52 protein-coding genes (1 of these 52 running past the window's edge) are annotated in these 57671 nt (G+C 41.5%); 24 read left to right on the forward strand and 28 right to left on the reverse strand.

The genetic code is table 11. From position 1 onward, the window contains the following. Positions 1-54: 54 nt before the first annotated feature. From ACM0OY_RS04740 to ACM0OY_RS04765, 6 genes are all read right to left on the reverse strand, one after another. Entirely contained in the window at positions 55-795 is a 741-nt protein-coding gene (locus tag ACM0OY_RS04740) for a DUF3891 family protein (protein ID WP_414567738.1), read from the reverse strand. A gap of 542 nt (positions 796-1337) precedes the next feature. Next, on the reverse strand, positions 1338-2030 hold the full coding sequence (locus tag ACM0OY_RS04745; protein ID WP_414567739.1) for a manganese catalase family protein: 693 nt from the start codon (positions 2028-2030) through the stop codon (positions 1338-1340). 174 nt (positions 2031-2204) lie between these two features. Next, the gene (locus ACM0OY_RS04750) at positions 2205-2483 is read right to left on the reverse strand and encodes a GlsB/YeaQ/YmgE family stress response membrane protein (RefSeq protein ID WP_414567740.1); all 279 of its coding nucleotides are present in this window, start codon (positions 2481-2483) and stop codon (positions 2205-2207) included. A 458-nt stretch (positions 2484-2941) separates the two neighbouring features. Next, positions 2942-4324, reverse strand: coding sequence for an oxygen-independent coproporphyrinogen III oxidase (hemN, locus tag ACM0OY_RS04755; RefSeq protein WP_414567741.1), 1383 nt, complete (start codon positions 4322-4324; stop codon positions 2942-2944). A gap of 188 nt (positions 4325-4512) precedes the next feature. Next, a complete protein-coding gene (locus ACM0OY_RS04760; protein ID WP_414567742.1) occupies positions 4513-5226 on the reverse strand; it encodes a heme oxygenase (biliverdin-producing) in 714 nt (237 codons plus the stop codon). Between the two features lie 500 nt (positions 5227-5726). After that, entirely contained in the window at positions 5727-7796 is a 2070-nt protein-coding gene (locus ACM0OY_RS04765; RefSeq protein WP_414567743.1) for a tetratricopeptide repeat protein, read from the reverse strand. 405 nt (positions 7797-8201) lie between these two features. Here ACM0OY_RS04765 and ACM0OY_RS04770 point away from each other — a divergent pair, with 405 nt between their 5' ends. Continuing rightward, a complete protein-coding gene (locus ACM0OY_RS04770; protein ID WP_414567744.1) occupies positions 8202-9044 on the forward strand; it encodes a hypothetical protein in 843 nt (280 codons plus the stop codon). Between the two features lie 188 nt (positions 9045-9232). Here ACM0OY_RS04770 and ACM0OY_RS04775 read toward each other — a convergent pair whose 3' ends face one another. The 4 genes from ACM0OY_RS04775 to ACM0OY_RS04790 form a co-directional block, all read right to left on the reverse strand. Then, positions 9233-11101, reverse strand: coding sequence for an aspartate kinase (locus ACM0OY_RS04775; protein ID WP_414567745.1), 1869 nt, complete (start codon positions 11099-11101; stop codon positions 9233-9235). Positions 11102-11436: 335 nt separating this feature from the next. Beyond that, a complete protein-coding gene (locus ACM0OY_RS04780; protein ID WP_414567746.1) occupies positions 11437-12672 on the reverse strand; it encodes a DUF445 domain-containing protein in 1236 nt (411 codons plus the stop codon). A 128-nt stretch (positions 12673-12800) separates the two neighbouring features. Then, positions 12801-13496, reverse strand: a complete 696-nt coding sequence (ubiE, locus tag ACM0OY_RS04785; protein WP_414567747.1) for a bifunctional demethylmenaquinone methyltransferase/2-methoxy-6-polyprenyl-1,4-benzoquinol methylase UbiE — start codon at positions 13494-13496, stop codon at positions 12801-12803. A 69-nt stretch (positions 13497-13565) separates the two neighbouring features. After that, positions 13566-14522, reverse strand: coding sequence for a response regulator (locus ACM0OY_RS04790; protein WP_414567748.1), 957 nt, complete (start codon positions 14520-14522; stop codon positions 13566-13568). Positions 14523-14804: 282 nt separating this feature from the next. Here ACM0OY_RS04790 and ACM0OY_RS04795 point away from each other — a divergent pair, with 282 nt between their 5' ends. From ACM0OY_RS04795 to ACM0OY_RS04815, 5 genes are all read left to right on the forward strand, one after another. Then, positions 14805-15884, forward strand: coding sequence for a RuBisCO accumulation factor 1 (locus ACM0OY_RS04795; protein ID WP_414567749.1), 1080 nt, complete (start codon positions 14805-14807; stop codon positions 15882-15884). A gap of 73 nt (positions 15885-15957) precedes the next feature. Continuing rightward, complete coding sequence (locus ACM0OY_RS04800) at positions 15958-16296, forward strand: hypothetical protein (RefSeq protein WP_414567750.1); 339 nt, start codon at positions 15958-15960, stop codon at positions 16294-16296. Beyond that, positions 16296-16994 carry a DUF6745 domain-containing protein gene (locus ACM0OY_RS04805; RefSeq protein WP_414567751.1) on the forward strand — a complete coding sequence of 233 codons (699 nt, stop codon included), beginning with the start codon at positions 16296-16298 and terminating at the stop codon, positions 16992-16994. The genes ACM0OY_RS04800 and ACM0OY_RS04805 overlap by 1 nt, the downstream gene beginning before the upstream one ends. A 73-nt stretch (positions 16995-17067) precedes the next feature. Further along, a complete protein-coding gene (locus ACM0OY_RS04810; RefSeq protein WP_414567752.1) occupies positions 17068-17202 on the forward strand; it encodes a DUF6888 family protein in 135 nt (44 codons plus the stop codon). Further along, positions 17199-17393 (forward strand): DUF6887 family protein, encoded by a 195-nt coding sequence (locus ACM0OY_RS04815; RefSeq protein ID WP_414567753.1) that lies wholly within the window; start codon positions 17199-17201, stop codon positions 17391-17393. Before ACM0OY_RS04810 ends, ACM0OY_RS04815 begins: the two co-directional genes overlap by 4 nt. Positions 17394-17464: 71 nt before the next feature. Here ACM0OY_RS04815 and ACM0OY_RS04820 read toward each other — a convergent pair whose 3' ends face one another. After that, a complete protein-coding gene (locus ACM0OY_RS04820; protein WP_414567754.1) occupies positions 17465-19309 on the reverse strand; it encodes a vWA domain-containing protein in 1845 nt (614 codons plus the stop codon). 442 nt (positions 19310-19751) lie between these two features. On the opposite strand from ACM0OY_RS04820, the gene ACM0OY_RS04825 reads away from it, so the two are divergent. Then, positions 19752-22163, forward strand: a complete 2412-nt coding sequence (locus tag ACM0OY_RS04825; RefSeq protein WP_414567890.1) for an ATP-dependent helicase — start codon at positions 19752-19754, stop codon at positions 22161-22163. Positions 22164-22565: 402 nt separating this feature from the next. Next, positions 22566-23297, forward strand: a complete 732-nt coding sequence (locus ACM0OY_RS04830) for a class I SAM-dependent methyltransferase (protein ID WP_414567755.1) — start codon at positions 22566-22568, stop codon at positions 23295-23297. A 457-nt stretch (positions 23298-23754) separates the two neighbouring features. Here the strand turns inward: ACM0OY_RS04830 and ACM0OY_RS04835 are convergent, their stop codons facing one another. Further along, positions 23755-24384, reverse strand: coding sequence for a beta/gamma crystallin domain-containing protein (locus tag ACM0OY_RS04835; protein WP_414567756.1), 630 nt, complete (start codon positions 24382-24384; stop codon positions 23755-23757). Between the two features lie 458 nt (positions 24385-24842). Between ACM0OY_RS04835 and rpmI the strand changes: the two genes are divergently transcribed. From rpmI to ACM0OY_RS04880, 9 genes are all read left to right on the forward strand, one after another. Beyond that, positions 24843-25040 (forward strand): 50S ribosomal protein L35, encoded by a 198-nt coding sequence (gene rpmI, locus ACM0OY_RS04840; protein ID WP_096541723.1) that lies wholly within the window; start codon positions 24843-24845, stop codon positions 25038-25040. Positions 25041-25059: 19 nt separating this feature from the next. After that, positions 25060-25416: a 50S ribosomal protein L20 gene (gene rplT / locus ACM0OY_RS04845; protein WP_414567757.1), complete on the forward strand. Its 357-nt coding sequence runs from the start codon at positions 25060-25062 to the stop codon at positions 25414-25416. A 12-nt stretch (positions 25417-25428) separates the two neighbouring features. Further along, positions 25429-26244, forward strand: coding sequence for a transporter substrate-binding domain-containing protein (locus tag ACM0OY_RS04850; RefSeq protein WP_414567758.1), 816 nt, complete (start codon positions 25429-25431; stop codon positions 26242-26244). Between the two features lie 119 nt (positions 26245-26363). Next, positions 26364-26888 (forward strand): tetratricopeptide repeat protein, encoded by a 525-nt coding sequence (locus ACM0OY_RS04855; protein ID WP_414567759.1) that lies wholly within the window; start codon positions 26364-26366, stop codon positions 26886-26888. Positions 26889-27050: 162 nt separating this feature from the next. Beyond that, the gene (locus ACM0OY_RS04860) at positions 27051-29057 is read left to right on the forward strand and encodes a primary-amine oxidase (protein WP_414567760.1); all 2007 of its coding nucleotides are present in this window, start codon (positions 27051-27053) and stop codon (positions 29055-29057) included. A gap of 112 nt (positions 29058-29169) precedes the next feature. Continuing rightward, positions 29170-29739 carry a peptidylprolyl isomerase gene (locus ACM0OY_RS04865; RefSeq protein ID WP_414567761.1) on the forward strand — a complete coding sequence of 190 codons (570 nt, stop codon included), beginning with the start codon at positions 29170-29172 and terminating at the stop codon, positions 29737-29739. A 394-nt stretch (positions 29740-30133) separates the two neighbouring features. Beyond that, positions 30134-31660, forward strand: a complete 1527-nt coding sequence (gene bchB / locus ACM0OY_RS04870; RefSeq protein WP_414567762.1) for a ferredoxin:protochlorophyllide reductase (ATP-dependent) subunit B — start codon at positions 30134-30136, stop codon at positions 31658-31660. Positions 31661-31835: 175 nt separating this feature from the next. Continuing rightward, positions 31836-32207: a hypothetical protein gene (locus ACM0OY_RS04875; protein WP_414567763.1), complete on the forward strand. Its 372-nt coding sequence runs from the start codon at positions 31836-31838 to the stop codon at positions 32205-32207. Between the two features lie 15 nt (positions 32208-32222). Next, positions 32223-32582, forward strand: a complete 360-nt coding sequence (locus tag ACM0OY_RS04880) for a hypothetical protein (RefSeq protein WP_414567764.1) — start codon at positions 32223-32225, stop codon at positions 32580-32582. Between the two features lie 18 nt (positions 32583-32600). Here the strand turns inward: ACM0OY_RS04880 and ACM0OY_RS04885 are convergent, their stop codons facing one another. Both ACM0OY_RS04885 and ACM0OY_RS04890 read right to left on the reverse strand, forming a co-directional pair. Continuing rightward, entirely contained in the window at positions 32601-33179 is a 579-nt protein-coding gene (locus ACM0OY_RS04885) for a Uma2 family endonuclease (RefSeq protein WP_414567765.1), read from the reverse strand. A 10-nt stretch (positions 33180-33189) separates the two neighbouring features. Further along, a complete protein-coding gene (locus ACM0OY_RS04890) occupies positions 33190-33768 on the reverse strand; it encodes a Uma2 family endonuclease (protein WP_414567766.1) in 579 nt (192 codons plus the stop codon). 374 nt (positions 33769-34142) lie between these two features. Between ACM0OY_RS04890 and ACM0OY_RS04895 the strand changes: the two genes are divergently transcribed. Beyond that, complete coding sequence (locus ACM0OY_RS04895) at positions 34143-35156, forward strand: DUF6745 domain-containing protein (RefSeq protein WP_414567767.1); 1014 nt, start codon at positions 34143-34145, stop codon at positions 35154-35156. A gap of 132 nt (positions 35157-35288) precedes the next feature. Here ACM0OY_RS04895 and ACM0OY_RS04900 read toward each other — a convergent pair whose 3' ends face one another. The 6 genes from ACM0OY_RS04900 to ACM0OY_RS04925 all read right to left on the reverse strand — a co-directional run bounded on the left by ACM0OY_RS04900 (position 35289) and on the right by ACM0OY_RS04925 (position 42743). After that, positions 35289-36641, reverse strand: a complete 1353-nt coding sequence (locus ACM0OY_RS04900) for a pentapeptide repeat-containing protein (RefSeq protein ID WP_414567768.1) — start codon at positions 36639-36641, stop codon at positions 35289-35291. Positions 36642-36871: 230 nt separating this feature from the next. Then, positions 36872-39085, reverse strand: coding sequence for a tetratricopeptide repeat protein (locus ACM0OY_RS04905; RefSeq protein ID WP_414567769.1), 2214 nt, complete (start codon positions 39083-39085; stop codon positions 36872-36874). Positions 39086-39534: 449 nt separating this feature from the next. Then, on the reverse strand, positions 39535-39705 hold the full coding sequence (gene psb34 / locus ACM0OY_RS04910; RefSeq protein ID WP_414567770.1) for a photosystem II assembly protein Psb34: 171 nt from the start codon (positions 39703-39705) through the stop codon (positions 39535-39537). A 140-nt stretch (positions 39706-39845) separates the two neighbouring features. Then, positions 39846-41918, reverse strand: coding sequence for an FAD-dependent oxidoreductase (locus ACM0OY_RS04915; RefSeq protein WP_414567771.1), 2073 nt, complete (start codon positions 41916-41918; stop codon positions 39846-39848). A 92-nt stretch (positions 41919-42010) separates the two neighbouring features. Beyond that, the gene (locus tag ACM0OY_RS04920; protein WP_414567772.1) at positions 42011-42388 is read right to left on the reverse strand and encodes a hypothetical protein; all 378 of its coding nucleotides are present in this window, start codon (positions 42386-42388) and stop codon (positions 42011-42013) included. 16 nt (positions 42389-42404) lie between these two features. Further along, the gene (locus tag ACM0OY_RS04925; RefSeq protein ID WP_414567773.1) at positions 42405-42743 is read right to left on the reverse strand and encodes a 2Fe-2S iron-sulfur cluster-binding protein; all 339 of its coding nucleotides are present in this window, start codon (positions 42741-42743) and stop codon (positions 42405-42407) included. A 76-nt stretch (positions 42744-42819) separates the two neighbouring features. Here ACM0OY_RS04925 and cimA point away from each other — a divergent pair, with 76 nt between their 5' ends. After that, on the forward strand, positions 42820-44481 hold the full coding sequence (gene cimA / locus ACM0OY_RS04930) for a citramalate synthase (protein ID WP_414567774.1): 1662 nt from the start codon (positions 42820-42822) through the stop codon (positions 44479-44481). A 275-nt stretch (positions 44482-44756) separates the two neighbouring features. On the opposite strand, the gene ACM0OY_RS04935 is transcribed toward cimA, so the two are convergent. Both ACM0OY_RS04935 and ACM0OY_RS04940 read right to left on the reverse strand, forming a co-directional pair. After that, positions 44757-46970: a phosphoketolase gene (locus ACM0OY_RS04935; protein WP_414567775.1), complete on the reverse strand. Its 2214-nt coding sequence runs from the start codon at positions 46968-46970 to the stop codon at positions 44757-44759. Positions 46971-47500: 530 nt separating this feature from the next. Next, positions 47501-47878 carry a hypothetical protein gene (locus tag ACM0OY_RS04940; RefSeq protein ID WP_414567776.1) on the reverse strand — a complete coding sequence of 126 codons (378 nt, stop codon included), beginning with the start codon at positions 47876-47878 and terminating at the stop codon, positions 47501-47503. Between the two features lie 124 nt (positions 47879-48002). Between ACM0OY_RS04940 and ACM0OY_RS04945 the strand changes: the two genes are divergently transcribed. Further along, entirely contained in the window at positions 48003-48194 is a 192-nt protein-coding gene (locus ACM0OY_RS04945) for a hypothetical protein (RefSeq protein WP_414567777.1), read from the forward strand. Here the strand turns inward: ACM0OY_RS04945 and ACM0OY_RS04950 are convergent. The 3 genes from ACM0OY_RS04950 to ACM0OY_RS04960 all read right to left on the reverse strand — a co-directional run bounded on the left by ACM0OY_RS04950 (position 48145) and on the right by ACM0OY_RS04960 (position 51429). Then, a complete protein-coding gene (locus ACM0OY_RS04950) occupies positions 48145-48513 on the reverse strand; it encodes a type II toxin-antitoxin system PemK/MazF family toxin (protein WP_414567891.1) in 369 nt (122 codons plus the stop codon). The genes ACM0OY_RS04945 and ACM0OY_RS04950 overlap by 50 nt on opposite strands. 88 nt (positions 48514-48601) lie before the next feature. Beyond that, positions 48602-50764 carry a type I DNA topoisomerase gene (gene topA, locus ACM0OY_RS04955; RefSeq protein WP_414567778.1) on the reverse strand — a complete coding sequence of 721 codons (2163 nt, stop codon included), beginning with the start codon at positions 50762-50764 and terminating at the stop codon, positions 48602-48604. Between the two features lie 272 nt (positions 50765-51036). Next, positions 51037-51429, reverse strand: a complete 393-nt coding sequence (locus ACM0OY_RS04960) for a hypothetical protein (protein WP_414567779.1) — start codon at positions 51427-51429, stop codon at positions 51037-51039. 287 nt (positions 51430-51716) lie between these two features. On the opposite strand from ACM0OY_RS04960, the gene ACM0OY_RS04965 reads away from it, so the two are divergent. Then, a complete protein-coding gene (locus ACM0OY_RS04965; RefSeq protein ID WP_414567780.1) occupies positions 51717-51908 on the forward strand; it encodes an RNA-binding S4 domain-containing protein in 192 nt (63 codons plus the stop codon). A gap of 95 nt (positions 51909-52003) precedes the next feature. Here ACM0OY_RS04965 and ACM0OY_RS04970 read toward each other — a convergent pair whose 3' ends face one another. The 3 genes from ACM0OY_RS04970 to crtR all read right to left on the reverse strand — a co-directional run bounded on the left by ACM0OY_RS04970 (position 52004) and on the right by crtR (position 54039). Next, complete coding sequence (locus ACM0OY_RS04970; RefSeq protein WP_414567781.1) at positions 52004-52456, reverse strand: Hsp20/alpha crystallin family protein; 453 nt, start codon at positions 52454-52456, stop codon at positions 52004-52006. A 356-nt stretch (positions 52457-52812) separates the two neighbouring features. Next, positions 52813-52959, reverse strand: a complete 147-nt coding sequence (locus ACM0OY_RS04975) for a hypothetical protein (protein WP_414567782.1) — start codon at positions 52957-52959, stop codon at positions 52813-52815. A gap of 18 nt (positions 52960-52977) precedes the next feature. Then, complete coding sequence (gene crtR / locus ACM0OY_RS04980) at positions 52978-54039, reverse strand: beta-carotene hydroxylase (protein WP_414567783.1); 1062 nt, start codon at positions 54037-54039, stop codon at positions 52978-52980. Positions 54040-54932: 893 nt separating this feature from the next. Here crtR and ACM0OY_RS04985 point away from each other — a divergent pair. The 3 genes from ACM0OY_RS04985 to glgA all read left to right on the forward strand — a co-directional run. Continuing rightward, positions 54933-55355 carry a lysozyme inhibitor LprI family protein gene (locus ACM0OY_RS04985; protein ID WP_414567784.1) on the forward strand — a complete coding sequence of 141 codons (423 nt, stop codon included), beginning with the start codon at positions 54933-54935 and terminating at the stop codon, positions 55353-55355. Positions 55356-55974: 619 nt separating this feature from the next. After that, positions 55975-56946, forward strand: coding sequence for a hydroxymethylbilane synthase (gene hemC / locus ACM0OY_RS04990; protein WP_414567785.1), 972 nt, complete (start codon positions 55975-55977; stop codon positions 56944-56946). A 124-nt stretch (positions 56947-57070) separates the two neighbouring features. After that, positions 57071-57671: the 5' end (the start) of a glycogen synthase GlgA gene (gene glgA / locus ACM0OY_RS04995; protein ID WP_414567786.1), read on the forward strand. 851 nt of this gene lie beyond the right edge of the window; only the first 601 of its 1452 coding nucleotides appear in the window; its start codon is at positions 57071-57073; the stop codon falls past the right edge of the window.

The raw sequence follows: 57671 nt of genomic DNA on the forward strand, positions 1-57671 counted from the left end.
TTCCTGGTTAATATTTTGTTACATAGCGGTAAATTTTCACGCCCATTTACTTATCTAACTCTTAACAAATGTCCACTCTAAGACCTTGATGGGGGCTTCTTGTAGTGCTTGAGTGAGTTCGGCATTGCTTTCAAATTTCACCTGGGAGAGGGCGCAAGCTTCAATGTTGACGGTGAATTTCTCCTCTTGGAAAGGCCAGGGTTTGACAATAACTAACTGATCGCTGCGCTGCTTGATATCATAGCGTTCACCGTCAGGGCCCTTGCTAATTTCTAAAAAGCGTTCATCAGCAGGTAATTCTTGCTGACAGAGAATCAAAGAAAGGCGATCGCACCATTGCATAAATGCATAAGCCGCATCAACTTCTTCCTTTTCAATGCCTAGTTCTTTGCGCCAACGTTGTTGATTTTGAAGTTGCTCATCTAAAAGTTTGTCTAGTTCTGAAGACTTACCCCGGCTTGGCTCATTTAAACGGCTGATGTGCATGGAAATTAATAAAGCCACCCATCGTCCACGGTAAAGAGCATTTTTTGCCAAATTAGCAATTTTGTATATACCAGCTTCTGCCTTACTTTCTGTCATCAAAGTAAAGTCCATTGGCGCACCAGCTTCAGTCAGATTATCTTCTTCCCACTCTTTTTCTAAGTCATCGTGATGGGAAATTGCAGCTAGTGTTTCATATAATCGGGCTGGAGCATCCTTACGTCGCCATTGTCCTGCTAATTGAGCTGCTAACAAAGCATGAGCACGATGATAAATAATTTCCCAACCATCTTGGGTAGCGTTGACAATCACAAATCAATCTCCTGATTCACGGTTTTGATTTAGAGTTGAATTAAAGCAGAATTCAAAATTCAAAATTCGGGAATCAAACAAGCTTTCAGCTTGGCTACCAAACTGAGGCTGTTCACTCCATGTTTCTTGAAATCTGCTGTAATTTTTGAATTCTTCTGTGTGTGGCTGTATATTTATAGCCCAATACGCTTGGTGTTAGAGACAAAAACCTTAAACTGCGTAGGTTGGGGAGCCACTCCATTGGACGGGTTCCGCGGCTTGAAGGAAGTGGCGTTTGAGAAACGTAGCAAGATCCCGAAGGGTAACCCAACATTTTTCGGGGTTTTTGGCTTTCACTTTGTTCAACTCAACCTAGGATTATCCTTAAGCCAACCGTATTGATTTATAGCCATTGGTAGGGGCACACAGATGTGCGCCCCTATGGTGTGTCGTATCGAAATTAAAATCAGCAAATACCGCTCAGCAATCATTCAAAGCTGACAATAATATACCAAACACTATTTGCTGTAAATCAACTTATTTTCTGGCTGCAAGCTATGGAATTAAGAGTGACTTTCTAACGGATTCGCAATGTATTTGAACGTTGGCTCAGAATTCCAAGGGCCACGCTCATCTTTGCCATTACCGTTTGTAGATAGATTGTAGTAAAGAGCAACAGTTTCATCTGGTTTAATATTACCAAAGAATGGATCTGTTAACTTACCCAGAGAATCTAGAGCTTTCATAAACATCTGGGTATGAGAAATTTCTCGTGTTAAAAGATGGACTAAAGTTTCTTTGGTTCCTTCGTCAGTTGCTAACTTAATCAACTCTTCGTAAGTCTGACGAGCACCAGCTTCAGCTGCAATATTGGCTCTCAAATCACGGACTACATCTCCGCCTTCATTCAAGTAACTTGCAGTCCAAGCGTTACCCTGACTATCTAGAAAGTGAGGTCCTATACCCCGTACTGCAAACAGAGTACTTTTATAAGCGTCTGTTTGATCGGTATTTTTGGTATGAGCTTCGATGAGTTTACCAACCATTTCTAGATGGCTGAATTCTTCGATCGCAATATCTTGGAGCATGTCTTTAATTCCAGCATTTTCCACATGGAATGATTGAACCCAATATTGCAAAGCTGCGCTTAGTTCTCCAGTTGCTCCACCAAATTGCTCTAGAAGTAATTGAGCAAAACGAGGGTTTGCTTCCTTAACGTTGACTACATGAATAGGATCTTTTTTGTGAAAGAACATAGATTTAAGCTTCCAAAAAACAATTTGAGAAAATGGATGGAATGGTTTTATTTACTAGTAGTATTTCCGCCGTTGCATCTCGATAAATTGAGATGGCATAGCTTCTCAATTGGAAAACGAGAAGACTAATAAAAACCACTGGTCATTTCATGATTAAAAACTGCCACTCAGCAATCAGGCATTGCTACTTCTTCTGATTAATCCCCATAGGTAGATAGCAACAATGGCGCCGAGAATAGCTACTAAAATCCCAGGAACAGTTAAGCCAGCACCAGCCGCAGTAATTTGTAGAGTTCCGGTTCTGAGCAATGTAAACAAAGTTCCACCGATGAACGCACCAATGATGCCTAAAATCATTGTGGAAAGAATACCACCGCCTTGATAACCAGGATAAATAGCTTTAGCGATCGCACCTGCCAAAAGTCCTAAAACTACCCAAGCAATAATACTCATAATCGATAATTACCTCATCACTCTCACTTCTATACAAGTTATCAACTCTAATTCACAATTCTTTCTATCACACGGGATAAATGCTGAATCCAAAAGTTAGATAAAAGAGGTTGTATCCAGATTACATGAGAATCGGCATTTGGCATTTATAGCATAAAATATTCAATGAAATTTTTTCCTAGCCTAACGAGATCATCAATTATTGAATTTTGAATTTTATATCAGGCTTTGTGGATTACATAACTGGATTATTGAAAATAACATAATTATCGATTCTGAGAAAATTTGTTAGATCTATCTATCTGAAGATGTAATTTTGTTATCTAACTTTTTGGAGATGTAAAATTTATGAAAAAAATTAGATCCTCAACTTATTTGAGAAGTCAGGGATCTAAAAACTGTAAAATTTGCAAATAATTTATGATTGCATAGTAAAAACGTCGTATTGCAACGTTTCTTTAAATGGCGCGAGAGAATTTTGACTCTCGCGTTCTTGTATGAGTATCAAATACGACGGCGATATTTCTGACTAGCAATCTACCGATGTCTGTGATTTGGATGTGATTTTTTGATAAACTCACCAGACCATCAGCTTCTAGTGGTTTTAACTCCTCTAGCTCATCAGAGAAATATTCATCAAAATGGATATTATACTTGTTTTCGATGTTTTGCTTATCCAACTGAAAATGAGACATAATAGACATGATTGCATCTCGCCTGATGATGTCATTTTCGGTCAGTTGAATACCTTTACTAACAGGTAAATTTCCTGCTGCAATTGTCTGATAATAATCCTTTAATTCTTTGTGGTTTTGAGCATAGGCATTTTCTAGCATACTGATGGATGTGGCACCAAAACCAAAAAGTTCTGTTTCGGCGTGGGTAGTATAGCCTTGGAAATTACGCTTGAGAGTGCCATTGCGTTGAGCGATGGCTAGTTCATCATTAGTTTTAGCAAAATGATCCATCCCAATAAATAGATATTGGTTATTCGTCAATTCCTCAATGGTCATCTTCAGTATTTCTAACTTTTCCTGGGCTGGAGGTAGGGCTTCTTGAGGAATATTTTTTTGCGTCGGTTTCATCCACGGTACATAAGCAAAATTAAAAACAACAATTCGGTCAGGATCTAATTCCATAGTCTTTTGCACCGTCTCCCGAAAAGTTTCACGAGTTTGATAAGGTAAACCATAAATTAAGTCTACATTCACACTTTCAAACTTCGCTTCTTTAATCCAACTCATGACATCAAACAACATTTCTTCAGGCTGAACGCGGTTCACAGCTACTTGAACTTGTGTATTAAAATCCTGAATGCCAAAACTAATGCGATTAAACCCAATTTGTCTGAGAAACAGAATATAGTTTCTATCAATGTAACGGGGATTAATTTCAATTGAGATTTCCGCTTGTGGGTCAATGTTGAAGTAGTGATTGATGTTTTTCCATAAAAATTCTACTTGGTCGCGTTCCAAATAATTAGGAGTTCCACCACCCCAATGAATTTGCAGCACTTTTCTTTGTGAATCTATTAAAGCTGCGGTGTTTTTGATGTCTTGAACCAAATAGTCTAAGTAAGGTTCAGCAATTTTCTTGTTGTTAGAAATTACTGTGTTACACCCACAGAAATAGCAAGCACTTTGGCAAAAGGGAATGTGGAAATATAAAGAAAGAGGAGTTTTGCGTTGATTCGAGGCGGCGATCGCAGCTTTAAAATCAGTTTGGGTGAATGTTTCGTTTAACTCTGTAGCAGGTGGATAGCTAGTATATCTGGGTGCGCGAGTATCATATTTTTGGATCAAATCCAAATCAAATTTGACACCAGGTAATAGAAAAACCATTGAGTTACTTTCCAATAAATGTGTGAAGGGAGTGGGGGTAGAGGGGCAGGGGAGGCAGGGGAGGCAGGGGGCAGGGGAAGCAGGGGGGCAGGGGGGGCAGGGGGGGCAGGGGAGGCAGGGGAGGCAGGGGGAGAAATAACCAATGCCCAATGCCCAATGACCAATGACCAATGACTAATGACTAATGACTAAATTGCAGTTATTTCGGTGCTACCTGGATTTTGGGAACGAGTCAGATTATTAAACAGAACTTGACCCAGCGCTTTAATTAGACTTCCTTCTAGTTCCTGAGCCATCTGTAAATTCAAGCCAAAGGCATTATTGGCTTCTGTAACAATCCGTTGTGCTGTAGCATCATCAATGGGTAGTTGATTTAATACCTGACGATACTTATCCTTAAATGCCTTTTTATCAGGAATTTGCTCAAAATTGTAAAAGGACGTGCCTTCATAGCCAGAAAGCTTGAGGGATGACTGAGCAATTTTTTGTAGCATTTGACCCCCTGAGAGGTCACCCATGTAGCGAGTGTAGGCATGACCTAGCAATAAAGCTGGTTCATTAGCAGAAATTTCCCGAATACGCTCTATGTAGGTTTGGGCAGCAGATGAAGGGGCGACTTGCTCTCTCCAATTATCCCCATAATAGAACACCATGTCTTTTTCGAGGGAAGTTTGGCGATTAAGTTCGGGAAAATAAACCGCACTAATCACAGGATGGTCTGTATGGCTTTGTATGGCCGCTTCTAGTTCGCTGTAGATGTAATACAAGTTGCTTAAGAACTTGGCGAAGCAGTCTCTGTCTACAACTCCTTTGAGAAAACATTTCATAAATCCCACGTTTTCTGCTGAGGTGTGGGCTTGTTGAGTTCCAGAGCGCAGTTTGATGGCGAGATTGCTACTCATTGTTGCTTCCTTGATATTCAAGTGCAAGGTTTTGAAGCAGTCATCACTCAGGATGCCTGCCAGTACCAGAGTTAAAAGATTGTTATTCTAGGTTTAAAGAGGATCTACATCACTCTATCCAGCAAGTACCACTGCCGATGTAGACCCCAACTGTTTTTATTTCTCCTAAGATTATTTAACTATTAATATTTGGATGACTATTAAGTTATTAAAATTTATTTATATTTGAAGAGAGAAAAATCTGAATACACGGTCTTACTTAGTTATAAATTGCCGTGTCATTTTGATATATAGCAATTCTCATTTGAATGAGGTATATGGGTAGGGACGCACAGCTGTGCGCTCCTACGAGGATCTATTTTTTCTGTACCTCACCCATGTGTAAACCGCCATAGCAGGCAACAAGCAATAGGCTTGAAAATATTTTTGTGTCCGGGTTTTAAGCCTTTTTCTCTCCCCCTGCCTAAACAAATAAAATTCCTTAACCCAAGCGTATTGCCCTACTCCCCACTCCCTTTTTTCTCTCTTCTGCCAGACTTTAGACGAGTAGTTTTTACAGCTACTGAGTTGTTTTGCAAAATTGCAATTTCCCTTTGGGCATCTTGATAACTAGCTTTTTCGCCTTGTTGTTGGAATAGTTTTGCAGCTTTTTTGAAATCTGCGATCGCTCCTTGTTTATTTTTCTGTTTGGCGCGAATTACACCCCGATTATAATAGGCTAAGGCATTGTTAGCATCGATAGCGATCGCTTGTGAATAATCCTGATTTGCAGCTTTTTTATTTCCCAGTTCGAGATAGGCGTTACCACGATTATTGTAAGCTGCGGCATCGTTAGGATCTAGTTTTAGTGCTTCAGTATAATCTTCAATAGCACCTTTATAATCTCCGAAAGAAAAGCGGTGAATACCTCTGTGGATATAAGCAGCCAGAAATTTTGGATCTATCTGTAAAATAGTATTGTAATCTTCAGTAGCTTCTATTTTGTTTCCTAAGTCGCTATAAATATCACCGCGATTCAGATAAGCTTCTATGTATTTGGGATTGATGTTAATTGCATCCGAATAATCTTGTAAAGCTGCATATTTTTGTTTATTAAAAACTTGAGTTAAACCCCTTTGATAATAGGCTTTGGCATCACTAGGATTAATCTTAATTATTCGATCAAAATCTTGGATTGCTGCTTGTCTGAGTTTGAGGCGACGGCGGAGAATACCTCGCTGCAAGTAGGCTTCGGTATACTGAGGTTTGATGGCGATCGCTTTGGTCAAATCTCCAAGCGCCCCTTTATTATCTTTAAGTTGAACGCGGGCTAATGCCCGACCATAATAAGCATATGCATCTTGAGCATTTAACTTAATCGCTTGGGTATAGTCAGCGATCGCTTCTTTATACTTGGATAATTCATACAAAGCAAATCCCCGGTCATAATAGGCATTAGCATCTTGAGGATTGAGCAAAATTGCTTGACTAGAGTCTGCTTGTGCTTGCTCATAGTCTCCTAATCGATAATAAGCATCGCCTCGCTTATTATAAGCTAAAGCATTTTTTGGTTCTAATTGAATTAGTTGACTAAAATCTTTAATTGCTCCTTCGTAGTTTGCTTGATCATATTTATTTACTCCTTCTTCATATAATTTTGGTTGAAGAGTATTTTCCGATTTTGGCAATTGCAAAAACCAGGCTGTAACACCAAGTGTAAGACAGCCAGCTATCCCCGTCATCACTAAGAATAATTTTTTTGGATACTCACTTTGCTGTTCAGCTTCAAGACTTGTTAGCTTTTTCAAATCATCTAAAACTTCAGTTGCATACTGATAGCGCTTTCGGTAGTCAAAGCGCACCATTTTATTAATAATTTTTGCTAGTTTTTGGTTAATTTTTAATTTTTTATCCTGCCAAACAATTTCACCTGTTAGTCGATTCTTCTGGCTTCGCAAATTAGATATTTCGTTTGTTGGTAAACCGAGAAGTGCAGCGATCGCAACTACACCTAAAGCATAGATATCGCTGTTATATTTCAGGTTGCCATTAACTTGTTCTATAGGCGTATATTCGAGACTATCGAAGTTATTGATAACTTCGCTAATAGTATTAAAGTCAACTAAAACTAGTTTTTTATCTGAATCCCGGCGAATAATATTTTCTGGTTTAATATCTTGATGAATCACTCCACGGGTATGCACAACTACCAAAATTTCTAATATCTCTGATAAGAGACTAATTACTTGGTCTTCCCTCAGAGGTTGTCCCGGTAAAATTTCGTCAGTTAAAGGTAACCCAGGAATAAATTCTTGGACTATATAAAATTCTTCATTTTCTTCAAAATAAGCAACCAGCTTCTGGATTTGGTCGTGTTCTTGTCCCAGTTGTTCTAAAGTTGTTACCTTATTAGCAAACAAGCGGTGGAGGATTGTTAAATTTTGGGGATTTTTAGTAGGAAAATTTAGCTGCTTGACTACAAATTGTTTAACAGGAAGATTAACATCTTCTGCTAGATAGGTTTTTGCCTTTTCCCCATCATTGAGAACTTTTAGTATTCGGTAGCGTCCATCTAGTAAATGACTATTCATCAATATCAATTATTATCTGATATTTTATTTGATTATAGTGTACGTGTTATTACTGGTAATTTTAAAATATAAAAACTTCAGAAAAGAAAAATAATCATAGCAAAATGGCATTTATAAGTCTGATTTATTAGCTAATACTACATGTTGCTACTAATATTTTTCTTTTTCAGTAGGATGTTACTAACTGCATACGGTTATATAGTACCAGACTTAAGTAATATTTTTGCATTAAAGGAGACTTGGGATCGAAAGTGAGAATATTAAGAGGTTATTTTGATCCATGTTCTTCAGCAATCACACTCATGACACTCGATCCCCAAATGCGGTAAAAATAGCGGATCGAATGATACATAATTCCGGTCTAAAAGATTGAAAATCAACAGATTTAGGCAAAACAAAGACCGAGTGGCTACTGTAAAGCGTCAATTACTCGAGGCGCTAAGTCATCGTGACATAGCTGCTGTTAGTAATTTGATTGTAAGCTGGCAAAAAGTTGTGGGAACGGAAAAGTTAACTAATTTGATTGTCAACGAGGTTATGGTGGAATGCGACTCTGACAGCCACCGTTGGTTTTGTCGAATTTTTCTTGGGCAAGCGCAATATGAACAGATGCAGGAAAAAGCCCAAAGTAACGTTTTTCAAATTCTTTTAAATGAAGGTTTAGAACCGGGCAAAGACTTCAGCTTTGGATCTGATGGCAGACTTCTGATGAGCGATCGCGCCAAGCAAATTTTACTATCCCAAGTACCACAGGAACGTAAGTTTTTATTTGAAGCACAGTTAGAACCCTTGCTCAACGAACATCGAGTTATTGCTATTGAACAGCAGTTAGGATGTGCATTTTTTAGCAATTTGACTGAAATTGCCATCCAACAAATTCAGGTATTAAGCAATTCTCAAGCAGCAGCTTATCTAGGAGTACTAGTGGCTGGGTTAGTGTCGCGCCATCCTCAACTTCAGGATGCAGACTTTCCCACACGATTTATTCTTAGTACTCTCCAAGGATTACCCGAAGAACGAGCAATGCTAATCCTCAACGATCCAGAGGAGAATCCCGAGTTTGATGAGCTGACCATTTTTCAACATTTATTAGCAGCAATGGGAGATGCAGAACATCACCGAATTGCTGAGGAGGACGGCGGTATTAGCCTTGAACAACTCAAAAAACTTGATTTAGTTTGGCGTGGCGATCGCGAAATTTCGGAAATAATAGCCATGATAGAAAAATGGCATCTCAAAAATAAATAGGGGTTGTAGAAAAAGCCTTACTCCAAGACAGCTTACCCCAATTGATCCCACTTTTTTATAACACCAATAGTATTATGTCAAGTTCAAATTTGGCATTGATATCAAGTTCGGATAATTACTTAGTATTCAAAACTCTGTGCATCTTTGCCTCAGTCCTCATCATAAGTCTTCAACCGAACCTGATATGATTACGCTGGCACAACAAATTTTTCACTGCCAGCCAGTCCAAAAGCGGTATGAATAGCTTGTAAAGCTTTAACACCTTGCTCTTGTGCCACGACACAGCTAATTTTAATCTCTGAAGTGGCAATCATTTGAATATTTATTTGTTGTTGGGCTAGGGCATCAAACATTTTAGCAGCAACACCTGGTTGCCCTACCATACCTGTACCTACAATACTTACTTTTGCGATCGCACTATCTAAAACAACTTCACCCCATCCTAATTCTGCTGCTACTTGGGTGAGCAGCTGTTTTGCATTTTCTCCATCCATTCGGGAGACAGTAAAGGCAATATCTCGCCTGGGAATACCATCAATTACCCGGCAACGCTGAGATTGAATAATCATATCAACACTGATGTTATGTTGCGCTAATAATCCAAACAACTTTGCCGCCATCCCCGGCTTATCTGGTAATTGGCGAATAGCAAGACGCGCTTGGTTCAAGTCTAGGGCGATGCCGCGAACGGGAGGAGTGGGAGACGCGGAGACTGGGAGACGCGGTGACGCAAAGAAAGTATTTGATAATTTCTCCGCGTCCCCGTGTCCCCGCGTTCCCGCGTCGTCTTCGCCTGCTTCGATCTCAAATGCTGTACTAAGTGCAGTAACAGCGCGATCGCAATCAGCTGCATCTACTACGCAGCTGACTTTCACTTCGCTGGTGGAAATCATCTGTATATTTACGCCAGCTTCGGCTAAGGTGGCAAACATTTTCGCAGCTACACCCGGACGCCCAATCATACCTGCGCCTGCGATGCTGACTTTGGCGATATTATGTTCTACCATTACCTCAGCTTCCTCAGATTTGGGGTTGGATGGATTCCTCAGGGCTGGGGCGATCGCTGCTGCTACTGCTTCGGCTCGTTTTAAAATTGGTGTTGTCACGGTGAAGGCAATGTCATTACTATTACCTTCATGAATTGACTGAATAATCAAATCTACATCTACTTTTTGGCGGGCAATTTCCCCAAATAGCCTAGCTGCGACACCTGGCTTATCGGGGACGCGCAATAAAGCGACCCTTGCTTGGTTATTATCAAATTCTACAGCATCCACTGGACGGGCAATTTCTAGATTGATCAGCGATCGCCCTTGGGGTCTGGTAGATGTTACCCAAGTACCTGGGTCATCCGTCCAGCTAGATCTGACTACCAGGGGAACGCCGTAGTTACGAGCAATTTCTACAGCACGGGGATGCAAGACTTTTGCCCCCAGGCTAGCTAGTTCTAGCATTTCATTGCAGGTGATGGCATCCATCAACTGAGCTTCGGGAACTAAGCGCGGGTCTGTAGTCAAAATCCCTGGAACATCTGTATAAATTTCACAAAAATTTGCTTGTAACGCTGCTGCTAGAGCTACTGCTGAAGTGTCAGAACCACCACGCCCCAAAGTTGTAATTTCCATTTCTCCGGCACTAGATATGCCTTGAAAACCTGCTACTACAACCACCTTTCCTGCCTTGATATGGCGAGTTAGGCGAGTAGTTTCAATATGCAAAATCCGAGCGCGGCTGTGTTCAGCTTCGGTAACAATTCCTACCTGAGCACCAGTCATGGAAATTGCTGGTTGTCCGAGTTCTTGCAATGCCATACTGAGTAAGGCAATGGTGACTTGTTCGCCAGTGGAAAGTAGCATATCCATTTCCCGGCGGTTAGGATTTGGCGAGATTTCATTAGCTAGTTTGACGAGTCCATCAGTGGTTTTACCCATTGCCGAAACCACTACAACCAGAGAGTTTCCAGCTTTGACAGTTTTATAAACGCGCTGTGCAACAGCCTGAATGCGTTCGACTGAACCGACAGATGTACCACCATATTTCTGAACTATGAGCGCCATAACTTTTAGTCAATCAATTGTGTCTGTTTTGCTCAATGCCCCCGCCGGGTTAGGAAGCTTTGAAGGTATTAATAGATATTTACTTTACTAAATTATCAGAATCAATTGACACAAAAAATCTGAAATTGATATTTTGTCAGAAATTTTTTGTATACATCGCTGATTTAATAAAAAGGCGTTGGAAAAACCCACTCCTTCTAGGGATGGGATCAAAGACACTCCAACGCCCTTGACTGTTGACGCTTGACGGTGACCGTTAACAGTCATCAGTCAACAGTCTAAAAAGCTTTCCTCCTCTACTCCCTACTCCCTTTTTCAAGACAGCTAATCAAAAATTAAAATTGACTCAATAATAAAAATACTGTTTGAAATAGCCCCACAACGAAACCTAAAATACCGCCTAAAGTTACAATCGCTTGCAATTCATTTTTCACAATTCCTTCGATCGCAGCTTCTAAATCAGCAGGTGAAGTTGATTTTACACGGTCAACTATCACTTGATCTATGGACAAAATTGGAATCACTTGTGCCACAATTGCCTCTAAATCTTTTTCTAAATACTTCTCTAGAATGAAAGCCAATTCTTGACTCATCACTTCTAAAGAAGTATTGACAACAGGTGAAGTACTCAAACGATTTAATAGCACTACAGCAATATTTTCCCAATTAACAGAATCAGTTAACCCTTGTAGTAAATCACTGCCACTGGTTTGTACGTAATGGCGGACACTTTCGCGTGTGGTCTTTCGTAGTTGGCGGACAGTTCCAATTGGTAAGTTTTGTAGTGATAAATTTTGCAGCAATTTGCGAATGCGATCGCGCATTTGCAAATCTTGAGTCAATTCCTGCAAGCGAGTATTGGTAGCTTCTTTTTCATCTAAGCAAAAAGTCCTTAGTCGCGTCAGAGTATTACGTAAACCAAACAAATTAGCCACTACCCAGTAAGTACCACTGGTTTTTTCCCGAAAGCCTTCATCAATAATTTGAATTGTGCGATCGGTCAAAAAATCAACTATTGCTTGCCGCAATACATCTGGCGGTAAAACCACTTGCAATAACCAGTCAGCGAGCCGCGTGGCTTGTTCTTCAGTCAGTTTAAATTCCAGCAATATCTGGTCAAAAACTTGATTGATCTGTGCTTCTAAAAAGTCTTCTCGCCGTGACAAAACTTTCAGTAATCTGGGCAAGGATTCTCCTAATAAATCCCGCAAAATTCCCGCCACAATTTTAGCACTTTTCTGGTTTTTATCTGTTTTGACTTGTTCGATCGCCAGCCGCAACAACCAGAGAATCGCTCCTTGTACGCGTTCTGTTTGTAACAGACGCCGCGCCAGATTTTGCAATTCTTGTGGCGTTAGTAGCGACCCCATGATTGTCTTAGAAATATTCAGAGCCAGACGTTCCTGGTTGCGGGGAATTAATCCAGGGGTGAAGGGTACTCTTCGTCCAGCAATATAAATTGCTCGGTAGGGACGGAACAACATTTTGATGGCTATATCATTTGTGAAATAGCCGATAATTCCACCCAGTACAGGGGGAGACACATAAAGCCAAAGATGAGACCAGTCCAAGGGATGAATTAAAAAAGTTAGGAGTTGGTAGTAAGGAGTTAGGAGTTAGGAGTTAAGAGTTAGAAATGATAAATTCTCAATGAGAGTTTATTACTACTGCTAATTCATAACTTTTAATTTCTAACTCCTCACTGATTTTTCTTGACTACTAGCACTCCCATCATACCGTTCGCAATGGGGTAGTGTGTGGCAGCGCCAAAACCAACTTGATGAGCTAACTCTACTTGCTTTTTGCCGATGGGAAAGCGGTCTAAGCTGGGACTGATGTAAGCATATTCTTCTTTTAAGCCCAAATAATTCGCAACTGGTACCACAAAATTGTCCAGATACCACTGCTGAAAACCACGTAGCTGAGGATTACTCGGTCTATGAAAGTCTAAAATCGCAGCTTTACTACCCGGCTTTAGGACACGGTATAACTCTTGCAGACTACGGGGAATATCTTTAACATTTCTTAAACCATAGCCCATTGTTGCAGCATCAAATTGGTTATCGTCAAAGGGTAAATTTAGCACGTCAGCTTCTACCCAAGCGATCGCTGTTTGGGGGTACTGCTTTTGTGAGCGTTCTTTAGCAGTTTCTAGCAGGTTTGGGGAAAAGTCTACTCCGTAAACCTGTCCTGTTGGTCCCACACGCCGTGCCAAACGTAAAGCTAAATCACCGCTGCCACAACATAAGTCTAGTGCAGTATCACCCGATTTAGCCGCACTCCATTTCACTGCCATTTCTTTCCAAATTCGGTGTTGTCCCAGACTCAACCAATCGTTCAACTGGTCATAAACTGGAGCAATGCGGTTAAAAATGGACTGAATTTCGTTAGTCATTAGTTATTAGTCATTAGTCATTGGTTATTAATCATTGGTCATTTACCAAAGACAAATGACTAATGACAACTACACAATGGTTTGATGGCAGCGACTACTAGTCAGAGCGATCGCCACCAGTTGCGCTGATAAATCAATCAGCCTTAATTCATCTTCTCGCAAAATGCACGGTTGTTTCCACTGTAGCGACAATACACCCAAAAGTTGATTCCGGTAGCTAATTGGCATAACTAGATGTGCTTGCACGCCTGTGTTTTGGTAGTGAATAGCATCATTTAATTTAGTGTCTTTTAGTATATTTGAGGAAACTTGTATTTGCCTTGTGGCGATCGCTTCTTGGGTGAGTGGGTCTTGGGAAAGCCAGTTTTCTACTGTACCTGTATCGCTGTAATTACCTTGGGTCGCAGTCAGACTATTTCCATCTATAAGTTGTATAATACAACCCTGAGTGCCAAAAGTTTCACAAAAAGCCCTAGCAATTGGGTTAAGAGTTTCCTCTAAGCTAGAAGCTGCTTGAGTTACATGTACTAAAACACTCAGCAGTGCTATTTGAGCATGAGCGCGGCGTAATTCTTCTGTGCGCTGCTTGAGCAAGTCGTAGGTTTCTGCCGCTCTTTGGACTACTGCCTTTAGTTCCCCTGGGTCCCAAGGCTTAGTAATATATTTGTAGACTTGTCCGGCATTAATCGCTTCTACCAAGTCTTCAATATCAGTAAATCCGGTGAGAATTATCCTGACTGTATCGGGAAATTGAGGTACAGTCTTGCTGAGAAACTCAGTTCCTTTCATTTCTGGCATCCTTTGATCGGAGATAATCACAGCTACCTCCCCTTCTGCCGCCAAAACTTGTAGGGCATTCACGCCACTATCAGCTTTCAGAACATTAAAATCCCGTCGAAAAGTGCGATAAAGCAGATCGAGATTATCTGGCTCATCATCAACAACCAGAATTTTCAGCTTTTTTGGTCGTTCGAGAGTCATCACTTGATACTGGATTTTATCAATTTCGAGGCTAGGATTATCCATAAGATATTTCCCTTAAATATTTCGTTATTTTGTTATATTCCATACCAAGCTTAATCGAGAATAGGGCGATCTTCTCATGGGTTATTACGGAGGCAATTTATATTTTTGGACACATTTAGTTAATAAGTGCGTAAAAAATTGTTCGCCGAAATATTTAGGTTATTGAGTCGCGCTTCTCACAGATGAGTTCAACACATTAGCTTTGGGCAATTCATAGATTAGAATAAAACTTGCTCATGAGGTATTAATCAACCTCTCAAATTGAAGCTCACACAGCGATTTATGACTGATCTACCACCCAACGCTCAGAATTCCGAAAATACTAACAACGATGTAGCACAAGAGTTACTGCGAAAATTGAGGCAAAAGCAAGGTAACTGGGTGGAATGGGGAACTGCGATCGCCTCGTTGCAGAAAACGGGCTACAATCCCCAAGAAATTTTTGAAGCCACTGGATTTGAGCCGATTCAACAAAATCAGGTGATTGTTGGTTCTCAAGTTTATAATTCTTTAGAAAAATTTGGAGTTTCCGAAGCCACGCGATCGCACTATGCTACACGCGGTAGTGATGTTTTATACGAGTTGCGTTTGCTAACTCAAGAAGAACGTGCCACGGCAGCTGAACTGATCTTCGTCCACAAACTCGATGCCGATGAAGCGCGGGAAGTTGCCAAAGCAATCAAAGAATTCTCTTATTTCCGCACATTGCCAGAAGGATTTTCCAGCCATCCTGGGGATGCAGTTGCTCACCAAGCTTGGAAACTAGCACGCCAAAACTCAGATTTACAAGAGCGATCGCGCTTAATTGCCAAAGGTTTGCGTTTTGCTCAGACGCCAGCAGCTAGGAAACAAATCGAACAATTGCTGACTGATTTTACTACTGTTCCTAGACGTCCGGCTCCAATTTTACCCTTTTACCGCCTAGAATATGAAGAACAATTACCTCGAATGGTGCCAGTGGTGGGCGAGTTGCCATTATCAGCACAAGATTTGCAAGCTATACCCGTAATCACAGAAATTGAACCATTTCGTATGGTGAAATTTGCTGGAGAACAAGCTTGGGTGCCGTTACCAGGTTGGCAAGTACTGTTAGCTGCCGAAGATCCAGTAGCGATTTTAGCTTCTAGCGATCGCTTGCCCAACCAAAGTCAAAGAGAATCAGTGGTAGTAGTAGTAGATCGTGCCCAACGACAATGGGATGTTTCCAACTACTTTGTTGTTGAAAACGCTGGTGAATTAGATTTTCAATGGTTTGAAACTGAGCCAGAAATTCCTCTACTCGGACGAATCATTATCATTGTGCGTCCTAAGAAAATTCTGGATGAAGAATTAACGAAGGATTCATGGCAGATTGACGAATAAAGTCATTAGTTATTAATTATTAGTTAAATAGGACTTACGCCAGAACTCTCTGCAACTCTTGTATAATAAGGAGGTGTTGAACAACCGCAATTACTCCCATAATGAAGCTGGTATGCTCTACAGACATGGTGACGTTCTGCTCAGAAGAATTGCTAGTTTACCAGTGGCCGCTCAAAAACGTGTAGGTGCAACTCTGGCTCATGGTGAACTAACAGGACACAGCCATCGCATCCAGCAATCCTATGCTGTTCAGTTGTGGGTAAATGGTAGTGAGCTTTTTCTTGAGGTTAAAGAACCAACTGCTACCTTAGTTCATGAAGAACATCGGGCGATTGAACTACCCCAAGGATTTTACCGCGTCTGGAGACAACGTGAATACCGCCCTGACGCTTATGTAGAGGTCATAGACTAATGCTGAAAGTGATGTCAAATGGGCGCGTACCGAATAGACCAGTCAAGCAGCGTCCACAGCAAAGCCATGAGCCTTTATCGGCTGAACCTGCGAGGAAACTCATCCTTGAGCATCGTGCATGGGATGGGATGCGCGTTTTGGGTCACCTGGATTTAAGGGGTGCGTCGCAACTTTATAATTTACCTGAAAATCTCACTTGTGAAAGTCTGGATATCAGCGACTGTGTAAACTTGACAACCCTTTCCAAAGGTCTCCACGTTACTCATTGGATTGAGTTAGCCGGGAGTGGGATTACCAGTTTACCGGGAGGGCATGGTTTCGTTTTGCGCTGGCGAGGCGTGCAGGTGAGTGATGCCATTGCCTTTGCATCGGACTCTATAACCGGGCAAGATATCCTCAACATCGAGAACGTTGAGTTACGTCGGGTACTCATTGAACGTCTGGGATACGAGAGATTTTTGCAGCAAGTGGGAGGTTTAGTCCGTCATCGGGATAGAGATGCGGGTGGAGAACGTCAACTTATCTGCATTCCTTTTGAAGATGACGAGCCGTTTATGGTGTTGAAAGTCACTTGTCCATCTACAGGACACATTCATATCCTGCGCGTTCCCCCATATATGCAAAGTTGCCATCAAGCCGCTGCTTGGATTGCAGGCTTTGACAACCCAAATGATTATAGTCCGGCGATGGAGGCATAATCTCAATTTTGGATTTTAGATTTAATATTCATTGTGGGTAAACAGCGATGCCTACCACAGCGCAGACGCTAAAATGTTTTCAGATCTGCTGCGACCTCACCATGTTGACTTAGCTTGTGTGGATAAGCGCAGTGGCAACGTGATTATTTTAGCAAAAAATGAAATAAACATTGAGATTGAACCTAATGGAGAATGGAGGTTCCTATGAGCGTCAAAGCAGATTTTGCTACTATGACTGCAATTGAGCTTCGAGCTTATGTTTTAGAACATCGGGATAATGAAGAAGCCTTACACGTTTATCTTGACAAGCTCCATGCTGAAAATCCAAGTTCACAGGTGTATAGTCCTGATGACAATGTAGCTGAGGCAATTGCAGAGTATCTAAAGAATAAAAGCTAGTAGGAATCCTACATAGCTTTCATCCATTTGTTTTAACGGTGTTGAACTACTGACAATCTCCTAACTTCAACTCAATTGGTGCTGTTCGGTTGCACAAATCGCTTAATTTCACCACAGGCAATGTAGGACTTGCCATCGGGTGCTGTTTTGATTTCATCTACTACGTAAAGCATTCCTTCTTCACGAACCGATCGCGGAAAACGCATGTTCCAATTCGGTTCATATCCGTCAGAAACCACTCTAGCACGTAGCTTGCTGCCATCTTTGACGCACTGCACTAGAACACCATCCTTTACAGTATCAGTTGTGGGCAGGTCGGCGGCACTAGCAGGGCCTTTGGATGCTTTGCCTATGCTAGCTGACCTCGATTGTCTTGGAGCAACGAAGATATCTGCTTCACCAGGTCGAGTTAGACGGGTTATCTTACCACCGACTCGGTAGAAAGAGCCATCGCTTGAAAGTTCGAGTCCTTCAACCACATAGCGTGCGCCCTCGGCACGAATCCCTCGAGGAAACTGGACGTTCTTAGTGGAATCGTAGCCATCGGATATGACTTTGATTCGCAGTTTACCGCCTTCACGCACACAGTGTAGCTCTACGCCTGAACCAACTTCATTGACAACCGGCATTCCATACACTTCATCCCCAGCTGTGACACCGCGACCCACTAAATCGCTACGATTGCGTGTCATGGTCTGGAAACTCTGATCCCGCAACTCTTTACGTCCGGCATTCCCCAGAGCTTTTTGGGCAATTCGACCAGCGAAATACTCTAGCTGATCTATTTCTTCAGCAATTTCAAAATTCTCATTCAACCCTTTATCGCGCAAATCTTTCACTAGCGCCCGAAGGATTTGCTCAGCTTCTTCATGTTTGCCATGCTCAGCTAAATCAAGGGCTGTCTCTTTAGCTTTGGCGATGGTGAGCCGACTGAGTTCCAGGATGATATGGCTCGAAGAGGCCAAAGCTGCTTCCTCAACAGTACCAACTTTAACTACGACATCCGCTGTGCCGGACAGACTCTCAATCACGTCATTTTGCACAACATCAGCACTGTAATGCAGCTTCATCACAGGTAATTCGCCAATTTGAGTAGCGGATATCTCTAAACTCAACCCCAAAAGTTTGTCTTCACCTTCATAAAGTTCTCCCAAAGTGATGACAGTTTGACCAGCGTTATGGCTGACTTTAGCCAAACTTAAAGTATCTATGAGGCTGACACCATCAGCCAACTCAACTGTCAGCTTGAGATTCTGACCGACTACTGCTCTGAGACTATCTAGCTCAATGCTAAACACTTCAGTTGCTTCATCAATACTCTGAATGAAGTAGAAATTGCCGTTAGCTGCCCTTGCCATACCAATCAGCAAGTCTTCATTGAAACCCTGATCGAAACCCAAGGTTGTTGTGGTGATGCCTTCCTCAGCTTTTTGCCCCGATGTTGCTGTCAATATTTTCGGGTCTTGAATACCCATATTGGCATGACCATCGGTGAGCAACAGAACACGGTTGATTTTTTGCGGATCGAGTTGCTTCTTGACATGTTCGCAGCCTTTGAGCCATCCACCAGATAAGTTAGTAATACCCCCTGCTCTGACTTTGTTGATAGAGTTTTTTAGTGCAGCTTTATTTGTTACAGGCTGGGGCGTTACAACGGTGTCTACCTCATCGTCGTAAACAACCACTGAGAGAATGTCGTTTGGCTCAAGTCGATCCACCACAGACTCAGCAGCTCTGAGCGCATGATGTAAGGGAGCGCCTGCCATAGAGCCTGAGCGGTCAATTACCAAAGAAAGGTTCAGGTTACGTCGGGGAGATTCAGCTATATCAGCACGAAAACGTAGCAGAATATTAGTCTTTAATGAAGAGCCTGCGGGTAAGATAGCCTGGTCAAAGTCGTAACTTGTCTTGAGCATTTTGTATACCCCTTTGAGTTGTCTGTGATGAGCTAAAAGCCCTATGCTGCTGGGATAGCCAGTGCTTTTTTTAGTTTACCCAGAAACCAGTGTGTTCAGTGTTAAAGGGAATATTTAATGTAAAGTTTTATATCTATATGAGATGGGGATGAGGGAGATCAAAGGGATGAGGAAGAGAGTTAAAATCAAATGCCAGAAATTACGCAGGTATCAATAAGGTAGTTCATGGCGTGATTTTATTTTATACCCCTTTGCCTCATATCCTGGGGACGCAAAGTTACACACAGGGCACAAGAACCGCTATATTCAGAACAATAACCCCACTGTTACTGTGCCTCAAGAACATCTCGATTCAGAAGTATTGCAGCGATCGCCCGTGTCATCTCTACGGGCAGAAGCCATTGCACGCATCCGCAATAGTCTGCGTCCTGGACAGCAACAAATGGCTGACTGGCAATCTGGCCCTCTAGCGATTTCCGCCGTTCCTGGTGCTGGCAAATCTACCGGGATGGCGGCGGCAGCGGCGATCGCCATCGCACGTCAGTATGAACGTTCTGCCGAGTCGCGTTCCTCCTCCCGCCGTCAGTTGGTGGTTGTCACCTTTACTCGCTCTGCTGCTGCCAATATTAAAGCCAAGATTCGTAAATACTTACGAGATGATTTATCTCTACCTCAAACAGGCTTTTTTGTCTATACCTTGCATGGTTTAGCGTTAAACATTGCCAGCCGCCATCCCGATTTATCAGGGTTACAGTTAGAATACGCCACATTAATTACACCAACCCAAAGTCACCGTTTTATCCGCACAGCCGTAGAGCAATGGATTGGGAATAATCCAGAACGATATTTGCGGTTATTAGAAGGTCATCAATTTGACGGTGAAGAGACAGAAAGGTTACGGCGTCAATCGGTGTTACGGACAGAAGTCTTACCAGAATTAGCTAATACAGTCATTCATGAAGCTAAAAGTTCTGGGATATCGCCAGAAAAGTTGCAACAGTGGAGTCAACAAACCACAGATGAATATGCAATTTTGAATGTAGCAGCGGGACTATACGAGCAATATCAAAACTTAATGCGATCGCGTGACTTCATTGACTACGACGATATGATTTTAGCCGCACTGCGGGTACTAGAAAACGACAGTGCCCGCCGCATCGAGCAAAATCAAGTTTTCGCGGTCTTTGAAGACGAAGCCCAAGATTCTAGCCCCCTTCAAACGCGGTTGTTGGAAATTTTGGCGAGTAATTCGCTAGATGAGGGAGATAGGGAGATGGGGAGATGGGGAGATGGGGAGAGAATTTCACCCTATCACCCCACCACCCCATCACCCCAACCCTCCCACACTCCCCACTCCCCACTTAATTTGGTACGCGTTGGCGACCCCAACCAAGCGATTAACTCCACGTTTACCCCAGCCGATCCGATTTATTTTCGGCAATTTTGCGAAGAGTGCGATCGCATTCAACGATTGGCAACGATGGATCGAGCCGGTCGCAGTACGAGAATTATTATTGAAGCTGCTAACTTTGCTCTCCAATGGATCAATAATCAGTGGTCAGCAACAAATCCTAACCCAGGCGCGATGAATCCAGACGCGATGAATCCAGACGCGATGAATCGCGTCTCTACAAAGTTTCCATTCCTTGATACTGATAACCGACAAGTACCATTTCGCTTACAGACAATTCGTCCTGTTGACGCTGGCGATCCGCAAACGAACGCCAACCCAGCACCAGTAGGGCGAGGGCTGGAATTATACACTCCGCGTGATATTCATCAGACTGTTGAACTGTTATCTCAAAGAGCGATCGAGTTATTTGGGGAAGATCCCACAAAAAATAGTGCAGCGATTTTAGTGCGAGAAAATCGTCAAGGACGATGGCTGGCAGAGGCTCTAGCGCCTGTGTGTAAAGAACATAACATTACACTTTATGATGTGGGAGAACGCGATCGCCGGTCTCATGTGCCCCAAGAAATTTTGTCATTGCTACAATTTTGCGATCGCCCCCACTCTCCTGATTACCTCAAAGCGGCACTAGAAGCATTGGTGCAGCGTCAGCTAATTCCTACTCAAGACCTTAACGTCCTTGCTAGTCTCCCAGAAGAGTTTTTGTATCCCAGCCCCCTAGCAGCACCCCAACCAGAAGCAGTACAAAAAGCCGCACATTTGTGTCGTAGTTTACTCCGCGCTCGCTTGGAACTGCCTTTGTATCAGCTAATTTCTTTCCTCGCCTTGACCTTGAATTACGACCAAGCAGAATTGGCTACAGCGGATAAACTCGCAGAACGGGTAAACCAGCAGATAGCTAGCAATAGCTCAATGAGGTCAATGCTGTCAGCGTTAAGTGAAATCGTCAGTTCTGAACGGTTTGAAGCAGTGGAAACTGAAGATTCAGAAGAACGTTACACCCGTTGCGGTCAGCTGACTATTATTACTATGCACAAAGCCAAAGGACTCGACTGGGATTATGTTTTTATCCCCTTTCTCCACGAAAACTTAATTCCTGGGAGATTTTGGGTTCCTCCTCAAAGCCAGTTCTTAGGTGATTTTACATTATCAGAAGTAGCCCGTGCCCAAATTCGTGCTGCTCTCCACGGCGAATCCACCATACCAGATGTAACACAAGCATGGGAGCTAGCAAAGCAGTTAAAAATATCTGAAGAGTACCGTTTACTCTACGTTGCCATGACACGAGCAAAGCTTTTGTTATGGATGTCTGCGGCGCAGAAAGCACCCTTTACTTGGAGCAAACCGGAAAATTTGCAAGAACAAGCGCCTTGTCCCGTCTTTGGAGCACTAAAGCGCCAATTTCCTGAATGTGTCATCACTTCAGCAATGATAGCCAAATGAATCAATTCAAAATTCAAAATTCAAAATTAAATACAGCCACGCCACTTGCGGATGGGGTTTCCCCAAGTAGAGCAACTCGCGTGGCGAAACAAAATTAAAGCTTCGGCTTCGCTCAACTTTAACAGTGAGCGAAGCCAAACTGTTAAAATATTTTTCAATATTTAATACTTCATCCCTTCTGTGCGTCCGCGCAAGGGACATGGGTAGAGTATTCACCAATTCTAAATTCTGTTAGCGCAACGGGGTGTAACCCATTCTGACTCCTTATTTATCACTAAGGCTAGTACACAAATCTACATATAAATATTAAGTTTTATGTAGTATTTATAACATGAAAATTAATTCTCACTTTCCGTGTATTATTTAGTTTAACTCCGCCTAAACTCTTCAAGGAGAATTGAGATGAAAAGTACTTACAATCCAAGGCAATATTGGGAGCAACGACTAAATAATAACTTTACACTCAAAGGTGTAGGCCATATAGGATTTAGCGAATCTTATAACAATTGGCTTTATCGCAGAAAAGAGCTATGTATAGAATCTTGTTTGAGTGGAATAAATTTACAAGGAAAGAATGTACTCGATATTGGCTGTGGTACGGGTTTTTTCGTGAATTGGTATCTCAAAAAGGGGGCAAATATCACTGGAATAGACATCACTGATGTCAGCATTCAACAACTTAAGCAAAAGTATGAAGGTCAATTCTATACACAAGACATCACAGATTCTAATTTCAGCCTTTTTTATAAAAAGTTTGACATAGTAAATATCTGGGATGTGGTGTACCATATTGTTTCTCCTGACCTTTTTAATCAGGCATTGGACAACATTGCAAAAAGTATAAAAGATGGTGGCTTACTGCTTTTGACCGATTGGTTTGGTGCTTCTTCTGATAAACGAATAAGTAATCATGTTCAAGCGAGATGCCTTGATACCTATAATCAGATTATGCCAAACAAGGGATTTGAATTAGTAGGAATTTATCCTTTGTATTATCACCTGAATAATACTCATGTGAGGATATTAGACAATTATCTCGGAAGGTTGTATTTTGAACTTGATAACCGCAATCAAAAGATACCCAAAAAGAATTTATCGTTAGGATTGTGGCGTTATAATCAAAACAATCATTAGTCTTAGAGGATGTTTTAGAAGTCGTAGCTCATGATACAACTGTACACTTTTTAAACATCCTCTAAGCTCGACTTTATCCATTTTTGGGCAACGCTGAAGCTGAGGCTAAAACTTTGTATGACGGTAGTTTTAGTTTTTTGATTTCACCGAAAATCAGTGACATAGAAAAACTTTTTGCCGTATAAAGAAAACCAAGTTCTTAATTTTGGATAAAGTCGAGCTTAGCAATTCGGATTCAAAACTAGGATGCTTTCTTTCTGAAATATATAGATATTCTACATTTTTATTAAATACCTTGAGAGAGACTTAAAAAATCAAACATGTTAAGGATTAATAAATTCATACCTTGCTCAAAACTAGTTGGAACCTACCAGCTTTGAACAAGGTAAGAGCTAATTGTAGTCGGCTACAAACTGAGCTTTTTTTTGGTTTGTTTTATCAGCCGCTTAACCTTGATTTACTTACCAAGCCAAATAAAGTCAAATGTTCCTGAACCAGTTTGCTTAAACTCAAATCCTGGTGGTTTCGTTTCTTCTTGGTAAGTAAGTTCAGCTTTGTTTTGGTCATTATTCCATTTGATGTACACAGTACCTGTAGATAAAAAGCTGTAGTCAGGTTCTTCTAAACGTAAATAAACTCCAGTTGTCAGCGGTGGAAAATTTGGCTGATTTGTTGGTAGAGATCCGATAATCCGATATTCATCATTCCCGTCAGCTGTACGATATGTAGATTCTCCGACCTGATCTGTCTGACATTTCAAAGATAAACTTTTTCCGCCTCCAGATTGATCGACTAAGCGAAATGCGACTACTGAATTGCTAGTATCAACAACTCTAAATCTAGAGAGACCTCCTATACTAGAAAGATCTGGGTTATCTTTGTCCCACTCTTCATATATTCCACTTGCATTACAATGCTGCCAAGCTAGAACTTTAACTAGTTCTCCAACTTTAACAGACAAAAATTTATCATTAAGTGACCCAGAACTATCAGTACAAGTACTCTGGTCTCCTTGATCCTTTAGATATGGATGAGCATTCCCTTGATAGTTTTTTTCTTCAAAGAAGGTTGCTTCATTATTTGACATGACTTACCTCATTTTGATAGAACTAATTTAATGTCTTGTTAGTCTTTCTGAAAAACATTAAATTCACTACACTCTTCAACTCAAGCATGACTATCCAACGCTCATTACTCATCATTTTACTGAGTAGAGCTTTCATCTCAGTATGCTTCTAAATATGACGTTGGATTCAAATCTGAGTTGAAACTGTTTATTAATGCGAATGCTTTTTTTATTCGCTGAAATTATGATATTGCTACTTGATTGATCGAGCAAAGGTTTTTTCAGTAATTTTACTTTTCTTAATCAAAATTGGATACATTTATCATACTGAATTAAAAAAATCTATAATTGATTTTTTGCAATATTTGACTTTTTTTTGGAAGTTTCAACTTATCTAAATTATGTTAATTGCAAGATAGCGTGTTTAATGGAATTTTATTGGTATATAATGAGGGATTGTGTCGAATTAAAGCTAGACAATGCCTAAACTTAAGACTCGTAAAGCAGCAGCGAAGCGATTCCGTGCCACCGGCAGCGGCAAAATCGTCCGTCGCAAAGCTTTCAAAAACCACCTTTTAGAACACAAAAGTTCCAACAAAAAGCGTAACTTGTCCAAGACTACACTTGTACACGAACGCGATGAAGATAATGTGCGCTTGATGCTCCCATATTTGTAAGTCCTTCAGGAATTAAGTTATGACACGGGTAAAACGCGGTAACGTAGCTCGCAAACGCCGCAATAAAATTCTCAAATTAGCTAAAGGTTTTCGCGGTTCCCACTCAACTTTGTTTAGAACTGCCAACCAACAAGTGATGAAGGCGCTGCGGAGTGCCTACCGCGATCGCAAAAACAAAAAGCGCGATTTTCGCCGCCTCTGGATCACTCGCATCAACGCTGCTGCAAGGCTACACGGCTTGAGTTACAGCCAGTTGATCGGCAACCTGAAAAAAGCTGATGTCCAATTAAATCGCAAGATGTTGGCACAACTAGCAGTACTCGATCCTGCAAGCTTCGGCAAAGTTGCTGAATTAGCCAATCAAGCTAAAGGATAAAGGTGGTAACGGATGAATAACCGATGTAACAGATGGCAAGAAATTACTCGGTTACATCTGGTATTATCCGCTACTATTATTTGGATTTGCTGCTTTTGCTTTGTAGGCAGAGGATTAATCGCATCTGCCGCCGAAATGCCAGAAATACAGCGACGGGGTTATTTAACTGTTGCAGTTAAAGATAACTTGCGTCCTTTGGGATTTAAAGACGATAGCGGCAATTTGCAAGGCTTAGAAATTGACTTGGCACAGCAATTGGCACTGGACTTGTTAGGTAAAAAAGATGCTGTCAAATTTCAACCCGTAGCGAATCGCGATCGCTTGTCTGTAGTTTTAGATAAGAAAGTTGATTTAGCGATCGCTAGGGTAACAGCAACTGCCTCACGGGCCCGTATAGTTAATTTCAGTGTTCCTTACTACTTGGATAGCACTGTATTAATTACAAAAGATGCTTCTGTGCAGCAGTTAAAGGATTTGGCAAAACAAAAAATTGCCGTACTCAATAACTCCAGTACAATTGCCAAAGTACGGTACTATTTGCCAAACGCCGAGTTAGTAGGAGTGAATTCCTACCAAGAAGCGCGAGAGCAAATAGAAAATAATGCCGTTATTGCCTTTGCCGCAGATGCTAGCATTCTGGGCGGTTGGGTGCAACAATATCCAGAATATCGATTACTAACAACCAAGCTATCAACTGAACCGTTGTCTGTGGTGATGCCCAAGGGATTGCAGTACGATGAGTTAAGAAGACGAGTCAATGAAGCGATCGCTCGTTACATAGCAGAAGGTTGGCTCAATCAACGCGTCCAATATTGGGGTTTACCGTAAGTTAGTCATTAGTCATTGGTCATTAGTCATTAGTATTTACAAACGACAAATGACAAAGGACAAAGGACAATTGACAATATAGATACAGAAGCAACTTTTAATATTTGTATTTGCAGGCAATGGATAATAATCTAGCCGTAGTTTATCTCTCAATTTTGGTAGGTCTGCTCACATTTACAGTTGTGGGTGTTTTTCGCCAAATTTTCAAAACTCGCAAGCTTGAAAGCTCTTTTTCTAAGTTACGAAAGAAATTAGAGAAAGAAAACGGTACGACTCAAGAATATTACGAGTTAGGGAGTATTTATTCTGAAAAAAAATTGTATTCCCAGGCGATCGCATTATTTCAAAAAGCTCTGAAAGCTGCTCAAGAAGAGGGAGAAGAAAATACTGCTCCTATTTACAATGGACTAGGCTATGCTTACTTCATTCAAGAGCAATATGACCTAGCAATTCGTCAGTACAAAGAAGCCCTCAAATATAAACCAGACTACGTAACAGCTTTGAATAATCTCGGTCACGCTTATGAGAAGAAAAAATTAACTACTCAAGCATTACAAAGTTACGAAGAAGCACTCAAATTTGCTCCAAATAACTCTATTGCTAAACGCCGCGCTGAATCTTTACGTCGTTTAGTTTCTGCGTAAATTCAGAATTGGGCATTGGGCACGGGGCATGGGGCATTAGTTATTCCCCTCATCTCCCCTACTCCCCAACTAAATTAATTTACCTTTAGCCTCTGAATTTATCGGTTTTCAGGCTTGGGCTTGGAAATAGATAATTATAAGTCTTTTGTCAGAATGTAAAAGATGATTAAGCGGCTAAGGTATTTTTTTTTGCTAGCTATTGCCATCATTGTTGTGATTTCTATCTCATTTGGATTAATGGGAAGATTATCTGCTCAGCAGTCTTCAATTTTCCATCCTCTAAGTGCGTTAACTGAGACAGAAATTAGTACAGCTGTTTCGGTTATCAAAAGAGAAAAAACTTTGAGTGAAATGGCTGTTTTTCCACTTATTACTTTACAAGAACCAGATAAAGAAGAAGTTATAAATTTCACACCTGGTAAAGTTTTCAAGCGGCAAGCTTTTTTGGTAATCTATGAGCGATCGCAAAACAAAACCTTTGAGGGAGTTGTTGATTTAACAACCAAAACCTTAATTTATTGGAAACAGATACCGTCTGTCCAACCTGCACTCGTCAATTCCGAATATGAACTAGCAACCCAGGTAGTTAAAGCCGATCCCCGATGGCAAGCGGCGATGCGAAGGCGGGGAATAAACGATTTTGAGCGAGTCAAAATCAGTTGGTGGGCACCAGGAATTCTCGGCGAACAGGAAGAAAAAACAGGTAATCGTCTTTGTCGGGGGTTATTTTATTATATGGGCGATCGCCTACAGCATGGTGGAAGCCATCGCTGGAATTATTACGGTAGTCCGATTGAAGGGGTGGTAGCAACAGTAAATTTAAACACAGGTAAAATCGCCAGTGTTATTGACAGAGGAAAAGTACCTTTTTCTCAAGAAAATTGGAACTACGATGTTAAATCTTTGGGCAAATTACTGTCGCCACCCAAACCATTAAAAATTTTGCAACCTAATGGTAAAAGTTTCCAAATTAATGATAATCAAATTAGCTGGCAAGGTTGGAATTTCCGCTATTTAATGCATCCTCGTAGTGGTTTGATGCTCTACCAAGTGACACACAAAGATGGAGAAAATGTCCGACCAGTTTTATACCGCGCTAGCCTCTCGGAAATGGTAGTTCCTTATGGCGATCCTGAGCCTACTTGGTCATTTAGAAATGCCTTTGATGTTGGAGAATATAATTTTGGTTTATTAGCAAATAAAATGGAATTAGGTAAGGAAATTCCAGAAAACGGTCTGTTGTTAGATGCGATATTTGCTGATGAACAGGGTGAACCTTACAAAATGCCAGGGGTTATCGGGATCTACGAACGCGATAATGGAATGCTCTGGAAACATTATGAGTATAATACTCAACATAATGATGTCCGTCGCCATCGAGAATTAGTGATGATGATGACGGTGGCAATTGACAACTACGATTACAGCCTCAATTGGATTTTTCGCCAAGATGGAACTTTAGAAGTACAAAACGAATTAACAGGTATTGTATTGGTACAGGGAACGGCTGACGAAAAACAATCCCAAGAAAATTCCTATGGTCAGCTAATTGCCAAAAATATTATAGGAGTAAATCACCAACACTTTTTCAACTATCGTCTAGATTTGGATGTGGATGGTAAAGCTAATTCCATAATGGAAATGAATATTAACGCTTCACCCATGAATGAAAAAAATCCTTTAGGAAATGCGATGGTAGTTACAGAAAACCCATTAGCTAAAGAAACAGTTGCTGTGCGCGATTTGGATATGAAACATAGCCGAAAATGGATGATTGTGAGTGCAGATAAAAAGAATACTCTTGGTGCTGCGCCTGGATATATGCTGATGCCAGAAGCAAATTCCATGTTTTTTCCTGTGGAAGGCTCAAAAATCCGGGAACGTGCAGAATTCGCCACACACCATGTTTGGGTAACAAAATATAAACCTAGTGAACTTTATGCTGGTGGCGATTATCCGAATCAAACTCAACCAGGAGAGGGTTTACCTAAATATATTGCAGATGATGAATCGTTGCTGGGTGAAGATATCGTGTTATGGTACACAATGGGCGTGACTCATATTCCGCGATCGGAAGATTGGCCTGTGATGCCTGTCCATCGAGTTGGATTTAAGCTAGTACCTAGAGGATTCTTTAGCCGCAATCCAGCCATTAATTTACCAGAGTAAAATCTTATTTTTCTTAATTTTTTTTGCTTGAGTTTTTTGGTAATCTGTAAACCTGTAACTTGAATGCTGATAATAGCTCAAATCATTGCAGTTTTCATTCATAGGATAGTTCATGAATTTTCCAGAAATTAATATTCCCGGTAGTGGCAAACTTCACGCTCGTTTAATTACTTCTTTAGGCGAAATTGTAGTTCGTTTAGAGGAAGAGAAAACCCCCAATACTGTCAAAAATTTTGTCGGTCTAGCAACTGGAACAATCGACTGGAAAGATCCTAAAACCAGTCAATCTCTCAAGGGTACTCCTGCCTATGATGGGATTCGCTTTCATCGAGTCATCCCTGATTTTATGATTCAGTGTGGCGATCCCCTAAGTCGTTATCCGGATATGGCCAACCGCTGGGGTACTGGTGGGCCGGGATATAGATTTGAAGATGAGTTTCATCCAGAGTTGAAACACTCTAGTGCGGGTATCCTTTCAATGGCAAATGCAGGGCCTGGTACTAATGGTTCGCAATGGTTTATTACAGAAGTACCAACACCCTATCTTGACGGCAAACACAGTGTTTTTGGTGAAGTTGTCGAAGGTATGGATATAGTCAAGCGCATCGCCAATGTGCCTACAACTAGAGACCGTCCAAATCAAGAGGTAGTGTTAGAAAAAGTAGAAATTTTTCGGCAGTAACTAGCATCTCTCTAAGTTAATTTATCTAAACAGAATATAGGAGAGGAGTCTTCAGCACTCCTCTCTTGTATTTTGAATTCTGGTCTAAATTGTCTCCATTTATTGATGATTGTTAACACACGATCCAGAATTGAAAACAAATTTGCCGAAAAATTAAGATTTATTTTAAAAAAGCAACAGAAATGTTGTTAAAGTCAGAAGCTAGATTCCAATCAGGAACAAGGTTTGGGCGATGCTTATGCCTACTGACTCCAGATAAAACCCTTACAAGTCTTCACTTCATCAGAGATACAAGTTTTGCGACAATCAAAAACGATTGAATAAATAATCATGCACTTATAGTCCAAATATTATCGGACTCCGTGTTGTTTTAGTTGAAAAGGGAGAAGGACTAATGAAATTGGCTTACTGGATGTATGCAGGCCCAGCCCATATCGGCACTCTCCGAATCGCTAGTTCTTTCAAGAACGTTCATGCAATCATGCACGCCCCATTAGGCGATGACTACTTCAACGTCATGCGCTCAATGCTATCGCGGGAGAGGAATTTCACTCCGGTGACAACTAGTGTCGTAGATCGCAATGTTTTGGCACGCGGTTCTCAGGAAAAGGTGGTAGATAACATCACCCGCAAAGATGCCGAGGAACACCCAGATTTAATTGTGTTAACTCCCACCTGCACTTCTAGCATTTTGCAAGAAGATCTGCACAACTTTGTGGAACGGGCGCAGCTGGAAGCGAAAGGGGACGTAATGCTGGCGGATGTGAACCATTACCGCTACAACGAACTGCAAGCAGCCGATCGCACTCTCGATCAAATTGTCCAATACTACATTGAAAAAGCCCGGAAGCGGGGCGAATTAGCAGAAGGCAAAACCGAAAAGCCCTCAGTTAACATTATTGGTACTACCACTCTCGGTTTCCACAATAATCACGACTGCACCGAACTCAAACGGCTGATGGCTGGCTTGGGGATTGAGGTAAATACCTTAATTCCCGAAGGTGCTTCAGTGAACGACTTGAAGAAGATGCCCAAAGCCTGGTTTAACCTGGTGCCTTACCGTGAACTCGGTTTGACTACAGCTCGTTACCTGGAAGAACAATTCGGCACACCTTATATAGACATTACTCCAATGGGTGTAGTGGAAACTGCTCGGTGTATCCGTAAAATTCAACAGGTAATTAACGCCCAAGGTGCAGAAGTTGACTACGAAGACTTCATCAATGAGCAAACTCTGTATGTATCACAGGCTGCTTGGTTCTCCCGTTCTATTGACTGTCAGAATTTGACTGGCAAAAAAGCAGTGGTGTTTGGCGACAACACCCACGCCGCCGCCATCACCAAAATTTTGTCACGGGAAATGGGGATTCACGTAGTTTGGGCTGGAACTTACTGCAAATATGATGCAGACTGGTTCCGCGAACAGGTGAGCGAATATTGCGATGAAGTGCTGATTACAGACGATCATGGCGCAATTGGGGATGCGATCGCTCGCGTCGAACCCTCTGCTATTTTCGGCACCCAAATGGAACGCCACGTTGGTAAGCGCTTGGATATACCTTGCGGTGTGATTGCTGCACCGATCCACGTCCAAAACTTCCCCATTGGTTACAAACCATTTATGGGTTACGAAGGTACAAATCAGATTACAGATTTGATCTACAATTCCTTCACTTTAGGAATGGAAGATCATCTTTTAGAAATCTTCGGAGGTCATGATACAAAAGAAGTAATTACTAAAGGAATTTCTGCTGATTCTGACCTTAGCTGGACAAAAGATGGTCAAGCAGAATTGAACAAAATTCCGGGATTTGTGCGCGGTAAAGTGAAGCGTAATACTGAAAAATTTGCCCGCGATCGGGGTTTCAAAGAAATTAATGCTGAGGTGTTGTACGCTGCGAAGGAAGCTGTCGGGGCCTAGTTTAGTGGTTCATCGATAAGATTGAGGGGTAAGGAGTTATGTATACTCTTTGCCCCTATTTTTTTTGTTTAATTATTAATATAGAGTGACACTACTTAAATTATCAGTTATTATATATTTCATATGATTTTTTATATATTTATTTTCACAATTATTTAAAATAACTAAATTAAATATGAACGATGACAAAGCGGCATTATTAGCGGCACTGTCTCAGGCTGGGATTAAGCACAGTCCAGAAAAAATTGTGCGGATTGCTAAGCAAGGCGATGGTAAAATTCTATTTTTAGAAGAGGGAAATACTGAAGCAGGACTCCAGCATATACTGGAACAACATTCTTTGGAGTTCCTAAATCAGGGTATTGAACCAGAGCAGATACCAGATGCGATAATTGCAGCTGTTACTCAAGGTAGAGTGACTGGTTATCAAGGAAGACGGAAAACTCGTACCATTTATGAAGTTACCTTCAATGGCAAAACCCAGTATATTTCTGTGACTGTAAGCGATAATTATATAGTTGGTGCTAACCCCAGAACTTCCCCATAACTCGGTAGAGAGACTATGGCAGCAAAAATCAAACTCATGGCTGATTATGGATGCTACCCATTATGGTGGGCGACTTCTGATCGAGCTGGTGATATTGATCCAGAAACACTGCCATTAAATCAAGAAACTATTAGCCGTTTGGAAAAATGGGCAGAAGTTTACGATGCAAAATTGAACTGGGAAAATCCTGGAGATTCCCTGGGTTTTTCCAGTCTAGAAGCTGAAGCGGCTTTTGAGGATGAAGGGATTAGTCTATGGAAACAACTACAAAAAGAACTTGTGCTTGACTACCAAGTAATCTATTTTAGTAATAGATTACGTAAAGTTGTTACTCATCCTAGCGAATTAGAAGTTTTACGTGCTATTCAGCAATGATTTTTGCTAACAGAATATTTATCTCCAGACGATTGAAAAATTTAAAATAAATCCTGGTAAAACATCTTCTCCTGATAATTGTTGAGGAGATGTTAATATTTCCACTGGTTGACCAAGACGATAGATTTCTACTTGCTCCATTTTGGGATTAATTAACCAACCTAATTTGACTCCGTTATCAATATATTCCTGCATTTTCTCTTGGGTTTCTCGCAAAGTATCGCTGGGTGACATTAACTCTAAAACAAAATCTGGGGCAATTGGAGGGAATTTTTCTTTTTGTTCGGGTGTGAGTGCATCCCATCGTTCTTTTATAATCCAAGCGACATCAGGAGAACGGTTAGCACCATTGGGCAGTTTAAAGCAGGTGGAAGAATCAAAGCAAATTCCTAATTGAGTTTGGCGATTCCAAATCACAAAATCTGCACCAATTTCAATATTACGATTTCCAGTTTCTCCACCTGTGGGTGACATGATGAGTAGTTCTCCGGCTGCGTTGCGTTCAAATTTAATTTCCGGGTTTTCCCGACAGAGTTGATAAAATTGGTTGTCGGTGAGTTCGATAATGGGGTTTAAGTTAATGGCGATCGCTGTCATAATTAAATATCTATCTCCAGATGATTGATAAGTTTAAAATAAATCCTGGTAAAACATCTTCTCCTGATAATTGTTGTGGGGATATTAATATTTCCACTAGTTGGCCAAGACGATAAATTTCTACTTGGCGCATTTTGGGATTAATTAACCAACCTAATTTGACTCCGTTATCAATATATTCCTGCATTTTCTCTTGGGTTTCTCGCAAAGTATCGCTGGGTGACATTAACTCTAAAACAAAATCTGGGGCAATTGGAGGGAATTTTTCTTTTTGTTCGGGTGTGAGTGCATCCCATCGTTCTTTTATAATCCAAGCGACATCAGGAGAACGGTTAGCACCATTGGGCAGTTTAAAGCAGGTGGAAGAATCAAAGCAAATTCCTAATTGAGTTTGGCGATTCCAAATTCCGAACTCAACAGAAATTTCAAAATTACGATTTCCAGTTTCTCCGCCTGTGGGTGGCATGATTAAGAGTTCTCCGGCTGCGTTGCGTTCAAATTTGATTTCAGGATTTTCCCGACACAGTTGATAAAATTGGTTGTCGGTGAGTTGGATGATGGAGTTTAATTTAATGGCGATCACTGTCATAGTAACTAGATTGGGGATGAGATTAAATTTAGCTAAATAGTCAGCAAAATAAAAAGTCAAAACTCAAAATAAATAACACTGAGATTAGCAATATACACCAGAATCAAGAGTAAATTTTTACTATCTTCTACATTTTCTATCATTGAACAGTATTAAATTATCAATCGGTTATTATTCAATTGAACTTATTTAATATAGTTTGAGCTATTTTTCTGTTATATTCTTTTGGATCGTTTTCAGCAATTTATTGAATTTTCCCAAGTGCAATTTGTTCTTTCAGAGGATTTATCATGAAGTTGCAATTTTTGAAATTCAACTAACCAAGTCAAATAACCTGCTTTAATACAAGATAGCCACTATTTCACATACCTGCTATGTCCGCCGACTATCTGACACCAGAACAAGGTGCATTCATATCCCGATGTCGAGAAAAATGGCAACACATTGGGCTATCGACTGAACACATTAACCAACAAAACGCTACAGATGCAGTTCGAGCAATATATACTGCACTCGAACTCACCGAACCTGAAATAATTATCGTTGATAGCCCTAACGCAGCGTTTGAGTACATCTGGAATTTCCTCAAAATCGGTTCTCAGACAATGCTGGGTGATGCAATAGATAGTTCCTACTGGAGGAGAATTTACAGTAATTTGCAATCCGATTTGCTTGTACGAGTACCTATTGATTTACAAAAAAATTTACATTCTTTGTTTGACAATCATTTGGCAAAAGAGTATGCCAAATTCTTGCAAGAACAGCTAGAAATACAGTGGGGAGATGTTTTGGAGGAACATTTTGGTAAACGCGTAGGCGTAGCCAGCCGTAGGCATCGCAATTTAATTAAAAATATATTCTCTTCCTGTCGCAAACCAGAAACTTTAATTGCAGGATGTAGTTATTTTGACTTTTGTATTCATAGTTTTAACTACCACCAATTTCAAAATAAACTATTAGTTTTAGAAGAATTTGTTCAAAATTGTGGATGGACTTTCTTCTTTCAAAATATCGCTATTATCTGCAACCATTCCACCACAATCAGTATTGATAGCAACAACCATCTCCACGCTGAAGATACACCTGCCATAGCCTTTGCAGATGGATATAGCCTGTATGCAGACCACGGAAAAATCAAGCTGGAACGCACGCGTAAACTCGACGGTATGGGCTGGGTACGCTTGTTAGAAAAAATGAACACAGTCGAAATTGACTCTTGGGAAGAATACAAATTATTACGTATCGTTAGAAAGCGAGTTAATGTCCAGCCTATGCAGTTCCTCAAGGCAACAAATCCCAACACAGGAGAAGTGCGGGTTTCTTGGGTGCCTCTGCGGTTCGCATCTGCTATTGAGGCGGCACGGTGGGTGAACCAACGCAAAACGTAGACATCGCTTGCAGAAGTTTGGGATAATCTAGAGGATATTCAGTCTTTTCTTACTTTTCTTACTCAGAAGTTTAAATATTTTGGCTCCGCCAAGGAGCGCCTGCGGCTTTGCTTGTGAATTGTTTGCTGATAACTATCGTCCTAACTTGTTAGGAATACCTTCACAACCACCAGGAATAGTACCTCTAGTTTTTTCGCCACCCCAAGCACAACAGTAGTAACGTGCAGACTCAGACATTCTTTGCACGTCAGTGAAATCGGCTTTTTCCACTACAGCGCCAGTTTGTTCACCGATTTGATAATCTGGTGGTTCGGTGCGACTGCGGGGTGATGCTTTTTCTACTACACCGTAGAATAGGCGAACTCCATTGAGGTCAGCACCAGTGAGATTGGCATCATATAAAATTGTGCGGGAGAGGTTGGCTTTTACTAAGTCACACCCCATGAGATTAGCACGGACAAGATTAGCTTCGCTGAGGTCAGTCCAACGCAAATCGGTACCGGAAAGGTCGGCTGCTGCCAGCATTACGCCTAAATCGATGACGCGCACACCTTCAAGGCGGTCTTCGGCGTAACCACCCACACCATCGAGAATGGGTCTGCCTAATCGACTGTCCCGTTTTAGGGGTGATAGCAGTTTGGAACGTGAGAGAAAGCGGAGAATTTTGGCTTTCCCACTGCCATCGACACTACTTAAAATTGCCGCAGTGCGTCCTTCAGCGATCGCTCTTTCTTGAGGCCAATCTTCTAATAATCCTTCTTCATCTAATACTAAATCTGAAACGCCTTGGAAATAGGAATCAATTGTTTGCTGCTGGGTGATAATATTTTGCTGAACCGTTAGCAGATTTTGTTGAATTGTCAAGTCTTTGGAAATCACGTATTGTCGCCAAGCTACGTAAACGGCGATGATAGCAATGAGAATTTGCCCTAAAGCGCCAAACCATTCGGCTAGGCTACCAGCAGTTTCCCAGTTAATTTGGCGTCCTAAAAGCAGCAAGCGATCGCCAACACCTGTAAACCGGATCAAGCCGATAATGGCGATGATTAACCCCAAAAAGCCAACAAACAGCGTCCGTTCTATCGGCGAAAACCACTCGTCAAAAACTTCTAGAAACCAAGGCAATAATATTGCTAGGGATAGCAGCAAAGTTACTAGAGTTCCCACCAAGCCGACGATCCAGTTATTCAGGATAACTCCCACCAGAGTGGTGGCGATCGCTACAAAAATCAGCAGCAATGCTCTGGGCTTGACTGTGAATTGCTTGCTAATGGTTTGTCTGAAGCCAGAACGAGCTTGTTTGAGAGCCGTTGTATTTTGGGAAGATTGCAAAGATGAAATAGCTGCTAGTGCTTGTTGTGTCGCTAGTGCTTCTGAGGAGAGATGATTCTCAGTTGCACCACCATCAAAGTCATCTGGCTGCAAGTCGTGTTCTGGGATAGGTTCTGGGGTTGGTAGATTTGAGGAATTCGATTCAATCGTCATGTCTTCTATTTTGCCCCAGCAGATTCAGTTCAACATCTGTTCTATCAGAAATTGTCCGCAGTTATAGTTAGCGATGTCAAGTTTCCATTCGGTTGCAGAGTTGAATGGCGATCGCTCTATTGCTCATTTTATCAGTATCTGAAGACATAAACTGATTCTAAAAAACCGACACTAAGAGACTTTCAAGCTTATTTCTTGCCTATTGCCTATTGCCTATTCCCTGTTCCGTACTATAGCTTTGACAAAATTTCTGGCAACAATTGACTCGGAACTTTCGATAAAGCCAGATTTTGACCTTGTATCCCTAATTCATTATGAAAAACCCGAATAGTTTTTACTATGTAAGTGAAAGTTGTTTGATAAGCTTCTGGTTGTTTACTCAATCCATTTAGAGCTTGTAAATGATGATCTAATGCTATTTCTAGATGTTGAGAACGTGTTGCCTTGTCGCCATTAAAAGACTTATCTGTTACTAGTTGATAATGTGCCAGTCCCAGGTTATTATGAGAGGCAAGCAAATCAAAACTTAAAGGATTGCCGCTAAGTGAATGAGCTAAAGCTATAGCTTCTTCATAAGCACTAATGCATAGTTGTAGATATTTTTGCCGTGCTTCTTTAGTTGTTTGGGATAAATTTGCTAAATGCCAATAGGCAGTACCCAAATTATTTTGCGTTGCGGCGCAGGCGCTAGGAACATTAGCTGGGGTACGATATTTCAGAGCTTCGTTATAGACATCAATAGCTAGTTGTAAATTTTCGGCAGGTTGTTCGTATTGTGCGAGGTTCCAATAGGCAGTACCAATGTTGTTTTGAATCATCCCATACTTGAGCGGTTCCTCTTGGGGGTTGTAGTGTACAAGTGCTTGTTTGTAAGCTGCGATCGCTTGCTTTAAATGTACAATCGGTTGATTATATTGCCCTAAATGCCAGTAAGCAGTACCCAAGTTATTCTGGCAAGCAGCATACTTTAATGAATCCATATCCGCTGTGCGGTAATTCAGCGCTTCACTGTAAGCTAAAACTGCTTGTTGCCAATTCTCAGACGGGTGAGAAAAACGGGCTAAATCACCGTAAGCTGTCCCTAAATTATTTTGCACGCGGGCGTAAGTTTCTGGATGTGTCTGTGATGACATTGTATTTAACGCCAACTGATAAAATTCTATTGCTTGTTCTATATAACTTTGTCCCTCTTCAGAATTAGGTGGTGTGCGGGATAGCATCCAATAAAGTGTTCCCAAGTCATTCAAAATATCTGGGATTTGTGGTGAAGTTTCGTCATAGCTAATTGCTTGTTGATAGGCGAGAATTGCCACCATCAAATTTTCTAAAGTTGACTCTCCTTGTTCAATTCGGAGACGGTATAAGTTGCCCAAGCGATGATAAGCTTCTGCCAGTACTTCCCCAGGAACTTGCTGTAAATGTAATTCTTCAATGTCCAACAAAATCTGCTGTGGTTGCCAGTAATCTTCTGTATCTTGAATAATCTTAGTATTGATTGATGCTAGTACTAATTCCGTTAATTCACTGCTAATATGGGATAAAGAAGACAGCAATTGCTGATCGTTTACACTGCCAGATCTAATAGTAGATTCCTGCTGTTGTGGCACAGTCTTCGATAAATCTATGATTGATGCCGCAGCTTTCTGGGTTTTATCTACCCTATTTTCTTGTGTCTGTGCTGGAAAATCAGAATTATTCTCAAATTTTAATTCGCTAACTGTTGTTTTGAGTTCTGCTTGGCTAACAGATTCATCTAAAATAGAATGCTCAAGATTCCCGACATCCAAACTTCTAGAATTAGAAAAACGTTCTGGATAGCCTGAATTTTGAGTTGCTGGTGTCGGTTCTCCAGCAAACACAAATACGCCAGTACGGCAACGCCAAAACTGTGGTGCTGATTGTTGGATAGCAGAGAGCCAAGGACGCGGTATCCACAACAGCAAGTTAGATTCTAAAAATCGACTGGATTCTTGGGTAGAGAAATATTGCTCACTTAACCGGAGATAATGCAAAAATAAACGCTGTGTTGCTACCGGTTGCTTGGTTAGCTGCTCCACACCTACAATCTGAAATGCTGGTATTGGAGAAGGTCTTCCTGGAGTATCTTTTGATGCTCCAACAATTGGCGGCGGATAATTAGCCAACCATTGATTGATTTGAGCTACGGGATTGGGATCGTTTAAATTTAAACGTAACGTGACTAATCGCGGATAAGCTGGAGTGCTATTTTCTTGGGTATTTGATGGCTGATATAGCACTTGTCCCACAGGATAAGCCAATGTAGAATGCAAACGGGCTGCTACTTGGTTTCTCAAGTGTAAATCATCACATACTGCCAAAAAAACTTGTCGCCGTAAACCAAGACTTAAGGCAAGTTTTAAACGCTGGTAGACTTGCCGATTCCAAGTAGAATTGTCGTTGTGTGCAGTATCATTCACGCTCATGGCGGCTAAAGAGCCAAAACACAGTACATATCACCTTTATGGGTGCATCGAAGTCAGCTAAAAATTTGATTATGAAAATAATTTTGAAGTAGATGTTGTGCTGCTAAGGATAATAGCAATTTTGGACTTCGGCTTACCTCGACACTTCGACTTCCTTCTCTACGAGAGGCTGCGCCAACGGCTCCGCTCAGTACAAGTCAGTGCATAGCTTCACTCGGTACAAGTCGCTCAGTCGAAGGATTTTGGATTAAAAATCCTAATTAGAAAGCTGTTCGGTGGAACTCCAAACAAGACTATTTATCCCAGTTTTGTAGAATAATTAAGTATGTAATTATACTTAATTACTACCCTAATTTTAACAAAAAATAAAAAAGCAGGTTCCTCCTGAAATCGGAACCTGAAAAACTACAAAAATGAACTTTTATTAAAATGTTTTACACTCAACCGTTTTAGGAAACTAAGAAAGCGACTGAAATTAAGCCACCAACCAAAGCTGTAGCGGCGATTCCTAGTATGATATAGGTTCGCTTTTGCCCGTCTGTAGGGGGTTGTGCTTGATAGACCTTTGGTTCCTTAGCAAAATTGTTCAGGCGACCGCCTTCTTCGGTTGTATAAGGCATGAATTAATTCCTTTATCTTTATTCTTCATTTAATGTTACATAAATGTGTAGATCGGCTCTGAAATTGGTAGACAAATCGTTACATTGGGGAGTGGGGCATGGGGAGAAATAACCAATGCCAATGCCCAATGCCCAATTCCCTAACTAGTAATCGTCCCAGTTAGGGGCGAACTAGCACTGGCGTAGTCTTTAATGGGCATTCTGCCAGCAAGGTACGCTAAACGACCGGCAACTGTGGCTAAATTCATGGCACGAGCCATTGCTGCGGGGTTTTGAGAAAGGGCGATCGCACTATTAATCAACAAAGCGTCTGCTCCCAATTCCATTGCCTGGGCGGCTTCTGAGGGTGAACCAATCCCAGCATCTACCACCACTGGTATACCTGCATTTTCGATGATAATTTGGATATTGGCGGTTGTTTTCAGCCCTTGTCCAGAACCAATGGGCGACGCTAAAGGCATCACCGTAGCACAGCCTACATCTTCTAATCGCTTGGCTAACATGGGGTCAGCGTTGATATAGGGCAATACTGCAAAACCTTCTTTAACTAGTTGTTCTGCTGCTTCCAATGTCCCAATAGGGTCTGGGAGTAAATACTTAGGATCGGGTATTACTTCTAACTTTATAAAATTATTGTCTTCCTGTCCCAACAATTTCGCCATTTCTCGCCCCAAACGTGCCACCCGAATCGCTTCTTCAGCAGTTTGACAACCTGCGGTATTGGGCAACATCCAGATTTTTGTCCAATCCAAAGCTTCTGCTAAACCTTCGTGTCCAGGGGCTTTGGTTTGTACTCGCCGCACTGCTACAGTCACAATTTCGCAATCACTGGCGGCGATGCTTTGCTGCATTTCTTCAATGCTGCGATACTTACCAGTTCCTGTCATCAAGCGGGATTGAAAGGTTTTGCCCGCAATAATCAGTGGCGAATTTGTAGAGACGCGATTCATGGCGTCTGCGGTACGGTGTCCGTTGGAAAAATTGGCGGAGTGAGTCAGCATTGGGGTGTGGGTAGATGGCTTCGACTGGAAGCGCGAATAATGGAAATCAGCAAGTAGGGGGTCAGATTTTTGTTCTAAGATGAAATCGGCTATCAATGCTGCTGTTATAGGCGCAAGTAAAATCCCGTTACGGTAATGACCAGTGGCAAGGGTTAAATTTTGACAATGGCTGGTGCCCAGAATGGGTAACTCATCAGGAGTGCCTGGGCGAAATCCCCACCAAAATTGGAGTATGGGATAATGCTTTAATTGCGGATAAAGCCGGATGGCAGATTGCAGTAATGTTTGAATGCCGTCTGGGGTGTTGTGGGGTGTAAAACCAACATCTTCATTTGTTGCCCCAATAATCAAGGAGCGATCGCGTCTCGGTACAATGTAAAGATTTTGCCCAAATAAAATCCGCTTCAAAGGCAATTCCGGTACAATCTCCGGTACTCTCACGCTCAGCATTTGTCCTTTTCGGGGACGCACTGGTAGCGGTAACAACTCATTCGACCAAGCACCGGAGGCTAAAACATAGTGGGCGGCGCGAATTACCCCGGCATTGGTTTGCACGCCAACAACTTGTCCCTGTTGCTGTAAAAGTCCTTCTACTGTAATGCCGTCTTTGAGTTCAACACCAATAGACTCGGCCGCTGTCCGCAGTACATGAGCTAGGGCTTTATTATCAACTTGTCCATCTTCAGGATACCACCAGCCACCAGTTACCTCTGCTCCCAATCCTGGCTGATATTGATGGATTGCTTCTTTTTCTAACCAGTAAGCGGGAGAAGAAGACGCGGAGACTGGGAGACGCGGTGACGCAAAGAAAGAAGATGGAGTGGAGACTAGATCAGGCACTGAGGCGTTGAGTAATCTCTCCCTGTCCCCGCGTCCCCGCGTCCCCGCCTCCCCGCGTCCCCGCGTCCCCGCGTCCTCTTCAAGAACGGGTGCCAGAATACCACAAGGCCAATAATTGGTATTTAAGCCGGTCAATTCTTCTAGTTTACGCGTCCAGTCGGCATATAAAGCACGCGATCGCCAACACAAGGAACGCATTGCGCCATCCGGGATTTTTTCGGCATCTGGGGCCAACATCCCGGCGGCGGCGTGGGTAGCAGCAGCCTGGAAATCACGACAAAGCACGGTGACATTTGTCCCGCGCAGTTTAAGTTCAATGGCGATCGCTAAACCAATAACACCGCCACCAATAATTACAATTTCACTAGTCATTAGTCATTTAGTCATTGCTCATTAGCGATCGATCATTAGTGCATGACTAATAAATCATAACTAATAAAGGAATAACTAAAGACTAACAACCTTTACCACAAAGCTCGAATCGGTTCGCTGCCAGAATTGCTTGATGGCGTTTCTGTGCCAGAAGTGTCTGTATCAACCTCTGTTGTAGTGTCTGAAGGATTCTGGGCAACGTTGCTTCTGTTGTTGTTGTCAGACCTTGGGGCTACAATAGTACGTCTGTTTGTATCTGTTTGGGTTGTTTCAGTTTCGTCAGTTGCAGTTTCATTGTTCTGGCTGCCAGCACTGCTATTAACATTAATATTAGCTGGCAGGACTTTCGCTGCTTTGCCACCAGGATTGTTGGCGGTTTGTACGCCCATAGGAAAGTTTATGCCTAGTAATGTACCAAGCAAAATGGCTAGACCTCCAGCCATTAATATTAAGGGTGTCCATCTACCCATCTTGTTTTACTCCTTTTTAACCTTTTGGTGTCCACACTATTTGAGAACCTTGTCCCCAAAATCCATCAAATTTTGTCACATTCACGTTGCCTAAAATCTTCGTTTGGCAAGCTAAACGCAAGTCTTTTGTAGGAAAATGGGGAGGAAGCGAACGACGTGTTCGATCGCGCCAATTCGCTGCTGATACTTCGCCCTCTACCTTAACCGCGCAGGTACCACAACTGCCAATACCCCGACAGTTTATTACCTTAGCACCGTCATTGTAGAGGTCAATACCATTTTGCAGCAAAATTGTGCGGAGATTGCTTCCTTGTTCACACTCAATTGTTTTTCCTTGAGCTAGTACCTTAGGCATTTTTTAAATTGCCAAACTGGCTTTTTGTTGTATATTGACATATTGCCTCGAAAGTTGTCTCGTCGGTCCGAGTTTTATGACCACAATTTCTTCGCCTCAACTCTGGCTCTATGACACTACATTACGGGATGGCACTCAGCGCGAGGGGCTATCAGTATCGATAGAAGATAAATTACGCATTGCTAAAAGACTCGATCAACTGGGAATCCCTTTTATTGAAGGCGGTTGGCCTGGCGCCAATCCCAAGGATGTACAATTTTTCTGGCAACTCCAAGAAGATCCGCTCAAACATTCAGAAGTTGTCGCTTTTTGTTCGACTCGACGCCCCAACACTTCTGCGGCAGAAGAACCGATGCTACAAGCGATTCTGGCTGCGGGAACTCGCTGGGTAACAATTTTTGGCAAGTCTTGGGATTTACATGTCACAGCCGGACTCAAGACGACATTAGAAGAAAATTTAGCAATGATTCGTGACACAATTGAGTACCTCCGTTCTCAAGGGCGTCGCGTGATCTACGATGCCGAACATTGGTTTGATGGCTATAAGCACAATCCGGGTTATGCTTTACAGACATTAGAGGCAGCGATCGCATCTGGCGCTGAGTGGCTAGTCCTGTGCGATACTAATGGCGGCACTTTGCCCCACGAAGTTAGCCAAATTGTGCAAGATGTCATTAGTCATTTGTCATTAGTCATTTGTCAAGAGACAATGACAAGCGATCAAGGACAAAGGACAATACCCCAAATTGGAATTCATACCCATAACGATTCGGAAATGGCGGTTGCTAACGCCTTAGCAGCCGTTATGGCAGGGGCAAAGATGGTACAAGGGACAATTAACGGTTATGGTGAACGTTGCGGTAATGCTAACCTCTGTTCGTTGATTCCCAATTTACAACTTAAACTGGGTTACAGTTGTATCACAGAAGACCAGCTAACACAACTTACAGAAGCAAGTCGTTTTGTAAGTGAGGTGGTTAATCTGGCTCCTGATGAACACGCCCCCTTTGTTGGACGTTCGGCTTTTGCACACAAAGGTGGTATTCATGTATCCGCTGTGGAACGTAATCCCCTGACTTACGAACACATGCAACCGGAAAAAGTCGGGAATCGTCGCCGCATTGTGATTTCGGAACAGTCGGGACTTAGCAATGTTTTAGCCAAAGCCCGCAGTTTTGGCATTGAATTAGATCAACTAAAGGCAGAGGCTAAGCAAATTCTCCACCGCCTCAAAGATTTGGAAAGTGAAGGATTTCAATTTGAAGCAGCAGAAGCCAGTTTTGCACTGTTGATGCATGAAGCTTTGGGAGGACGCCCAAAGTTTTTTGAAGTCAAAGGTTTTCAAGTCCACTGTGACTTGATTGAAGGGAAAGCAACCAGCAACGCTTTAGCTACAATCAAAGTCGCTGTTGAAGGTAAAAATATTCTAGAGGCAGCGGAAGGTAACGGCCCGGTTGCGGCGTTGGATGCAGCTTTACGCAAGGCTTTGGTGAACTTTTATCCCCAAATTGCAACTTTTGATTTGACGGATTACAAAGTGCGGATTCTCAACGGACATACGGGTACTGCGGCGAAAACCCGCGTCTTGGTAGAATCGGGCAATGGTCATCAACGCTGGACTACGGTAGGAGTTTCTACCAACATTCTTGAAGCTTCCTATCAAGCTGTGGTGGAAGGGTTGGAATATGGTTTGTTGTTGCACTCCCAAGCCGAAGCTGCTGTGAAAGCTTCTAGTTGACAAAAATCGCTGCGTAGTGTATATGAGCTTATGCTCTGTTGTTGATGTGAAGGAGGCGATCGCCAAAGTGCGATCGCTTTCTGCCATCAGGTAAAATTATTTGTGCGATCGTGGCTGTAAATCAGGTTTTGGATTTCTAATCCCAATACACAAAAAGTTCTTTTAAATAAAAAAAACGCGAATATACGCATTCAACGCAATTTTTCAGCGTTTGTGTACGTATATTTGCGATAAAATCAAAGACGATGCCTACGGCTGGCTACGCCTACGCAGTTTTAATGCACTAAAGCGATCGCTCTTTTGGTTAATCCTTCAGCAGTCAATCCATTAAACGCCATCAACTCACCAGCACTAGCTGTAGTTTCGCCGCGTTTCCATGCAAAAGTATCGCGCTTGGCTGTACTCCGTAACAAAATTGGTTCTAGCATCGCCGCGGCACCACCTGTGACAGCAATTAACGCATCACCATCAAATAATTCGGCAAATTTTGCATCATCTAAGAAACCGCCATCTGCTTCTGAACAGGTATCCCAAGCAGTATCATGAGGACGATATAAACGTCTGGGGTTAATCACAGAAACTATCTTTGCGCCAATACCTTCATTTTCTAAGAAAGTAGCCGCCTCAAATACTGGCATTAATGTCATATCGCCAATGACAGCAAATACAACTTGCTTCTCGCCAGGGACTTCATGCAACACCACTGCACCATCTTGTAAGCCTTGGCGATTTTGTTCTAAAGTAGTGCGAATTGGTAATGGTGATTTACTTGCAGTAATCACAATTCCCTTATTTTTAGTTTGCAATGCCCAGTCATAACAAACTTGGATACTATTAGCATCGGGAGGAAATAATGGAAAAACATTTCCATTTCGCATTAATGAAGCAAAGTAAGCTTCAATTTCCGGACGTTGGTGAGTCCAACCGTTACGTCCTTGCTCTAATGCGCCAGCTGTGAATAAAGTAATAGTCGAAGGAGTTTGACGGCGCAATTCTGCCATTGCTTGGGTTACTGTTTGCCAAATGGGTAATCCGTTGATGGCAAAAGATTCGTAAGAACACCACAAAGTTCTCGCACCCATTAACGACAAACCAGCTGCTAAACCTGCACAAGCATCTTCGCTCAAAGGTTCGTAAACTTGTCCGTTTGGCGCTTGGTTATATAAATCGTCGGTTGTCGGGTGAATAATTTTTAATGCTTGGTTGATATTAGCAATTCCTGAAGCTTCGTTACCGTCGGCGTTGGTGACAAGGAAATTTTTATCTTTTTGTCCAACTATTCCTACTAATCTTCCCATTGCAGTTGTAGAAACTTTTGGTTCGCCACCCACTGCATATTCTTCTAAAGGTAATTCACCTAATTCTGGCAATGGTAATTCAAATTCTGTGACCACTGTTTTGGCTGCGGGGCCGCCACCTGCGCGTTCGGCATTTGTTCTAACTAATTGCCAAGCATCAGCAGATAAGGCGCGAGTTTGCAACGCACTGACAATATGCGGTGCATCCAATGTATCTTTAGGATAAAGGTTGTGAGATTTTGCACCCCGCGCGTGGACTCCTGCACCTTTAAGTTGTTTAATAATAAAAACAGTAAGCTTGCCACCTAGTGCCGATCGCGCTGCTTTATCTACACCCGAAAGTACTGCTTGGGTAAATGCTAGGCGCTTCTCAAAGGAAAAAACGGTACTATCAACGTAATCCCCTGGTTGGTTTTGGTCGTCGAAATCCTTAGCATCCACTAACACGACTTCATCAAAACCGTTACCTTGCCAATATGCTTGCATTTGTTGGTTAGTTTTGAGAGAAACCATGCTGTGGTGTTCTTGGCTATAACCATTCCACACCAGTATCGGTAAGAAATTGGTAGCAGCAGGATAAGCAGTATGAAAATGTGCGATCGCACTTACAATATAAGGCTCACCCAATCCACCATCGCCAACTGTAAAAGGAAATAACTTATCTTTGTGCAGCAGTGCAGCCGCCATTGCAAAGTGTTGCCCTTGTCCCAAAGGCCCCGCAGGTGCGAGAATACCAGGTATATAACCAGAAAGATGTCCTAAAAGTCCGTGCTTTTCTCGGAAGCGATCGCGCAATTGTTGGACTGTCGAAATTCCCATGTCCTCTAGCGAACGATCCAAGAACATGGCACTATAAAATCCGGGGGCGTGGTGTCCGACTTCGGTGATAATGTTCTTGTATCCCAGCATGACAAGAGATGCATAAGCTTCCGCTTGGCTGGCGAATCCGCCGGGGTGTCCAGAGGCTTTACTACCAGTAATTTGTAAAGTTAAATAGCGTAGGGCATCGGCAGCGAGTAAAGTTTGATACACTGCTGCGGGATCGGTGGGAGATGCGATCGCTACATTGCCCGATTCTATCGCAGGGGTGGCACCATAAGTTTCAAAATCTGGTAGTGCTTCGCCAAAATATTGAATTCCTTCAGAAAAATTGGGAAGCGCAGAAGAAGCCTTCGGGGTGATTGCAGTCATGCTGAGTACCTTATGACAATGAAATGAAACTGTAGATGCTCTTTGAATTCAACAAAAATTCTACATCTTTGATGTTGTAACAGTTTATTGCTTTTTTGCAACGTCAAGATAAGTACTTTAAATGGTTCGCCAAAACTCAAGTAATACTAGGTAACTAGTTAGACAGTGCTATCCGTTTGGGAATACTGTTAATTAGGGTAAGAAATTTATGTAATTCTTTGATTTTTAACAACTTACAGCCACATAAAGCTCATATAGAGAAAACGCGTAAAGATAATAAAAGATAGCCAGTAGGGTGCGTTATCGCGCCAGCGTAACGCACCGTCAATAGACCTGTTGCATAAATAATTTTTTGTCTCACGCAAAGGCAGGCGCAAAGATCCAAAGAAGAGAGCAAAAAAAAGGACTTTTGCAAGAAGTCTAACGTCCATAACGCACCCTACCAAACTCTAGTAACTAAATTTAGCAAGTAGAACATAAAAAAGCACTCCATTGAGGAATGCTGTGATGAGATACCGTGAATTGAGAGATTACCTACCGAGTAGTGCTATCACCTGTTCAAGTTTCATTTTCGCCATATGCCAAGCTAGTAACTCTTCTTGGTTGTATCTATCTGGGTAACGCATTCTCTTACCTTCCAGGGAAATTCTAATTAGCGCTATTTGTTCTGCGGTGGGAGAATTCATCTCATCTATAGCTGAACCAAACGCCTGAATAGAAGCAAGTGTTGGTGACTTTAATCCTCTGCCTTCCTCCATTTGGTTTACAGCTATCAACGGGAAAGATAGCAATGAAGTAATGTAGCTAGCTTTGTATGCTGCACTTCCTGTAGGGCGGATACCGTATCGACGGCATAAATCCTGTAATTCAGGAACAGTCTTTATTTCGAGTTCTGAACGTGTAAACATAGAATTACCTCTTGATAAAAGTGGTATCGGTGGTGAACCATTTTCGCGAGTGATAACACCACCGATTTAAAACTCTATGCCGACGCTTGCGCCGACTTCAAGCTATAGTTACGTTTCTACATAAATGTCTAAGTCCAAAGGTAAGCCCGAAAATTTCGATAATCCACCAAGCAGAGATTTAACCGAGAATGTTACTTTTAGAGCTACCAAGGAAATGAAGGAAGAGATACAGAAACAAGAGAACCCTGCACAATTCTGTAGAGATGCTATTCAAGAAAAGTTAGATAGGAATAAAGGAAAACTCGACAAAATCTAGAACTTGCTGCTGTGCATTTTTTATAAGACGTTCTAGTTTCTCCCAAATTTTTTCTTTGCGTCTTTCTCAGCTTATGTTGTGTAAAGTAGTTAAAAGCAAAATAATTAATAGTAAAAATAAAATCAAGGACTAATCTACGCTGAAGACCTATCAAAATAGGTTGATATTCATCACGTGTCAAACTCCCCCGATAATCGACAATGCGGTTAACGTCGATAACCCTGATTTGATCTAATAAAACAATAGATGGTGAACTTAATCCAGCAACTTCAGCTGCAAAACGTGGATATAAATCTGGTGAAGCAAGTCCTAATCTAATCGTAGTAAACTATGGTTTTCGTTGCTCAACCCAGCCTACGATATTTCAATTTTTGATTTAGTTTTGATTTAGTCAAAGTTGTTAGAAGTTAATTTAACTCGCCAAATTTAGGACTCCACCAACCTTTTTGTGTAGAAAAATAAGCTACTTGCTGATGTTTTTTGTCTTGGCGGGATTGGGGGTTAGAACAACGTAGCATTGTTTTATTCTGTCCTTCCTTAATGTAGCTGTATTCTTCTAATGGTTTTTTGCATACTGGACAAGAATATGAAGTTAGCTTAGCTGGAGGTTTCGCAACAGTTTCATCCTTGGATACTTTGTTTCGAGGTGATTCCCAAGTTTTGTTAACGTCACTCCAAAAGAGGACGATGTTTTCACAGCCGCTAACACATTTGAGGAAGTACTTCTTTTTGACTTTGCTACTGGGAATTTTAGCGAGAAAATTTTTGCATTCAGGGCAGCGACTTTTAGAAGTTTCATATTTGCGTTCTCGCCCCGGTAAAGCTTTGTTTGGAGATCCAGTACTCACGACCACAGTTTTGGCTTTTGCTAAAGCTGGCGCAAAATATTCTCGATTCCAAGTACTTAAGTATTGTTGCCAGCCTTGTTTGCCAATGGCGATCGCATCCAAAGCATCTTCCATCTTAGCGGTGAATTCTGCCTCTAGTAAATCCGGTAAGGCTTTTTGTAAAAATGCATCAACTTCTAAACCCAAAGCCGTTGGTTGCAGACTATCTTTTGTCAATTGCACATAATCCCGCTTCTTCAAAGTGGCGACGGTGGGAGCGTATGTACTGGGACGACCAATACCTTTGCGTTCCATTAGTTGCACTAGTTTTGGTTCGCTGTATCGAGGCGGCGGTTGTGTTTGTTTCTTCTCATGCTGTGCATCTTTTAATGTCAGTATCTGCCCCTGTTGCAACTGCGGTATGACTGTATCTTTACTGATATTATTCCAGTACCGAGCATAACCGTAAAACTCAACTACTTGTCCATTACAAAGCCACAGCAGATTTCCAGATTGAGTAATTATTTGAGTTTTGCGGAGTTGGGCGGCATGACATTGAGAAGCGATCGCCCGTTTCCAAATCATTACATACAGGTTAAAATCATCTGTCGGCAATTCTATCCGTAATTCTGCTGAAGGACGGAAAACATCTGTTGGGCGGATAGCCTCGTGTGCTTCTTGAGCCAATTTAGCACTGCGATGTTTGGCTAAGGACTGCGGTACATTCTGCGGGTCATTTTGCTCTAACCACTGACGCGCACTAGCACAAAATTCAGGACTTAACATCACCGAATCTGTTCGCATATATGTAATTAACCCTGCCTCATAAAGCTTTTGGGCAACTTGCATAGTTTTGTCTGGAGAAAATCTCAGTTTGGAACCAGCTGCTTGTTGCAAGGTGGAGGTGGTGAATGGAGGAGGTGGTTGGCGTTGAACTATTTTCCCTTCAAACTTAATAACCTGATGAGGATGGCGGCGTGCTTCTTCAACTAACCTGTTTGCTTCTGCTTCTGAAAGAATACGTTTGCTTTCTGGTGCTTGTGTTGTACTGGTTGCGGCATCATCATTAGTTTCAGTTTTTTGTTCTGGCGTGTCTGCGTCAGAATTCGCCGTTCCTTTGTAGAAAGCGCGGAATCCTTCGGCATAATCTACCCAAACACTCCAGTAGTCTTGGGGTACAAATGTTTGAATTTCTTTTTCCCGCTGACAAATCAAGTGCAATGTGGCGCTTTGAACTCGACCGACGCTTTTTGCCCCATTGTTTAATGCCCAAACTAGGGGACTTCCCTTATAACCGACTAGTTTATCAAGACAATCGCGGCACAGTCCCGCACCTACTAAGTCTAAATCTAGTTTTCTGGGTTTGGCGATCGCTTCTCGAACTGCTGATGTTGTAATTTCTGTATAAATTACTCGTTTTGGTTCTTTTAATCCCAGCACTTCCTTGATATGCCAAGCGATTGTTTCTCCCTCTCGGTCTGGGTCGGTGGCGATAACAACTTCATCAACTTGTTTGACTGCGGCTTTTAGTTGCTGAATGGTTTCCTTGGCTCGTTGGTCGCGGGGAATATAATTGCACTTGACCCTACTGCCATCCATGCTGAAACCCAATGAATCTTCACCTTCATTGCTGAGTTCGCGGATATGGCCACAGCTAGCGCGAACAATCCATTCTGAACCCAGGATTTGACTGAGTTTTTTGACTTTTCCAGGAGATTCTACGACAAGAAGGCGTTTGGGCATAGCACCTGTACTGAATAGTGCTTGATATCGGGACGGGCGATCGTACTAAGCAATCACTTATTTTAGTATAAAAGTACTATATGAATTGGCTCTTTTAAGAATTTTTACACTTAGTTAATGTTGGGTTTGGCGTTGCTCAACCCAACGTTGGGTTTAAACAACCTAGAAAATCCAAAATGAAACTGTTATGTGATTAATCAACCCAATAAATTAAGTTTGCCGCGCTACTACACTTAATGCACTATTTTAAACTTGCCACACTATTACCATGATCAATCAGCAGCAGCATAATCAGGCAATGCTATCAGTTCAGAACTCACAGCATTGAGATAGTTTTGGTCATCCAACAGTTCTGGTTGTAATTTCTTTGCATTCACGGCAGCTACGACCAAATCTTTTGCAAGAATATTGCTACTTAGAGTTTTAAATACTAGCGTTCCACCGCTCGGAATACCATGTTGCAAAAGACCCCCTTGGTAAGCATAAGCAACCAGATCGAAAGGTTCAACGTGGCTAATGCTACTATAATTACTGGGTAATTTGTTCAAGTTACTGACTATTGCTTCATTGCTGTTAGTAGCAGCTGTTTGTGCGGTACTAATTCCAGGCATAAGAGTAATTGAAGCAACAACTAGTAAAGAATCTATCAAGATAGAGAATTTCATAGGGTAATCCTGAATTGAAATAAAGAGTTATTAGTTTTAGTAGGTTTTAGTACTCTAAAAATAGAAAGGGGAGAATTAGGGGAGAAACAAAATAAATAACGGAATAGGGACTGGGGACTGGGGACTGGGGACTGGGGACTGGGAAAAATTTTTTATACCTAATATCCAAATACCTAGTACCCATTCCCTAAAGTAGTTATTCTTCACCGAACAAGGAAAAGGGTAGAAAAACTGCGATCGCCAACATGATTATCTGACGATATTTTGATGTAATAAAAAATAGCAACATGATTAAACTCGACCAGTTTTTAAAGTTAGTGGGTATAGCGCCAACTGGAGGCCAAGCCAAACTGATGATTCTTGATGGTAACGTTAAAGTCAATGGCACGATTGAAACGCGGCGAGGACGGCAATTAGTATCAACCGACCAAGTAACTGTAGCAGGACAAACTTTGAAAGTTGGCGATCTTATCGAATAATTGGCAATTATTATAAAAAACCCGGCCATTTTCATGGCCGGGTTTTTAACTATTTCAATCAATCAAAGGAGGTAGAGTAATTTAGTCACAACTAATTAAGCGGTGGGTTGTTCTAGATTAATTTTGACAACTTTGTTCCTTTCTTTCTCGGCTTTAGGGAGTGTTAGGTTCAAAATGCCATCTTTGTATTCAGCAGTCACTTTGGTATTTTGAACTCTAGCAGATAAAGGAATTACACGTTGAAATTGACCATAGTAAAATTCGCTCTTAACAGTACCTTTTTGTTCAGCTTTAATTTCAGATTTACGTTCACCGCTAATGTGAACAGCATCTTCTGTGACCTGAATATCCAAGTCTTTAGCTGACATTCCCGGTAGTTCTAGCCTGAGATGAATAGCATCTTCAGTTTCTTGTAATTCAGCAGCCGGAACTCTAACTAAGTTTTTTTCAAATGAGTTAGATGGTGCTATAGTCTCTTCAAACAAGTCGTTAATTTGACGTTGTAGAGTATCAATTTCTCTCCAAGGATTCCAACGAACTACTGCCATAACCTCTTCCTCGCATTAATTAGCTTTTGTTTATTTGTTTTTGCACTTGTCTGTGTGCTTACTTTTGATATTATGTCGAGTTTCAAATGGTGTAAATTCGGTTATTATTACCTAGTAAATGAGGATTACCGCACCAAGTTAGACATAAAAAAGATTACGGTTTGCTCTACTTGTTGAGTTCGGTAAACCGGAATAAAGATTACAGTAAAATTTGTGAATTCAGAAGTAAATCAGGATTGATACCTGATTCGGTCTGGCGATCGCTAATCAATCCTTTGACTCACTCAATTGGAGCAAATCTTATTTCATTTATCCAATCCGGCAACAACCGAGGGCGATGGTATTTAAGGCAACATCTAATCAGAAACCGTTATTCGCGATCGTTCTCCGGAAAGATGAGGCAGAAATAGAAGACTGCGGGCATCAGGCTGCGATCGCTCTGCCATTTCCATCAAATCGGTGTAGGATATATGCGGTGCAAATGCCTCGACGTTAATAGTCATTCGTTTTTTAGATTAGTATTATTTACGAGTTTGTGATTCATCTTTATTGTTCGTTGTTTGATGGTGAAAGCGAATTCCTACAAAAATATCGTAAATAAACTCGAAAAAGTCTTTTTTTTGCAGTAACCCTGAAGTTTGATAACAGCCTTTTTCATCTAATAAAGGCTTCATCAAATAGTATGTGGACTGATATTTGTACCAAGGAATACAAGTCCATAAATGATGAACTAAATGGTAATTTTGTCCCAAAATCAGGATATTAAGAATTGGGCTAGGATATACACGAGCATTTTTCCAGCGATCGCGTTCTCTAAAAGGACGATGGGGCAAATAGTCAAAAAAGAAGCCCAGTATTAACCCTACGATCCCAGAAGGTACAACCCAAAAATTCAGAAGATACATTAAAAAATGATTTTGAATTCCTATATAAAAAATTCCAACAACAATTAAACGACTGATAAACCATTCCAATAGTTCATATTTACGCCACAATCTTCGCTGAAAGAAAAACACTTCGTGGTACAAAAACCGAAATGCAATTAGCCACAGTGGCCCGCCTGTAGAAACATAATGATCTGGGTCATCTTTGGGATGGTTTACATGAGCATGATGCTGCAAATGCACCCGCGTAAACACTGGGAATACAAACCCTAGCATCAAAGCGCTACCATGCCCTAGCATGGCATTAATTATGCGATCGCGATGGGCTGATTGATGACATGCATCATGAATTACTGTCCCAGCACAATGCAAAGCAATAGTATTAATGCAAAAGCACAGCCAGTCAGGCCATTGCCAAAGCCAGTAACCAAAATTAGATAAGACCAATGTTCCCACAGCTGCCAAAAATAGCAGTAGGGTAGGATTGAAATCACCAGGAGGCGCTAAAAGTTCTTTAGGCGGAATTTTCGGTAGCTTGTGTGCTTTGGTAGCGATCGCTACTGCTTCTGTATTTGCTATGTCTTCTAAGGTGATTTCCAAATTGTTGTCATTTTGGTTTTTATACTTATCAACAGCTGGATCGATGATGATTAGGCTTTTGGTTGGAATGTCAAAAAAATTAGGATCTAAAGAGGTCATAATTTTTCCTGGTCGCGGTTCCTTGATAAAGTGAGCTTGAAATCCCTTTCTTCAGCCAGCACAGAATAGATTTCTTGCCCCGATTAGAGAGATGAAACCCTGAAAATCTAGCCGATACTGTTCTCTGTTAAAATTAGGATTGATTGTCAGACCTATGGTCTAGGAAAACAAAATATTATACTTCTAAAAAAAGTTTGTATTTTATTTGTTTATAATCTTTCAATTTTCAAGGATAAATTTTAAGTTTCAGGTTTTATCTCAGCGTTAGTTGGCATCCAATACCATAAAATGGATATTGATATTCAAAAACTAAGCTTTTTAATTTTCTGGACTTTCAATAACTTAGACTTCAATTTAAACAAGTAAATGACGCATGTCTTAAGATTAGAGAGTGGGCAGTAAAGAGGGGAGAATGAGGTTTTTTCATTGGGATTTGTCAATTATAGTTGCTCAATATCTCTTGCAAAAGTAATTTTTGCACATTTGTAGGCAAAGGGCAAAGGAAAATTTTGTCTCTCTTGCTGACTTATACAAGAAGTATATGCACAAGCGACCGCTTTTGTGTACTTGCGATCCCCTAAAACCCACGTAACATTTGTATGTTTGTTTACGTAATTTTCCGGGCGATCGCCATCTTTCTACCTGTGGCTGTGACTATACTTGGCTAAAATTAAGATTCTTGACTTAGTAACTGATTTATGTATTTTGGTAGGATAAAGTCGAGTGGAAAACTTCCCCAGTATACAAACCAACCATAACTCTCAATTATCAGATTTAGAGATTTAAAAGGCTTTTGTGCAACCTTGATGTGTTCATGCCTTAGTGGTGTTGGATGTTTGACCGATTGAAAAATAGCTAAAATTACCAAAATTATTACGCACCAGGTAAAATACATGTATTATTTATTTCCTTTAATAGTAAATCTACTAGCTTTCACCACTTCATACACTCCCAGCCTGACAACAGCCAGCACAACACCGGATTTACCAAAAATGCATTTAGCTCAAAAGCTAAACTGCAATAATGCTCAAACTCAAACAGAAATTAATCAATGCAGTAGGTTGTCCTATCAGAATGCTGATAAAAAGTTGAACGCAGCTTATCAACGACTACTGCCTAAGTTAGACAGAACTAGAAAACAAAAATTAATTGCTGCCCAGCAAGCATGGCTTAAATTTAGAGATACTACTTGTGAGTTTGAGAGAAGCGAATATGAGGGTGGAAGTATTGCACCTACGATTTACTTTGGTTGCCTGGAAAACACCACAAAAGAGCGTACCCAACAATTACAGGAATATCTTAAACCCGAAATTTAATATGGTTGAATGAGCTTTCAATCTCTGATGTATGCGTTGACGATCAAAGATTAATTTCTATTCAGTTAAGACTAAAAACTAAAATTTATGTAGGTTGGTCTTCTTGTTCTTCAATCCAACCTACTTTTGTTTTTAACTGAACTTGATTTTACTTAAAATCTCCTGTATGAAATTTGGGTAGAAAAATCTTCTGGATTCTAAATTATTACTCCACTTTCATCTTTAACTAGCTAAATACCTGTTCCACTTGCAACTCTAAATCAACACCATCGACAACAGTCAATTTATCACTTTATAAATACTTGCAGGCTTAGTTTCTGGTAACTTCAGAAATTCCTCTAGGGTTAGGTATGCAGATTTGGCAAAACTCATAATTTCTGCGGCGGCGAAATTCCTGCATCTAGTTTATCAACGATCGCCACTCGCTAAATCCCACAACTATGTTACATTTACTACAAAGCAGCTACTGTCCAGTGTCGCCTCAGCCAAACTTGACCTAGTTCACAAAGTAAAGAATTGTAATCTAAAATCCCAAATCTAAAATCCAAAATTCGTACAAGTCACTCACTACGGTAGTCTAGATGAGAGTGAATTTATCCCTGGTTTGATATATTGTTTTATGACTTCAGTTGTTTCTAGTCCTCCGCGCACAATTCGTATCGGTTCACGCAAAAGCCAACTTGCTCTAGTTCAAACCTACTGGGTACAAGAGCAACTAAAGAATTGCTTTCCTGATATCACTTTTGAAGTTCACACCATGTCTACCCAAGGCGACAAAATCTTGGATGTAGCATTAGCCAAAATTGGTGATAAAGGACTTTTTACTAAAGAACTTGAGTTGGGAATGCTCAATGGCGAGATTGACTTTGCCGTTCATTCTCTCAAGGATCTGCCGACTAACTTACCCGAAGGCTTAACACTGGCAGCAATTACCGAACGGGAAAACCCCGCTGATGCGCTAGTGGTGCATGAAAAGCACAAAGATAAACAAATCGATACTTTGCCAGAAGGTGCAGTTATCGGCACATCTTCTCTACGGCGGTTAGCACAGTTACGCCATCAATTCCCCCACTTTACTTTTAAAGATGTCCGGGGAAACTTGATTACACGGTTGGCAAAACTGGATGCAGGTGAATATGATGCCTTGATTTTGGCAGCAGCAGGGTTAGGGCGGTTGGAAATGAGCGATCGCATTCATCAAATTTTACCCCAAGAAATCTCTCTCCACGCCGTTGGACAAGGCGCTTTGGGGATCGAATGCCGTACAGATGATAGTGAATTAATATCTCTACTCAAAGCGATCGAACATCCCCAAACACGCGATCGCTGTCTCGCCGAACGAGCCTTTTTACGCGATTTAGAGGGCGGTTGTCAAGTACCTATCGGTGTAAATACAGAAATATCCGGCCAACAATTGACTTTAACAGGCATAGTCGCCAGTATCGATGGTCAAAAGTTGGTAAAAGATAGCGTCACTGGAGAAGCCAACAAAGCCGAAGCAGTAGGCACGCAACTAGCACATCTGTTGCGGGAAAAAGGAGCGCAAGAAATTTTAGAAGAAATTTTTGCCGTGATTCAGCGGGGTTCCTAAGGAATTGCACAAGCGGATGTGATTAGATAAGTAAGTAATCAATGAACAGTAATCAGTAGCCAGTAAACAGTTAAAACTGACAGCTGATAACTGTGTAGGCAGAACCGGGGAAAGAAAACTTACCATGCGGATTTTATTTGTTGCAGCAGAGGCAGCTCCCGTTGCGAAAGTAGGAGGAATGGGCGACGTTGTTGGCGCATTACCCAAATTCCTCAGAGCAATGGGGCATGATGTGCGGATATTCATGCCTTACTACGGCTTCTTACCAGACAAAATGGAGATTCCCAAAGAACCTATTTGGTGGGGAGATGCCATGTTCCAGCACTTTGCAGTCTACGAAGCCGTTTTGCCTGGTACTGATGTTCCCTTGTACCTATTCGGACATCCCGCCTTTAACCCCCGCCGCATTTACTCAGGAGAAGATGAAGATTGGCGGTTCACCTTGTTTGCCAACGGTGCAGCGGAGTTTGCCTGGAATTACTGGAAACCAGACATTATGCACTGCCACGATTGGCATACGGGAATGATTCCTGTATGGATGCATCAAGATCCTGATATCACCACTGTCTTTACTATTCATAACTTAGCTTATCAAGGGCCGTGGCGTTGGTATTTAGAAAAAATTACTTGGTGTCCTTGGTATATGCAAGGACACAACACAATGGCAGCAGCGGTGCAATATGCCAATAAAGTAAACACAGTTTCGCCCACTTATGCAGAGCAAA

The sequence above is a fragment of the Nostoc sp. CCY 9925 genome (genome assembly GCF_963920935.1).
GTDB lineage: Bacteria > Cyanobacteriota > Cyanobacteriia > Cyanobacteriales > Nostocaceae > Nostoc.

Bases quoted from the DNA above. Each gene is read 5' to 3' on its own strand.
- ACM0OY_RS04745 (WP_414567739.1), bottom strand. From the start codon at position 2,030: ATGTTCTTTCACAAAAAAGATCCTATTCATGTAGTCAACGTTAAGGAA.
- ACM0OY_RS04750 (WP_414567740.1), bottom strand. From the start codon at position 2,483: ATGAGTATTATTGCTTGGGTAGTTTTAGGACTTTTGGCAGGTGCGATC.
- hemN (WP_414567741.1), bottom strand. From the start codon at position 4,324: ATGGTTTTTCTATTACCTGGTGTCAAATTTGATTTGGATTTGATCCAA.
- ACM0OY_RS04760 (WP_414567742.1), bottom strand. From the start codon at position 5,226: ATGAGTAGCAATCTCGCCATCAAACTGCGCTCTGGAACTCAACAAGCC.
- ACM0OY_RS04765 (WP_414567743.1), bottom strand. From the start codon at position 7,796: ATGAATAGTCATTTACTAGATGGACGCTACCGAATACTAAAAGTTCTC.
- ACM0OY_RS04775 (WP_414567745.1), bottom strand. From the start codon at position 11,101: ATGGCGCTCATAGTTCAGAAATATGGTGGTACATCTGTCGGTTCAGTC.
- ubiE (WP_414567747.1), bottom strand. From the start codon at position 13,496: ATGACTAACGAAATTCAGTCCATTTTTAACCGCATTGCTCCAGTTTAT.
- ACM0OY_RS04790 (WP_414567748.1), bottom strand. From the start codon at position 14,522: ATGGATAATCCTAGCCTCGAAATTGATAAAATCCAGTATCAAGTGATG.
- ACM0OY_RS04795 (WP_414567749.1), top strand. From the start codon at position 14,805: ATGACTGATCTACCACCCAACGCTCAGAATTCCGAAAATACTAACAAC.
- ACM0OY_RS04805 (WP_414567751.1), top strand. From the start codon at position 16,296: ATGCTGAAAGTGATGTCAAATGGGCGCGTACCGAATAGACCAGTCAAG.
- ACM0OY_RS04810 (WP_414567752.1), top strand. From the start codon at position 17,068: ATGTTTTCAGATCTGCTGCGACCTCACCATGTTGACTTAGCTTGTGTG.
- ACM0OY_RS04815 (WP_414567753.1), top strand. From the start codon at position 17,199: ATGAGCGTCAAAGCAGATTTTGCTACTATGACTGCAATTGAGCTTCGA.
- ACM0OY_RS04820 (WP_414567754.1), bottom strand. From the start codon at position 19,309: ATGCTCAAGACAAGTTACGACTTTGACCAGGCTATCTTACCCGCAGGC.
- ACM0OY_RS04825 (WP_414567890.1), top strand. From the start codon at position 19,752: ATGGCTGACTGGCAATCTGGCCCTCTAGCGATTTCCGCCGTTCCTGGT.
- ACM0OY_RS04830 (WP_414567755.1), top strand. From the start codon at position 22,566: ATGAAAAGTACTTACAATCCAAGGCAATATTGGGAGCAACGACTAAAT.
- ACM0OY_RS04835 (WP_414567756.1), bottom strand. From the start codon at position 24,384: ATGTCAAATAATGAAGCAACCTTCTTTGAAGAAAAAAACTATCAAGGG.
- rpmI (WP_096541723.1), top strand. From the start codon at position 24,843: ATGCCTAAACTTAAGACTCGTAAAGCAGCAGCGAAGCGATTCCGTGCC.
- rplT (WP_414567757.1), top strand. From the start codon at position 25,060: ATGACACGGGTAAAACGCGGTAACGTAGCTCGCAAACGCCGCAATAAA.
- ACM0OY_RS04850 (WP_414567758.1), top strand. From the start codon at position 25,429: ATGAATAACCGATGTAACAGATGGCAAGAAATTACTCGGTTACATCTG.
- ACM0OY_RS04855 (WP_414567759.1), top strand. From the start codon at position 26,364: ATGGATAATAATCTAGCCGTAGTTTATCTCTCAATTTTGGTAGGTCTG.
- ACM0OY_RS04860 (WP_414567760.1), top strand. From the start codon at position 27,051: ATGATTAAGCGGCTAAGGTATTTTTTTTTGCTAGCTATTGCCATCATT.
- ACM0OY_RS04865 (WP_414567761.1), top strand. From the start codon at position 29,170: ATGAATTTTCCAGAAATTAATATTCCCGGTAGTGGCAAACTTCACGCT.
- bchB (WP_414567762.1), top strand. From the start codon at position 30,134: ATGAAATTGGCTTACTGGATGTATGCAGGCCCAGCCCATATCGGCACT.
- ACM0OY_RS04875 (WP_414567763.1), top strand. From the start codon at position 31,836: ATGAACGATGACAAAGCGGCATTATTAGCGGCACTGTCTCAGGCTGGG.
- ACM0OY_RS04880 (WP_414567764.1), top strand. From the start codon at position 32,223: ATGGCAGCAAAAATCAAACTCATGGCTGATTATGGATGCTACCCATTA.
- ACM0OY_RS04885 (WP_414567765.1), bottom strand. From the start codon at position 33,179: ATGACAGCGATCGCCATTAACTTAAACCCCATTATCGAACTCACCGAC.
- ACM0OY_RS04890 (WP_414567766.1), bottom strand. From the start codon at position 33,768: ATGACAGTGATCGCCATTAAATTAAACTCCATCATCCAACTCACCGAC.
- ACM0OY_RS04895 (WP_414567767.1), top strand. From the start codon at position 34,143: ATGTCCGCCGACTATCTGACACCAGAACAAGGTGCATTCATATCCCGA.
- ACM0OY_RS04900 (WP_414567768.1), bottom strand. From the start codon at position 36,641: ATGACGATTGAATCGAATTCCTCAAATCTACCAACCCCAGAACCTATC.
- ACM0OY_RS04905 (WP_414567769.1), bottom strand. From the start codon at position 39,085: ATGAGCGTGAATGATACTGCACACAACGACAATTCTACTTGGAATCGG.
- psb34 (WP_414567770.1), bottom strand. From the start codon at position 39,705: ATGCCTTATACAACCGAAGAAGGCGGTCGCCTGAACAATTTTGCTAAG.
- ACM0OY_RS04915 (WP_414567771.1), bottom strand. From the start codon at position 41,918: ATGACTAGTGAAATTGTAATTATTGGTGGCGGTGTTATTGGTTTAGCG.
- ACM0OY_RS04920 (WP_414567772.1), bottom strand. From the start codon at position 42,388: ATGGGTAGATGGACACCCTTAATATTAATGGCTGGAGGTCTAGCCATT.
- ACM0OY_RS04925 (WP_414567773.1), bottom strand. From the start codon at position 42,743: ATGCCTAAGGTACTAGCTCAAGGAAAAACAATTGAGTGTGAACAAGGA.
- cimA (WP_414567774.1), top strand. From the start codon at position 42,820: ATGACCACAATTTCTTCGCCTCAACTCTGGCTCTATGACACTACATTA.
- ACM0OY_RS04935 (WP_414567775.1), bottom strand. From the start codon at position 46,970: ATGACTGCAATCACCCCGAAGGCTTCTTCTGCGCTTCCCAATTTTTCT.
- ACM0OY_RS04940 (WP_414567776.1), bottom strand. From the start codon at position 47,878: ATGTTTACACGTTCAGAACTCGAAATAAAGACTGTTCCTGAATTACAG.
- ACM0OY_RS04945 (WP_414567777.1), top strand. From the start codon at position 48,003: ATGTCTAAGTCCAAAGGTAAGCCCGAAAATTTCGATAATCCACCAAGC.
- topA (WP_414567778.1), bottom strand. From the start codon at position 50,764: ATGCCCAAACGCCTTCTTGTCGTAGAATCTCCTGGAAAAGTCAAAAAA.
- ACM0OY_RS04960 (WP_414567779.1), bottom strand. From the start codon at position 51,429: ATGAAATTCTCTATCTTGATAGATTCTTTACTAGTTGTTGCTTCAATT.
- ACM0OY_RS04965 (WP_414567780.1), top strand. From the start codon at position 51,717: ATGATTAAACTCGACCAGTTTTTAAAGTTAGTGGGTATAGCGCCAACT.
- ACM0OY_RS04970 (WP_414567781.1), bottom strand. From the start codon at position 52,456: ATGGCAGTAGTTCGTTGGAATCCTTGGAGAGAAATTGATACTCTACAA.
- ACM0OY_RS04975 (WP_414567782.1), bottom strand. From the start codon at position 52,959: ATGACTATTAACGTCGAGGCATTTGCACCGCATATATCCTACACCGAT.
- crtR (WP_414567783.1), bottom strand. From the start codon at position 54,039: ATGACCTCTTTAGATCCTAATTTTTTTGACATTCCAACCAAAAGCCTA.
- ACM0OY_RS04985 (WP_414567784.1), top strand. From the start codon at position 54,933: ATGTATTATTTATTTCCTTTAATAGTAAATCTACTAGCTTTCACCACT.
- hemC (WP_414567785.1), top strand. From the start codon at position 55,975: ATGACTTCAGTTGTTTCTAGTCCTCCGCGCACAATTCGTATCGGTTCA.